Here is a 57,671-nt window from a genome sequence, read left to right as displayed (position 1 = left end):
GCCATATGCGATTTTCTCTTTGATACTAAGCATACTGTTCTCTTATTGTCTTAACGGTCTTTACTTAACTGACTAAACGCATGACCACTGGCTTTTACTGTGCGCTGCTGCGTGAGGTAGTCGACATAAACAATGCCAAATCGCTTTAAGTAACCTTCTGCCCATTCAAAATTATCCATCAGACTCCAGGCAAAGTAACCTTTAATATCAACGCCAGCGTTAATAGCCTGGTCAACCGCCAGTAAATGCGACTGATAATAGGCGATGCGCTCAACGTCATTAACGTTACCATCAATTATAGTATCTTTCATCGCTGCGCCATTTTCAGTAATGTAAACCGGTGGCAGCTTATAGTGCTGATTGAGTGATATGAGTAAATCTGTTAAACCTTGCGGGTAAATTTCCCAGCCCATATCGGTCAGAGGTGCATCTGCCGGTTTTACTTCACGATAAATGTCTACATCATCTGCCTGATATAGCGCTCTACTGTAATAATTGATACCGAGAAAATCGATAGCTTGTGAAATTATCGCTAAATCATCGGCGAAAATTTCCGGCTGATGAGCGGCTGGGAGTTGCGCTAATATCTCTGGATATTGGCCATCGATAATTGGTTTTATATACCACTGATTGAGGTAATCATCGGCAAATTTGGCTGCTGCTATATCTGATTCACTATCGGTAGCAGGGTAGGCAGGCGTGAAATTAAGCACTATACCATTAAGGGTTTTTGGGCTGTGCTTATTCAATACCTGCATCGCTAAACCGTGCGCCAGTAATAAATGGTGTGCGGCTTTTCTGCCGTATTTTTTCCCTTTAATACCTGGAGCATGTATGCCAAGTTCATATCCTAGGTAGGCACTACAAAATGGTTCATTAAGTGTCGCATATGAATAAACCCTGTCGCCAAATGCGTTAACGACTTGTTCAGTATAATGCTGAAATTGATAAGCGGTTTCACGGTTGAGCCAACCGCCGTTATCTTCCAAATATTGTGGCAAATCCCAATGATAAAGGGTGATAAAAACTTTAATGTTATATTGGTTAAGTAAGTCCAGTAGTTGAAGATAAAACTGAATACCAGACTGATTGACAGTGCCATCTTGATTGATCACCCGACCCCAAGACACCGAAAGTCGGTAAGCATCGACATTGAGCGCTTTGATCATTTCGATATCTTGTTGCCATAAATGAAAATGATCACAGGCTATCGCACCGTTTGAATTGTCGGCTATCGTGTCTGGTTTCTCGCAAAATGTATCCCAGATGCAAGGCAATCGTTGTTCAATCCCTCCTTCGATCTGGAATGCCGCCGTAGCGACACCATAAGTGAAGTCCTTAGATTTCATGCGAGATTCATGTGGTAAAGTCAGTTTCATTTTTGTCATTAATTTCTCGGGTTTGTTGGAAGCGCTTTCATGAAAGCGCTTCCAAATTTAGCTGTGTTTAAAAAAAATAGCAAGGGTTTTATCTGCGATTTAATTGATTTGCTATGGTCAAGGCTGTTAGTTATTGATTCATTTTGTCGGGGGCGTCATTAGTTTTTTGGCGAGCAGTTAATTCTTGTAAACATTTGTGAGACTTGTATCGCAGACATGATTTTTCTCTTGATTCGGTATATCATCAACGGCAACTAAGATAATAATGACTGGACTTGGAATTTCTGTGGTATTTAAATTTTCAGGGGAAAATCAGCTAGTAGCCACTTACAAACTTTCTATCATTGGCGTATTTGTCGCGATTATGTTGGTGGCTTTATTAATATCCAGTTATCGCTATCACAAAGAGCTAGTACTTTTTGAGCAACAGGAGTTAAGCCAGCTAGCAACAAAAGCGAAAAAGATCGATGATGAGTTGTTAACCGCGGTGCAATCTCTGGAAGCGATTAAACGCTTTGCCGATCATAGTCTAACGTTCCCGCAAGAACTCGCATCAGTACCGGTATTAAGACAGGACGATAACAAGTTTTATTTAAATAAGGCCCGTTCTGATGTTCATGGCCATCGTCAGCATTTTAGTACTCACATTAGCGGTATTGGCCATATTGATGAATTTACACGTGAGATTAAAGACGAACTGGCAATGGCTTATATGCTGAGCCCGGCATTTACCACAGCGAAAAATAGCGTCGCAGTAGCAAGCAGGTTTTCATATTTGTCGTTACAACGGTTTATTAGTGTATATCCGTGGATTGGCAGGAAAAACTGGCAGTATCGGGATAGTTTAATTAATGATGGCTATTTTGAGCAGGTCCGCGCTTCTTCTCCTCACATATTTACGCCAGTTTGGTCGCAGCCACATGTCAGCCAAAATAGTAACAGTTTATCTATTCGCCTGATGGTCGGGGTATTTCGTCTGCAGGCACTGACCGGAGCAATCATGTTTGATATCAACCTTGCTCGATTAAGACAACTGATGCTCAGAGAAAACAATGATGACTTTAATTATCTTTTGATTAATAAAGCTGATCAGTTATTAGTACAGTTAAATGCTAATCAGCAAAGCTCAACTAACGCTGACCGTTGGCAGTCTGTGCTACCAACTAAGTTAAGACAGTTAAGCTACGAAGCGCTTGATATTCGCGAGCCATCGTTTAAATATCGCCCGGAATTAACCCAAAGTGATAGCTGGTTAATACAACGACATAAATTATCGGCGAATGATTGGATGCTGGTAAAATATAAGCCTTATGAGCATTTTTCTGCGCCGATATTTCAGCGTTTTACCTGGGTCTTTATCGGACTTTTCTTTGGTCAGTTGGCGTTGCTCATTGTGGTTTATTTAGTGACTTATAAAACCTTTATTAAACCAACTCAAAGCTTTATCAGCCATATTTCACACAGTGCGAAAGGGGATCATGGCAAAATTGTCCCGCCGAAGGGATGGCAACACTGGTTTGATATTGTTGGTGATATATTTAGTCAAAACAGAAGTTTATTACAGCAATTAAAAGATCAGAATAATGTCCTAGATATGCGGGTACATGAAAAAACTCAGGCATTAATGGAAAAGAGTCAGCAGCATCAGCATGATTACGCCATTTTACGTTCTGTGATGGATGCGATCCCTGATTATCTGATTTTTAATGATACCAATGGTCGGGTTATCGGCTGTAATCTGGCGTTCGAACAATATCTCAAACAAGCTGAAAATGAAATTTTAGGACGTGATGTAGAAACGCTTATCGGTAGTGAACTTGGTCGGGCACTGGCAGGTTGTACGCAGGAACAGCAGGCGAAAAAAAGTCATTGCGGTGTTTTTCAAGTAGTGGAAACATTGGAAAATACTTATGAGCTATTTTGCTCCGAATTTTATGACCAACAAAACCATGTGCTAGGCTCTATTATTGTTATTCGTGATGTTACTAAGCAGCATGCAGCAAATGCTGCATTAGCGAGTGCTAAAGAACAAGCTGAATTAGCAAACCAAGCGAAAAGTCAGTTTTTAGCGAATATGAGCCATGAGATCAGAACACCGATTAATGCCATTCAGGGCATGCAATCATTGCTTAAACAAACCGTGCTAACTACCCAGCAAACACAACATTTAACTCATGCTCAGGATGCGGCAGAAGTATTGTTGCATTTGGTGGATGAATTACTTGATTTTGCCAAAATTGAATCTGGCAATATGACCATTTTTAAGAAAGATTGTTATTTAGATACGATTGTTAATCAAGCGGTCAGACTCAATATAGCTAATATCGATTCGAATAAAGTGACACTTGAGGTCAAGATAGCACCTGATGTGCCAAGCCTGGTTTACACTGATGAAATGCGTATGGTGCAGGTATTGAGTAACTTGCTTAATAATGCGACTAAATTTACTCATAGCGGCAAAATAGCGATAGTACTGGAAGTGATTGCTGATAGTGGCCAGGATGTGCTTGTGCGTTTTGCTGTTGAAGATACCGGTATCGGCATTGAGAAAAATAAACAGGCACATTTATTTAAGGCGTTTGCTCAGGCCGATGAGTCGATGACAAGAGAATACGGAGGCTCTGGTTTAGGACTATCGATTTGTCAGCGTATCGTCAATATATTAGGTGGAGAAATAAAATTAACCAGTGAATTTGGTCAAGGTGCCAAGTTTAGTTTTGTCTTGCCGTTAACGGCAAAAAAATCAGACATTCCGTTTTATCCTGTCTCTCAGGTTAATGTTTATACCTTGGCATACCAATTTACGCCTGATTTTTATTGTTTACTGCAGGCTTATGGTTATCAATATAAGCAATTAGACCGTTTGGCTGACATAGACAATATCGAGCAGCAAGCAATTAACATGCTGTTTTTAACGGTGGACGAGATCAATGAATCGGTTTGTCAGCTGCTGGAGCGCCAATTTTCCAGTTGTGCTAAACAATCGCAGCAAGCGATAGTGGTTGTTTATCAAGAGCAACACAATAGTGAGGAAAACACTAAATATCAATTGCTTGAGCGCTATCAAATTTCATATGTTATTTGCCTTGCTCCGCTTTACCGTTATGGTCTCTTTACCGTGCTGCAAGCGTTGGCTAACAACAATGTGCCAGAGGCTGAAACGGAAGCGTTAACTCCCGCCGTTGTTAACAATAATGGTGAATCGAAAGGAAATTTAAGCGGAACTTCTGTGCTACTGGTGGAAGATAACTTGGTGAACCAATTGGTTGCCAAAGAATTACTCAAAGCAATGAAGGCTGAGGTGACTATTGCCGAAAATGGCCAGCAAGCACTGGATAAACTGGATAATCAGCATTTTGATGTTGTGCTGATGGATATTCAAATGCCGGTGATGGATGGCTTAACTGCGTGTCGGCTTATTCGTCAACAAGCACAGTTTAAGCATTTACCTATTATTGCCATGACAGCCCATGCTCGTCAGGAAGATAAAGAGAGTAGCTTTGCCGCCGGAATGAATCTACATATTGCTAAACCAGTAAAAGCAGAAGTGCTGTTAACTAGTATCCAATCACTTATCAGCGCTTAGCATGAAGAACTATTGTGTGATACTAGACGCTTTTGCTTGTAGTTTTGCCATCATTTGATTTAGCGCTTGTTGTTCATCAGGTGTCAGCACAGATAACAGTTGAGTTTCCCTTTCTAATACCAAAGGTTCTAGCTGTTGATAAAGTTGTTGTCCTTTAACTGAAAGCTCAAGCAAAAAAGAGCGCTTATCGCTCGTATTTTCGATTCGTTTGAGTAATTGTTTACTGAGCATACGCTGTATCGCTCTGCTTGCCGACATTTTATCTAAATTTACTTCACTGCCTATTTGTTTTGCGGTTTGTGGCGCGCGATCTGCCAAGGTTGCCAGTACTCGCCACTCCTGACGACTGAGATTAAATTTACCGGTATAAATTTGCGCGATGCTTTCACTGATACTGGCTTGCAATTTGGTGAGCTGATAAGGAAAAAAATGTGAGAGTGTCAATGTTGGCTTGCTGGTCATAGTAATTGCTGTCAATGGACTATCGCCTGATTATAACGAGATGGACAGGGGAAGTAACTTAAATTTATTGAAAAGAGAAAGGTGCAAGCCTAGGGGAGAACTAGGCTTGCGGGTATACATTCGTCATTAATATCAATTCTTATTAGCGCACCAACACCCCTGTAACTGCACCGAGGTAATATTAATAAACGAATAGTCTCAGAGGTCTGCCGAGACCAAGCTAAGGTTAGCAAACTTAAGTGCAAAGAAAAGCTTATCTGTATAATTAATATTGCATTTGCACTAATATTTTAGCTGTTTTTGTAAAAAATATGTTACATAAATAGCTTCGGCTGCTAATGATTGCTTTTGCTTTGAAATTAATCCGCTTAAAAAGTTGTGTTTCGAACGAATTTTTATGATAGCGCTGTCAATAACGAATGTCTTACTCGCTATTATTATTTAGTTAATTAGTAATATGTATAAAGATAAGTCAGAGCAATGCGTGTTTAACAGCCCCTAGAGCTTTTTTACTATTTTGCTGAGCTGTGGCTCTATATCATGCAATAACTTGAAAAAGTGTAGCTGGTTTTTCGCTCGTTGTAAGTTGTGCAGTGGGTGGGCTGTGTGAAAATAATGATCCCCTTCAATAAAATCCGTGAGAAAGCGGATTCCTATCATAAAGGGTAATAGTTGCGCACCTGTGATGAGACTTTGTTGCTCTAGTGAATTCATCGTTCCGGCAAGGCTATCGACGTAACCTTGGGCTAAGGCGGTAAATATATCTAGACGTACCGTCATCTTCGCTAAATCAGTACCATCTTCTGGCAAGTTGCAGCAACAGGTTCTGACCATATCGCCAAAGTCATGCATAACAAATCCCGGCATACAGGTATCGAGATCGATAACAGCAATTGGTGCATTAGTCTCACTGCTAAAGAGCAAGTTATTAATTTTAGTATCATTATGTGTAACTTGTAGCGGCAATACTTGTTCAAGTTCTGCGATATGCTTAATAAAAGTCTGTTGAGAAAAACAGAAATCAACTAAAGACTGGCACTGGGATAATCGTCCTTTGGCATCCTCTGAAACGGCTGTCTGTAACTGAGCTAATCTAAAATCCAGATGATGAAACTGAGGTATTATTTCGGTTAGTTTATCGGCAGGAAAGTCGCTAAGAGCGGCAGTAAATTGGCCAAATGCTTGGGCCACTTGATACGCCTGTTTTGCGTTTGCTACCGTTTCAAGTGTATAACAATTGGGAATAAACTGAATTGCACGCCAAGTGTTTTCCCCTTCGGTTACTTGAACGCGGCCGTCGTTGGTATTAAGTTGCCAAATTGGTTCTAATGGGTAGAGTGCTTGCGCCTTTTTTTGCTGTAAGTGCTGATTGATCAGTTCAGCATTGGCAATGACATCCGCCGGTTGTTTAAAGACATGATGATTGATGCGCTGTAAAACAAAGTTAAAATCTTCGCTACGTACTAGATAGGTGCAGTTAATTAACCCATTTCCCAATGGGGCAATTTTACTATTGCTCAGTGAGTAATTATAAAATGCCAACACTTTGTTGATCTGCTGTGGATCAATGACTTTACTCATGGGGAAAACGTCCATCACTTATCTTGATTACCGAATTATTTAGATAAGGAAGGGAATCGTCCTTTATCTATCAGCGCCGTTAATGCCTGGTTAACCGACAATGAATCGGCCGCATATGTTACGCCAAACCATTGATCATGTGAAGTTAAAACATCAACCTCTGCAGATTGCTCAATTAATTTCATGACGGCATCAGGTAAATAACATTCCGTTGTATCAGTGGACGGTGCACTAAATGTTTCTGCCAGTAGTTTTGCTAAAACCGGAAAAATCTGCAGATTAAAACACCAGAAATTCATCGAAATAAGCGCGTTTTCATTTAAGCTTAGTGTTTGCTGCTTAGCATTCGTACCGATTAATTTTCGCTCAGCTTGATAGTGAATATTTTCAATTTCACTAATGGCGATTAATTTGTGTTCGGCTGAAAGCTGACATAAACCGCGGTTGACGCCACCGTGTTTGGATAAGGTTTGTTTAAGCAAGTAGGCAACTAAAGATGCATTATTAGGCAAGCCATGTTGTTGTACTAACTGAAATGCCTGCTCACCATAATAATCGTCTGCGTTAATTACGGCAAAGTTGCCCTTAATGGACTTTCTTGCGCACCATAACGCATGGGCAGTACCCAATGGTTTAGTACGAGTGCTTGCTAGGTGGCAGCCTGTCGGCAGGTCATGACTATCCTGATAAACAATGTCATAGCTGACAGAGTGTGGCAATGATGAGAGCACTTGTTGCTTCAGTATTTGATTGTGCTTTGGCTGGCTAATAAATACTAGGTGGGTAAAACCATGGTCAATGGCGTGGCAGATGTTGTATTCCATTAAGGTTTTTTCACAGCGGCCAAATAGGGCAAACTGTTTGGCACCACCAAAACGCGAGCCTTGACCTGCGGCAAGGATCACTAAAGTTTTAATGCTAGTCTGATTTGTCTTCACGATTAAATCTTTGCATGTCAGTATTTATTCTTAAGCTTTTTTCGGTAAAATGATATGAAAACAAGCACCTGATAGCTGTTTCGCATGCTCGGCGTAGATCGCGCCTTGATGCCAATGGATCACTTTCTGGCATATAGCTAGACCTAGACCAAAATGTCCTTGCTCACGAGAACGAGCGCTATCAAGCTTAACAAAAGGGTCAAACACAACCGCAAGCTTGTCATCAGCAATCCCAGTACCGTCGTCTTCGACCCAGAGTTCAATCGTTCTACCGGTTTGTGTTAGGCGGATCTGTACCTGGCTATTAGCGTATTGAATGGCATTACTGACCAAATTTTGCAACGCCTGATAGAACCAGTGACTGTCCAACAGATAATCTGGGCATTGGGCCAATGACTGAAAATTTAATTCCACCTGATGCTGTTGAGCTAACGGCTGAAAATCCTGACAGAATTTACTAATGAACGAGTTGAGATCGACTGATTTTAGCTTTAAATTAACCCCTTGTCGTTCCATGCCAGCATAGGATAAAAACGCGCTGGTCATTTCTTCCATTCGGGTCAGTTCAGCTTCCATACGAGTTAGGTAGTTATTTTTTTTCTCCAGATCGTTACTCTCTAATGCTGCTTCGACGCCAAAGCGTAAACAGGACATCGGTGTGCGGATATCGTGAGATAGGCTGCGTGCTAGCAGTTTATTATCTGCCATTAACTTTTCAATTTGCGCTGCCATATGATTAAAACTTTTTTCTAAGGGATGAATATAGGAAAACTTATTTAACGGTACCCTGACATTCACTTCTCCTTTACCTATTTTTGCTGCGGCAGTGGTTAACATATATAACCGTCTTGCTAGTGGAAATAGCCAAAGCATTAAAATGGCACAAACGCCAATATATAAAATGGTAGTGAGCAGCAAGTTACGCTGATGATCTTCTTCTGGTATTGGCGGCAATTCCAGCCGGATCAAATAATTTTGATGAGTACTGAGTTTTCTCAGTAAGTAGGCTTGTTCATTACTGGCGAGTAATAAGCCGCCTTGTACTGAAAGGTATTGACTTAATGAGTTTGGCAGCGCGATATTGGTGCTGTCTTCTAATGTTAATTTGACCTGATAATTTGCAGCGAGTTCAGCGGCTTGCTTAGCTAGCAGGTTTTCTGGTGCGGCATTAAGCTGTTGACCAAAGCCTTCAACCAGCTTTTTATAGGCGATAATTTCTGCGCTTTCTTCTATGTCTATATCACTGTCACTGACCACTAATTTATCTAATCCCCAGCCGATCAAAAACAATGATCCCAGCACCGCAATAATTATACTAATAAATAGTCGGGTCACCGTTATTCATTCCAGGCATCGGCAACGAATAAATAGCCTTTACCCCAGACAGTTTTGAATTTTTTCGGACTTTGGGGATCGTCGTTAAAAATTTTACGTAAGGTCGATAACATCACGTCAAAACGGCGATCTTGTCCGTCGTATTCTCGATTTTTCAGTGCTTTAAATACCGTATCTCGGTCGACGACTTCGCCAGGATGGCTGGCGAGAAACCATAAGAATGCGAATAAACTGGTGGACAGTTCGATTTCTTTGCCCTGATAAGTGACGCGATTAGCTTCACCATTAATGAGCAAGCTACCTAACTTGATTTCATTGGATTTTTGCTCAGTTGCCGGTTGATTTTTTAAAGCGCTATTAATGCGAGCCAATAAAGCTCTGGGTCTGACTGGTTTGATAACATAATCATTAGCGCCGGCTTCTAGGCCTATGACTTCATCAAATTCGTCGGCGCGAGCCGTTAGCATAATGATAGGTAAATTAGCATCTTGACGGATCAAGCGACACACTTCGATGCCGTTGAGACCAGGTAGCATCACGTCTAGCAATACCAGTGCTGGATCAAAGCTCGTCAATTTCTCTATCACTAAATCGCCGCGAGCAACGTGTTCAACTAGAAAGTTTTGCTCTTGTAAGTATTCAATTACCCAGTCCGCCAGTGTTAAGTCATCTTCAACCAATAAAATACGGTGTTGCTCATTCATGTTATTCCCTCACTTAGCCCTTGTTCTCGTACCAGTTAAAACAAACGCCAACGTCTTTTTCTCACAGTTGCTTTATGGACCCAACTAACATCAACACTGGTCTCAGCAATAATAATGTTTTGCTCAGTAGCCCTCAGCTGATAAGCGATTTTTTCATTCGATTCAAATTCAAATTGCAGGGTATTTCCCTGACTATTATTCCAGCACTGCATGACTTTATTACTGGCTTTTTCATAAATACAAAAATGACCGCGGTTAGCGGTATGCCAGGATAAAGAAACGGTGGCAAAGCAGGTGCGTCCTTGGCGCAGTGCAACACAATTTGCCGGTTTGGCCTGAAAATTTACCTTTGTCTTGTTTGTCCGATCTTGTAGTGCTTCCTGGCTAGCGATTACTGTCATCGTTGTTAGCCCGCAGATAACTGCAAAAAACCACGCAATTCCCTTGCCTAGCTTAGAATACATAGATGACCCCCGCTAGTAACTGGGTTGCACCCTGGGAGTCGACGATTGGGCTATCGGCGATGTTATTGCTGTAATAGCTTTGACTAAAACCGACGTTAAATGTCCATGATTCTGACAGTGGCCGTTGGGCATAAAACTCAAATTGTATTTTACCGCCAGTACCCGTTTGATAATGAGGACGAATGTCCAGTACTTCGCTGTTACCGATACCGATATAGTAGTTAGTTGTAGCGCTTGAATAGATACTTAAACCGGTATTCAAGTAAATATCCCAGTTTCTATAGGGGATCAGATGACTATAAAAAGCATCGATTACCCAGCCCTTTGCATCACTTAATGCTGCCAAATTCGCTACATCTACTGAGAAGTAGCTGTCATTGAAATAGCGGGAATAACGAATTGCAAGACCATCACCGAGATCCCTTACTTTCAGTCCTTCCATGATAGGAAGGTCTTTATCTGAATTTTCGATGATTTCTGCTGAATCGAAGCCGCCAATATAGCTTCTGGTAATAATGTCCAGCTCCCAATCATCATTATTGATCAGTTGATAGCCAATTTCTGCGCCTAGAATATGGGTATCTAGACGGCGATAATTGGTTTGGATGAAAAACCCTTTGTAGTAAAAATCGAACAATAAGGAAAGATTTATATAATCATCAAGATAAGATTGTTCTACCCCTTCAATAATGGTGTCATTATAGTGCAATGAAAAACCCATTTGCGCTTGCCAGCTGAAGGTTTCATTAAAAACGGTACTTTCGTTACTTGGTTTTTTGTCGTTGCCAGCAGCATAGCTACTTAAACAAAACACCAGTAATAAGCAGCAGCTTAATTTGTTAAGCATATGATGTCATTTCCCAAAATGCACCTAGACTCATAGTGCGAATGATATTATTTTTTTTAACTTGATGAGGTAATAAATACCGCCCAATTGCAACGAGATATTAACAAATGTTGTTACGCATGGGCAGTTTTATCTGCATGAGAAGTGTTTAAAAATTGTAAGCGAATATAGGAAAATTGTTGGCTTAAAATTGCATTTTTAAGCCAATAGACGGGAATATCGCCATGCCTTCTTCGCCTTCAATTTTATAATCGGTTAATGTTTCATTGCCATCAGGTGCGTAATAGTAGCCGGAGATATTGTCATTGTTTAGTGCGTTAAGTAAGGCAAAGCTCCATTCGGCGTCATTGCCCCAGTATTGAGTTTTATAGTTCGCCTGCAAATCTAAACGATAATAGGTTGGTAAGGTTTTACTGTTCAGCTCACCATAAACAGGTAAGAAGTGCTCCGGGTAATCAGGATTTTCTTTAAGTGCGGTTATCGGCGTGTATTTTTGTCCACTACGTACCGTTAATCGGACGCCAAAATCCCAACGCTCATTCATCTGGTAATTGGCTACCAAATTGGCAAGTAGTGGCGTATCGAGATAATACTCAGTGGTTTGCTTGGTAAATTCATCGGTGCGATCGCTTTTTGACCAGCTTATTGATGCCCAGCCGTACCAATCGTCTGCTAATTCTCGTTCTACAACCCACTCTATCCCTTTGGCGCTGCCAGACATATCATTGCTATAATGCAGATCAGCATTCGCATCGTCATCGTCTAAAGAACGAGGTAAATCACCGAGGTCCTTATAATAGATATCGACAGAACTGTGCCATAAATCATTGAGTTGGTAATTAAAACCGACAGAATAATGCTGTGCTTTAGGGGAGTTCAGTTCAGGGTTGCCAATTTTACGCAGCACCGTTGCTATATCAGGAAAGCGACTGTAAGACCCTTGTTTGACTGTCATTTGCAGGTCATCGTTGATTTGCCAGTTAAGGGCTAACCTATGATGAAGGAAGGATTGGTCAGTATAGTCATTTCGCTCGGCTCGCAATCCCAGAGTGAATTGCAAATTGCTATTAAATTGCCAGATATCATCGGCATATAAGGCAATGGTTTGATTGGTTAATTTATCGGTATCTTGAATGCGTTGCCCTTTTTTGCTTTCACAGTCCTGATCGTGATCGGTGCAGTAGTAGGGAATGGCATCAAAACTGTATTTGCTTTCTTGCTGTTGCATATCACTGCCAAGTACCAAGGTATGTGCGTCAAACCAATCGATTTGATATTGAAACCTAGCGTTATATTGTTCTGTATCTATGTCTATATATTGTCCTTGACCGTAGTTTTCCTTTGAGTTTAGGCTGGTATGGCCTAAGACCAGTTGCATGATTTTGCCGCCATCACCAAAGTACTGCCAGGAAAGTCCCTGATTATTAAAATTTGTTGATAGTTTTAGATCGCCAATCGAGTCAGGATCAACACGTCCTTGCTCTGAAGCCTCGGAAATATTTATTCCTCCGGTATCACTGGCACCGTTGACGGTAAATGTCAGCTTATGGTTATCACCAATCAGCCATTGATATTTACCTTGGTAATCGTCACTCACTGGTGCCTTAAAAACGGTATAACCATCTTCTTCTTCACCTTCAGGCAAAAATAAGTGAATTAAACTGCGACGATAAGAAAAATAGAAGGCCTGATCTTCGGTGATGCCACCTTCCACCATGATGCCGGTTTTTAATAAGCTGGCATCTAATGTCGTGGTAATATCTTGGTTTTTTGGGTCTCGCAGTTGAACATCAAAAACGCCGCCAGTGGCATTACCGTATCGACTACCAAACGCAGCAGGGTGCAGTTGAAAATCTCGCACGATGTTTTCGTTGAAAATACTGTCGCCAAACAGATGGAAAATATAACCAACCGGCATATCATCGATATAAAACGCATTATCGTCAGGTGACGAGCCGCGAATTGCAGGTGCGCCGCCATCATCTCCGCCCGCATAAACTACGCCTGGCATACTGAAGACCGAATTGAGGGGGTCATGATCTAAGCCAGCAATTGCTAATAGTTTTTCAGTTTCAATGCTGACCTCGGTATTAGCTTGGTTGCGCCGTGCTTGCACTTCGATAGTTTCGATAGTGTCATCGAGTTTTGCTGGTGAGCCATCTGCGGCATTAGCGATAGTGCTAAACTGGTTGGTTAACACTAATGCTAGTGTTGATAAAGTAAATGTTGTTTTCATTAGATTGCCAAGGTATTTGTATTTGGCGCTATTGTTAATGAAACGCTTGTGTGAATCTTGCGGTTAAGTGTTGGAAAAATGTTGGTGAGTTGTAAGTTAGTGTAAGGTAAGACTTAAGTCATGGAATTACAGATTATCTAGGTGTTTGACCAGACTAATAAGCTTATTGATCAGAGGTGTTTGCTGCTGATAAGCAAGCACAATTTCCCGGGTTAACTGCATGCCATTAATGGCTTTAAAAGCTAAGTCGTTTTGTTCGATAATTTCTTTATGAGCGGGGACTAACGCGCAGCCTAAGCCTGCGCGAACTAAGCCTAAGGCGTAATCTATTGTTTGAATTTTTGCGCGAATATCCAATTGGATCCCTGTTAAGGTAAAAGTATCGGTTAACACTTGCCAGGCATTGCAAGGAGTACGCTGAATAAAGGCCAGCTGATCAAAGTCATGGAGTTCAATCGCATCTTTTAATGACAGCGGATGATTATGTGGCATGGCGATAAGATAATCTTCTTGCCAGATCGGCTGATAATGTTCGCCGTCTTTGAGTTCTTCTTTAATGACAATACGCGCATCACAGTTTTCATATTGTGGCACTAAGGTCAATTCGATATTCGCGGCGATAGCGGTAAAATCTTTAAGCAACAGGCTCATGCGCTTTACCCCGAGACCTTTAGTTACACCAAGATTAAAGCTTTGTTTAGCTGTATTCGTTTGGAACGATGCTTTAATGGCATCTGCCTGTCCTAACAACTGTTTTGCCAGTGGATAAAGTTTAACCCCTTGCTCTGTTGGGGTGACACCACGGGCGTGACGGATAAATAAGATTTGATCTATTTCCGTTTCTAATTGTGCAACAGCGGCAGATATCGATGGTTGTGCAATAAAACACGCTTTAGCGGCAGCGCTAAAACTTTGCTGCTCGAACACGTTGATAAAATATTTTAAATGCTTTAAATCCATAGCGAGATTATTTCGTAATTGTCGATTAATAGCTATAGTTTTTTTCTATAGATAATAAAGGAAAACTATATTTTAACTTTACTTTATTATTGATTAACCTTTAGCCACTTAAATAACATCTAGTTTTATAGATATAACAAGATCAGGAAAATTTATGTCAAACGCATCATCAAAACCTAGCTTTAACTGGCAAGACCCACTGTTACTTGATTCACTATTATCTGAAGAAGAACGCATGATCCGCGACAGTGCTCACCAGTACTGTCAGGAAAAGTTAATGCCGCGGGTGTTAGAAGCGAACCGTAATGAAATCTTTGATCCTGAAATTATGCGAGAACTGGGTGAACTCGGTTTGCTCGGTTGTACCATTGAAGAGAAATATGGCTGCGCCAACGTTAATTATGTTACTTACGGCTTGATTGCCCGAGAAGTGGAGCGAGTCGATAGTGGTTACCGTAGCGCAATGAGTGTGCAGTCGTCATTAGTGATGCATCCAATTTATGCTTATGGCAGTGAAGAGCAGAAAATGAAATATCTGCCTAAGCTAGCAACTGGAGAGTTAATTGGTTGCTTCGGTTTAACTGAACCTAATTCAGGTTCAGATCCGGCGAGCCTTTCTACCCGTGCTGTTAAAGTCGATGGCGGTTATTGTTTAACCGGTAACAAAATGTGGATCACTAACTCTCCGATTGCTGATGTCTTTATTATCTGGGCAAAACTTGACGGTGTGATCAAAGGCTTTATTCTTGAAAAAGGCATGGACGGTCTTTCTGCACCGAAAATTGAAGGTAAGTTTTCATTACGTGCCTCTATTACCGGCGAAGTGGTGATGGATAATGTTTTTGTTCCTGAAGAAAACTTACTGCCAAATGTACAAGGACTTTCTGGTCCGTTTGGCTGTTTGAATAAGGCGCGTTATGGCATTTCCTGGGGAGCTTTAGGGGCGGCAGAATACTGCTGGCATGCCGCAAGACAATACACCTTAGATCGTGAACAGTTTGGTCGTCCGTTAGCAGCGACGCAGTTGGTACAAAAGAAGTTGGCGGATATGCAAACAGAAATTACCACTGCGTTATTTGCCAGCTTACAAGTGGGCCGATTAATGGACGCCGGGACTTTAGCACCAGAAGCTATTTCACTAGTAAAACGCAACTCATGTGGTAAGGCATTAGAGATTGCGCGTATCGCACGTGATATGCATGGTGGTAACGGTATAGCAGATGAGTTTCATGTCATACGTCATATGATCAACCTTGAAGCGGTTAACACTTATGAGGGCACTCATGATATTCACGCGTTAATTTTAGGTCGAGCACAAACCGGTATTCAGGCATTTTTCTAATGCTGTTTTATTGATAATAACAAAAGCAAAAACAATAAAAAGTAGTAGGTGAAATGCCATGTCTGATCGTAATCAGAGCTTAAAAGAAAATTTTATTCGTTGTATTAAGCAGCAACAACTGCCGCAATTAAGTGTGTCGTTGACACCAGAAGGGGTTGGGCTATCAGCGAATGATGTTGTTGACTTGTTTGAAACTCAGGTTATCAGTCGTCATTTAGATTTACACTCTCGGGTGATGCAAAAAAATGGTCAAAGCTTCTATACTATAGGAAGCTCTGGCCATGAAGGAAATGCCGCTAGTGCAAAAGCATTTAGACCAACCGATATGGCATTTTTACATTACCGAAGTGGTGCTTTTACCATTCAGCGTGGTAAGCAAGTGGATGGCCAAACCTCAATCTATGATATGTTGCTGTCATTTGCCGCCGCAAAAGATGATCCTATTTCTGGTGGTCGTCATAAGGTGCTTGGTAGTAAAGCATTAGCTATTCCACCTCAAACCAGTACGATTGCATCGCATTTGCCAAAAGCGATGGGGGCTGCATTTTCTGTTGGTTTGGCTAAGCGTCTTGGTCATCAGGGAGAGATGCCAAACGATAGTGTGATCGTTTGTAGTTTTGGTGATGCATCATCGAACCATTCAACTGCCCAAGGAGCAATTAACAGTGCGGCGTGGGCTGCGTATCAGTCGATACCTATGCCGATAGTGTTTGTTTGTGAAGACAATGGTATTGGTATTTCTACTTCAACCCCTAATGGCTGGGTAGAAGCTAACTATAAAGATCGGGCAGGGTTGATTTATTTAACCTGTGATGGTTTGAATGTCTTAGATACTTACCGAACCACGTTGCAGGCGGCAAAACTGGCGCGTGAAAAACAGAAACCGGTATTTTTACATCTCAGACTGATCCGTTTATTAGGCCATGCCGGTTCTGATGCTGAGTTTGTTTATCGTAAAGAGCAACAAATTGATGATAATGAACGTAATGATCCGTTATTACATAGTGCGGCTATTTTACTGGATAATGACATTTTAACCGCTGAGCAAATTGTTGATATTTATCAGCGAATTGCTCAGCGAGTCGTGACGGTGGCCGAACAGGTTATTAATAAGTCGAGACTAGAGAGTGCTGAGCAGGTGATGGCTAGTCTTAATCCGCCAGTAATCACTGATAATCGTTATCGGAATCAAGTGGATAGTGAACAACGGATGAAGCTGTTTGCCCATGAAAAGCATAATCTTAAAAAGAAACAGCACCTGGCTAAGCTTATCAACTGGACGTTAATCGATGTCATGGCAGAGCACAGCAATGTCGTGTTGCTTGGTGAAGATATTGCCCGCAAAGGTGGCGTCTATAATGTCACTACTAAGCTGGTCGATCGCTTTGGTAAAAATCGAGTGATGAATACACTGCTTGATGAACAGTCAATATTAGGCGGTGCCATTGGCTTAGCCCATAACGGTTTTGTGCCTATTCCTGAAATTCAGTTTTTAGCCTATGTTCATAATGCAGAAGATCAAATACGCGGTGAAGCGGCGACGTTATCGTTTTTCAGTAAAGGTCAGTATACCAATCCTATGGTGATCCGCATTGCAGGATTGGCTTACCAAAAAGGCTTTGGTGGCCATTTTCACAATGATAATTCGTTTGCGGTATTTCGTGATATTCCAGGGTTAATTTTAGCTTGTCCATCCAATGGTGGCGATGCGCAGCAGATGCTAAGAACCTCAGTGCGGCTGGCTCAAGAGCAGCAGCGGGTGGTGGTGTTTTTAGAACCCATCGCGCTTTATATGACTAAAGATTTGCATCAGGAAGGTGATGGTTTATGGACCTTTGATTATCTTGAACAAACACCCGAACAAGCGACTGAGGATCTTGCCACGCAAATGACAGTGAAAGTGGCTGGCGAAGGTCAGGATTTATGTATTTTGACTTATGGTAATGGCTATTATTTATCGCGTCAGGCGCAACAAGAATTAGCGCAACAGGGAGTGAATGCCCGAGTTGTTGATTTACGCTGGTTAGCACCATTAGACGAAGCCGGCATTATTGAGCAGGTAAAAGATTGTCAAAAAGTATTAATTGTTGATGAATGTCGACAAACTGGATCGATCAGCGAAGCGTTAATGGCGTTATTAACTGAACATTGTCACGAAAAAGCCGCACAGCAGATCAAACGTTTATGTGGTGCAGACAGTTTTATCCCATTAGGCAGTGCGGCGTATCATGTTTTACCTTCTAAAGATGACATTGTTGCTAACGCGTTATCACTATGCCAGTCACCAACTAGGAAAATAAAATGACCAATACCAAGAAACAAAGAGCAGTGGTGATTTGTCCTGGGCGAGGAACCTATAATAAGGAAGAATTAGGTTATTTATCGCGTTTTCATAGTGATAAATCGTCATTTATTGAGCACATCGATCAGTATCGAACCCTGCAAAATCAGGCGCCGATCAGCAAGCTTGATAGCATGGATAAATACAGTATGCGTACTCATACCGCCGGTGAAAACGCTTCTGCACTGATTTATGCCTGCGCTTATGGCGATTATCAGTCGATTGATAACGATAAGTATGACATTGTTGCCGTCACTGGGAATTCTATGGGCTGGTATATTGCATTAGCAGTTGCTGGTGCGTTAAAAGCTTATGGCGCAATTGAACTGATTAATACCATGGGGTCGATGATGACTGATGGGATTATCGGCGGGCAATTGATTTACCCTGTGGTTGATCAGTACTGGCAACGGGATAAACAACGAGAACAGCAGGTATTGGCTTTGGTGACAGAGGTTAATCAAAGAGCTGATTGTCAGGTTTATATTTCGATCTATCTTGGCGGTTATATTGTACTGGGCGGCGATAAAAACGGCTTGCAGGCGATGCAGGAAAATTTGCCAGTGATCGATGATAGATACCCGATGAATTTATTTAACCATGCGGCATTTCATACCCCACTGTTAAATGAGATATCTTCCAAGGCGCAGCAGATGCTGGCACCGTCTTTGTTTCATTGTCCTGATGTACCATTGATTGATGGTCTAGGAAATATCTGGCAGCCTTATGCAACGGATTGTCAGGCATTATATGATTATACTTTAGGCACGCAAGTGGTAGCGCCATATAACTTTAGTAAGGCAATTGAAGTGGCGGTTAAAGAATTTGCCCCAGACAAATTAATTATTTTAGGACCAGGAGCAACACTTGGTGGTTCTGTCGCGCAATGCTTGATTGAACATCAGTGGCAAGGATTAAATTGTAAAACCGACTTTATTGAACGACAAAAGCAAGATCCCTATATTTTGTCTATGGGGATTGCTGAGCAACGGGCGTTAGTGATTTAAACTAGCCATGCGTGCAGCAATAGCATAAATATTCAACCAAAAGCAATAAATATAAACTTCACTTCGCTAATTGTCAGTAAGGACTAAAATTTAACTAAATACTAAGTGAATAAAAAAGTAGGATTTACTTAGGAAACTAGCTAAAATATCAGTGAGTAAAGGTTAGCTTTTAGGATAATAATGACATCAGAACGTAAGAAGAATGAAGCCGAATTGGTTTTGGCATTTAAAGCCTTATTGCATGAACAATGTTACGGTTCACAAAGCCAGTTAGCGGACGCTTTAGCTGAGCAAGGCTTTAAAAATATGTCGCAGGCTAAAATTTCCCGTTTGCTGTCAAAATTGGGCGCGGTAAAAATGCGTAATGCCAGTAATCAGGTGGTGTATATTCTGCCGGATGAATTGGCGATCCCGAAATCCCGTCAGGCCATTCAATCTGTCGTGGTCAGTGTTAAGCATAATAATATGCAGATCATTGTTAAAACAGGCATTGGTGGCGCACCGTTAATTTCTCGTATGTTAGACAGTATGGGGGAGTCAGCAGGGATCTTAGGTACACTCGCTGGCGATGATACCATTTTTATTGCGCCAGTTGATGTTAATAAAATCGATCAAATTACCGATGATATTAAGCGCTTGCTTGATGTTTAATATCGACTGTTTTTACTTATTTTTGTCATTAAGAGGAAGTGGATGTCACTTCCTTTTTTTGTCGTTAAAAGCGAGAGTTGTTAGCTTTCTATCAGATCAAACACATAACGAGTGGTGCTGGCAAATGGCTGTGTTGGTGTTAACAAGGTATTGTCCAAAGTGACACCTTTTTCTTTATTGTTAGCACGCTGAGGTTCTAAGCACAGCGCCGCTCTGCGCTGATAGCAATAATTATTTTTTCCAATATGACTGCCATCTATGTAATTTGCTGTATATAGCACCATGCTTGGCTGATCGGTATAGATTGTCATCCGCCGGCCTGAATTAGGTTCTACTACCTGAGCTGCAAATGCTTGTACTGATATCGCGTTATCGTTGAGCAGCCAATAATTATCATAACCTTTGCCAATGGCAATTTGTTTATTGTCAGCATCAATATCCTGAGCCAATGCTTTTAACTGTCTAAAGTCATGTGGTGTATGGTCTACCTGTGCAATTTCCCCCGTTGGATAGGCTCGTTCATTCATCGGTAAAAAATAGTCGGCATTAATGGCGACTTGATGGGAATGCACATTGCCACTGTTATGACCGGCAAGATTAAAATAACTGTGCTGAGTGAGATTAACTAAGGTTGGCTGATCGGTTTTAGCCAAATATTCAACAATCAGTTCATTATTATCATTAAGGTGATAATTGACGGTAAAATTAACGGTGCCAGGAAAACCTTGCTCACCATCTGGACTGGTGTATGACAGTGTTAAACAGGCAGTATCTGCATTTTCGCTGGTTTTGGCACGCCATAATTGTTTATTCAACCCTTGCTTACCACCATGTAACTGGCTGTCTGGGGCATTGAGTGTTAGTTGATGTTGTTGGCCATTGATTGAAATTTTGCCTTGATGGATGCGCCCAGCATAGCGGCCGATGACTGCGCCAAGATAATAGTTGTCAGCTTCATAGTCTGCAACATTATCATAGCCTAAGACGATATCGGTAAGGCGCTGAGTTTTATCTGGCGTAAATATTGAAACGATGATGGCGCCATAATTGGTGATTTTTACCTGCATGCCATTCGCATTGGTTAAAGTATAAAGTGAGGCGAATTCGCCACTAGTTAGCTGACCGAAATCTTGTTGGATGATGCGATTAAATGCCAAATGACTACTCAAGTATCTTCCTCTGCGATAATTTCATGCTATAGCCCTTTCTATACTAAGTGATTTACCGGCGCAATAGCTAGTATTGTTATCTCAAGGAAAAATAATTTACTGGAATTATTAAAAGGAACAAATTAGCGTTTAAACGAATTGTTGGTTATCACAAAAATGGCAATACTTTATCTAAATACTATTTGCTGCTTTTGTTGATTATCTCTACCATAAGTTACTGTGTTATCAAAATTATAGGAACCAGTCAGCTTAATGAAAAATATGATTATCAGAGCAGCCACGGATGCGGACTTAAATCAGTTAAAGCAGTTTGAGCAAGGAGTGATTGAGGCAGAGCGACCGTTTGATCAGTGCTTAAAACCTGACCCTATTCAGTATTATGATTTAGAACAACTTATCAGTGCGGAACAATGCTACTTAGTGGTAGCAGAGCTACAAAATAATGATCGGAGCGGCAAGCTTATCGCCAGTGGATATGCGCGTATTGAGCAGGCAAAACCTTATGTTAGCTATAATTTTTATAGTTATTTAGGTTTTATGTATGTTGACCCTGAGTTTCGTGGTCATGGGGTTAATCAACAGCTCATTAAGCACCTGGCAGATTGGTCGAGTGAACAAGGAGTCACTATGATGCATTTAGATGTTTTTGCTGATAATTTACCCGCCATCCGTGCGTACCAAAAAGCTGGTTTTAGTGCCAGTTTGCTGGAAATGCGCTGTGATATTACCAAAATGTAGTAAATACAAGGCTAACTGCTTGTAAAGTAAGCGTTATCCTTGTGTTTTATGTTCAGTCACTGGCAATAAAATAGCCAGTTCACCTTAGTTGAACATACTTAACAAAAAGAGACTTAATTTTTTTGGTATTTTTTATCGTAATTTAAAAAGTTGTACTACAATTAAATAGCGAAGCAGATTCCACTTCTTTGTTTCATGAGCATGCGTCTTAATGTGCATAATAGCAGTTACCATTAAGGCGCATTTTACTCCCAATGATTGATTTCCCTTCTTTGAGCTGTTTAATTACTATATTCTGATATAGTATTGATTTGTTTATATTTCTCGTTTTAATAGGTGTGCTTAATGTCATCAAATCACTATAGCCGTTGGTTAATGATTAAAAATTTAGCTATCTTTCAAATAAAATTAGCATGTGATGCATTAAGGGATCTATTGTTAAGCCCGGTTTCTTTTATTTGCACATTCATCGATATTATCAAGCAACCGGAACAAGCAAATAGCTACTTTGAACAATTAATGAAAACGGGTCAGTACAGTGATCGCTGGTTAAATCTTTTTGGAGAACAGTCAGGTGGAAGTGTTCATAGAAAAGCTGGTGCTAGCCATCAAAGCGTAGCAGAGCAACAGCAAGCGTCAGCTGCTAATGTTGATCAGTTATTTGATAAAATTGAGAGCATCTTAAAAGAACAAGAAGTCAACGAAAAATTAACGGCTGCAGCAAAATATAAAATCAGTCAGTATGTTGCTTACTGGTCAAAAATACAAAACGCTAGTGCACCGCATAATACTAATGAAAGTGAAATTTCAGCTGAGGCGAACAGGCCACATCGTCATAAACCGTCATAAACTACAATTTTTAATCTTGCGATAGTATATTTATTGCTTTTCTCCTTGCCTGTGACTGGGTAAAATGAATTTTTATACCAATATAAGATAAGCGCTGTTTGTCGATAGCCGCTCAATATTTATGACCCCAGCTTTTCATTACTCTACTCGTTATTTGTTAAATAAAGCTTATTTTAGCGAATGCTATGAGCAATCCGTTACCCAAGATTATTCTTGGCGCGCTTATGCCAAAGCATTGTTTTTCTGCTTATTTGGCGGCGTGTTAGTGATATTTACCCCGCTCAATCCTTATGTTGCCTGGTTTATCTTTGTTTTGGGTCTGGTGGAAGCGCTAAGTGTTTACTATCAAAAGCCGTGGTGGTTAGTCAGGCAAATGTTAGGTAAAACCGCTAATAATGAAATCACTTTAACGATAGATGATAAGGGGATTCAAAGTCGTTCTTTCTATGGTCAACAACAACTGTTATGGCAAGATATTAATGGCTTAATACAGACTGAACTAGGCTGGATTATTACGCATCAAGCAGGAAAAAATTATATTTCTGCCAGCGTGTTATCGGCTGAAGCGATTGACTACTTGCAGCAACAAGCACAGCAGCTATCAAATTAACCGTTAAGCTATGTTTAATTCCTCCGAGCCAGTTCGCTTAAGTCGTCGCAAGTTTCTATTTTGCTTTTTTAGCTTGTGGTTAGTGGCAATTTACTTTTCTTCGTTAGCTGTTACAGAGCTAACAAACTATAGCTTGTTTAGTTTGCTTGGCGTACTTGGTGCCATTTTTGCTAATTCGACCGGTGCAGGAGGTGGTGTGGTTTTTATTCCTGCATTTAATCAATTGGCATTTACTGAGTCTCAGGCTATTGCCACTAGCTTTGCTATTCAGTGTTTTGGTATGACAGCTGGCGCTGTGACCTGGTGGCGACATTATCGTAGCGAAAAAACGGAATTACGGTTATGGCTGGGATTTAAACGTATTATTTGTGTTGCTGCTATTAGCGCTATCCTTGGTCTGTGGCTGGTTTATGGCAACAAAATTCAGGCTCCTTCGAGCTTACATCAAAACTTTAGCTGGTTTTCACTGGTGCTTGGCTTGTTTATTGTCATTAGTGTTTATTTTGTTAAGCCGTCAAGAGAGCGCAGTCAGATTAAAATGGTGGATTATTTTGCCTTGGTTGTTATCAGTTTAGTTGGTGGTGGTGTTACCGCTTGGCTGTCGGTTGGTGTAGGGGAATTACTGGCTATTTACCTGATTTTGCGCCGCTTCGACGTCACTATGGCTGTAGCAGCGGCAGTGATAGTATCGGCGTTTACCGTGTGGTCAGCGATTGCTCAACATACGTTAGTCGCATTTAATGTTTACTGGCAAGTGATGTTATTTGCTGGCCCTGGGGCGGTATTAGGCGGGATATTAGCAAAAACTCTGGTCAGTTATTTATCTGCCACTAAGTTGAAGCTGTTTTTTGCCTGCTGGCTATTGGTAATAGGCTTTGTTGGTATTAAGGTTTAACGGTGTTAGTGTTTAATTTTGGGTTAAATGAGAACTATTCTCAAAATTGTTGACAGCTTGCGCTTTGTTCATTAGGCTTGCAGCACATTTGGGCGCTATGCCTGACATTTCGTTTAATAATGAATAAAACTGGAATTGATATGTTAAAAAAAGCATTAGGACGTTGCCTATTATTGGTTAGTGTAATACTGCCAAACCTTATGGTTCAGGCGGAAGAAGTGAATGTTTATTCTTACCGTCAGCCGTTTTTGGTAAAACCTCTGTTTGATGTTTTCACCAAGCAAAGTGGCATCAAAGTTAATGTGGTGTTTGCAAAAAAAGGTATGGCAGAGCGCTTAATGCGAGAAGGTGAATACAGTCCTGCGGATGTACTGCTCACTACAGATATCAGCCGTTTAGTCGAGCTACATGATAAAAAGTTGTTACAGGCTGTGAGTTCTCAAGTATTAGAACAAGCAGTACCACAGCAGTTTCAGGCGACAGATGATACTTGGTTTGGTTTAACAACACGGGTGCGCAATATCTATTCGGCAAAACGTTTGGGTAATATTAGTATTAATTATGAAGATTTGGCGGATGCTAAGTATAAAGGACGGATTTGTACCCGCAGTGGAAAACATCCTTATAATGTCGCTTTGGTGGCGTCGATGATTGCTGAGCACGGTGAAGCAAAAACATTAGAGTGGTTAAATGGTGTAAAAGCTAACTTAGCACGTAAACCACAAGGTAGTGATCGGGGGCAGGTTCAGGCCATTCATCAAAATTTATGTGATTTGTCTTTAGGTAACAGTTACTACTTTGGCAAGATGCTTAAGGATGACAAACAAAAAGTGTGGGCAGATGCGGTCAATATTAATTTTCCTAACCAAGGAAATCGTGGTGCGCACGTAAATATTTCAGGGGTTGCTTTGGCAAAATATGCGCCTAATAAAGCCAATGCAATAGCGTTAATGGAGTTTTTAGTCTCTGAAAAAGCGCAGAAAATGTATGCCGAAACTAATATGGAATACCCTGTACGTGCAGGCGTAGCAGTATCAAAATTAGTGGCATCTTGGGGCAAGTTTAAAGCGGATACTTTATCGTTAGAACAAATTGCAAAACACCGCAAAGCGGCAATTAAATTAATTGATCAGGCAAAGTTTGACCTTTAACAGTATTGTATTTTGATCCGGGGCAATAAACATTACGCGTGGCAGTCTACCAGTTGGTTAGTAGCACTGGTGCTAATTGCACCTGTGCTGGTGATGCTGCTATCGGGGCTATTTGCCTCAGGTGAATTATTTGTCCATTTATGGCAAAGTGTTTTACCTACCTACATTAGTAACACCTTAATTTTGTCAGTGCTAGTGGTTGGTTTTAGCCTGTTATTTGGCATTCCAAGCGCGATTATAATTAGCCAAACACAAGTGATTGGCCGACAATACCTGAGGTGGTTATTATTACTACCATTGGCCATGCCAGCTTATCTAGTGGCATACCTTTACACCGATTTATTTGATTACGCCGGTCCGGTGCAGCGTTTTTTACGTGGTTGTTTTCACTGGCAAGCGCCGAGTGATTACTGGTTCTTTGATATGAGAACGTTGACCGGTGCCGCGGTAATGTTAGCATTAGTCTTGTTTCCATATGTCTATATGCTAGTACGCACTGCATTTGAAAGTCAGGATCAACAATTAATCCGCGCCAGTCAAAGTTTAGGGCTTACTCTCAGACAAAGTTTTATCAAAGTTTCATTGCCTTTGGCGCGTCCTGCCATTGCTGTTGCAGCCAGTTTAGTCTTAATGGAAACCTTGGCTGATTTTGCTACCGTGCAGTATTTTGCTGTGAATACCTTGACCACAGCAATTTATGATACCTGGTTAGAATACGGCGAGTTAGCCACTGCAAATGCGTTGGCCAGCGTGTTAATGTTGTTTGTCTTGTTTGCGGTAGTTGCTGAGCAAAGGGCAAGAGCAGGTCATCGTCATCAGTCTAATCGACCAAATAATTATATTAAGATACGTCAATTAACCTGGCCACAACAGTTGTGTTGTGCGGGATTTTGCTGGTTATTAGTCATTGCAGGGTTTGCCTTGCCACTGTGCCTGTTGATAAAAATGGCGATAGATTACGCCAGCTTTAATCAGCTACAGCAATTATTATGGTCAGGTATTAACAGTTTAAAAGTGTCACTTTTTACCGCAACATTTGCCACGCTAATTGCGTTGTTGTTAGCTTTGTTTAAACGCTTGCATTATTCGTCGGCGCGCAGCGTGCCTTTGCAGCTTTCCGGTGTTGGCTATGCTATTCCGGGTACTGTACTGGCGATGGCAATGCTGGCAACTTTTGGTCCGATAGATCATTGGATCAACGATCTTGCTAAGTTATTGGATCTTGCTCGGCCTGGACTGCTACTGTCAGGCTCTATTTTTGCTATTATTTTTGCCCTTGTCGTACGATTTGCCGCGATAGCCAATGGCACAATTGCCAGTGGTATTGAACAAATTCCGGCGTCTTTAGATGTCGCACCAGCAAGCTTAGGTGTTGGATTAAAACGCAGTTTATTAACCGTTCATTTGCCGTTATTAAAATCATCGATATTTGTCGCCTGGTTATTAGTGTTCGTTGAAGCAATGAAAGAGCTGCCGGCGGTGTTGCTATTAAGACCGTTTAATTTTGATACCTTAAGCACACAAATTTACCAGCTAATATCAGATGAACAATTAGAACAAGGTGCATTAGGTGCCTTACTCATTGTATTATTTGGCTTATTACCGATAATTTATTTGAATAAAAAAGAGAACAACGTTTGAAGACCTTGCTCACTGTCAGCAACCTTTCGGTTCAACTACAACAAAAAGCTATTTTAGATGCTATTGATTTAACATTAGCGCAAGGGGATATTTTAGGTCTGGTAGGGCCAAGTGGCTGTGGCAAAACTACCTTGCTTAATACCATCGCAGGTTTTGTTGAGCATAGTTGTGGTCAAATCCAATTGGCGGAGCAAGTAATCGCTTCTGAGCAATATGCGATGCCGGCTGAGCAACGACGTATTGGTATGATTTTTCAAGATTATGCCTTGTTTCCCCACCTTACTGTTGCACAGAACATCGCTTTTGGTATCAGTCATTTACCGAAAAAAGAGCAGCAACAACGTATTGAACAATTGCTGACCTTATTACAATTATCTGAATATCCGAAGCGTTATCCTTATCAATTATCTGGTGGGCAGCAACAACGTGTGGCTATTGCCAGAGCGTTGGCACCACAACCTAAGCTACTCTTGCTTGATGAACCGTTTTCCAACATAGATGCCCGGCTACGTAATGAGTTAATGTTAGAGCTACGCAGTTTATTAAAACAATTAAAGATGACAGCAATATTTGTTACCCACAATAAAGATGAAGTCTTTACCTTTGCTGACAAAATTGCGGTAATGGATCAGGGGAAATTGTTACAGGCTGGTACGCCAAGTGACGTTTTTCAACAGCCTGATAGCTGGCAAGTGGCAGATTTTCTTCAGATTGGTAGCTGGCTACCATTAGATTATCATCAACAGCAATGGCGCAGTGCGCTCGGTCCGATAGATGACAACAGCATAGTTAGCCTTAATAGCGATAATGGTCATAGTGATGCCCAGCATTATTTACTGGTAAAACCTAAAGCTATCGTTGTTATTCCTGATGCTCAGGCCAATGCGAAAATAAGCTATGTCAGTATAACAGGGCAAGGTTATCATTATTTGTTGAGCAGCATTAACAAAGATCCATTACTAGTCTTTGAGCATTTGAGTTTTTATAGCGAACAACAATATCAGCAAGGGCAGGAATTAGCACTTGCGATTATCCCACATCAATATCAAATATTTACCCGTTAGCCTGTTGAAAATGGCAAAAATTTCAAGAAAAAAATAAAAAATTGTTATTATATGGGTGAGTGATCCACAAAACCCCACAAAAACATCAACTTCCTTATAAGCCCTAATTTTATTAGTGATCGTGGCGATCAAAATAGCAATTCTTTGCTTGACATAACTTTACTTTACTCACTAAACTGTAGCAATGTGGAGAAAAGTGGGAAAATGTGGATCTAAGTAGATTCCAAAAATAAAAACAAGGTTATGTTTAGAGGCACTAGCGCAATTACGCTCGACAGCAAGAATAGGATCACGATACCAACTCGGTATCGCGAAGAGCTATTTGCTGATTGCCAGGGAAAAATGGTTTGTACTGTTGATATCCAACACCCTTGTTTATTGCTTTATCCGCTTCCTGAATGGGAAGAAATTGAATTAAAACTCTGTAGTTTATCTAGTATGAACTCACAGGAAAGACTGTTACAGCAAGTACTACTTGGTAATGCTTCCGACTGTGATATTGATAAGAGTGGTCGCTTATTGATTAATGGTCCGTTGCGCAATCATGCCGGGTTAGAAAAAAATATTATGTTAGTGGGTCAGCTTAAGAAGTTCGAAATATGGAGTGAACAGGCTTGGCAAGATCAAATGCAGCAAGGTATAGCGAAGATACAGTCAGGTGAAATTGAGTTAACAGAACGATTACTTGATCTGTCTTTATAACCAATAGAAATATAACAATACGGCGTTTATAAAAATGCATACAGATAAGTCTCATATTTCTGTGTTGCTTGACGAAGCAATTACAGGACTCGCGATAACAGCAGACGGTATTTATATCGATTGTACTTTTGGTCGCGGCGGCCACTCAGGACTTATTTTATCTAAGCTCTCAAATCGAGGGCGACTTATAGCCATTGACCGAGATCCTACAGCGATTGAAGCAGCGAAGAAATTTGCTGATGATCCTCGTTTTGGCATCGAACATCATGGCTTTGCCGATCTTCAACAGATCGCAGAAAAACACCAGTTATTAGGTCAAGTAGATGGCATTCTGCTTGATTTAGGTGTTTCCTCGCCACAGCTTGATGAAGCTGAGCGGGGCTTTAGTTTTATGAAAGATGGACCGCTCGATATGCGTATGGATACTACGCGTGGGCAAACGGCAGCCGAGTGGTTAGCAAGTGCTGATGTTGAAGATATTAGCTGGGTGTTGAAAACCTTTGGTGAAGAAAAGCATGCCTGGCGTATCGCCAACGCGATAGTCGATACCCGGGAGGAATCACCATTAACGCGTACCAGTGAGTTAGCTGCGCTGATCAAAAAAACTGCGCCACAGCGGGAAATTAAGAAACATCCGGCTACCCGCAGTTTTCAGGCGATCCGTATTTATATTAACAGTGAATTAGAACAGATCGAAAAAGCACTAAATGCGTCACTAAATGTCTTAAAACCAGGGGGACGATTAGTAGTGATCAGTTTCCATTCGCTGGAAGATCGCCTGGTGAAGCAGTTTATGAAAAAGCAGTCGCAAGGCAAGCAAGTACCACGGGGCATGCCGATCAGCGAAGCAGAACTGAATAAAGGGAAGAAACTTTCTTTAATCGGACGTAAACAAAAACCGTCTCAGCAGGAAGTGACAGAAAATGTCCGTTCTCGCAGCTCCGTGATGAGAGTTGCGGAGCGATTAGCGGAATAGTTATGGCAAGTGCAAAGGTCGTATTGGCTTTTGAGGTCTGGCATGACATTAAGCAACACTTATTATCCTATGTGTTGTTGTTTTTAGTGGTAATTTCGGCTTTTGCCGTGATTTATTTTACCCACTTAAATCGTCAGAGCACCAGTGAACTGGAGCAATTGTTGACGGAACGGGATGAATTAGACATTGAGTGGCGAAACTTGTTACTCGAACAAAATAGCCTGGCAGAACATAGTGCGATTGAAAGCAAGGCTGAAAAATTATTAAACATGGTGAAACCAACGGCGCAATCTGAAGTGATTGTCAGGAATTAAACGAAGGCAAGTGTGAATAAAAAGGCAGCAAAATATCAACCAACAACAGTAGCATGGCGGTTTTACCTCGTGCTAGCTGTAATTGCGCTTGTTTATGCAGGTCTAGCTGCCCGTACCGCATATATTCAGGTGATTGAACCGGATATGCTGAAAAAACAAGGAGACATGCGCTCACTTAGAACAGCGTCAAGCAAGGTTCATCGTGGTTCTATTGTTGATCGTAATGGCCATGAATTAGCGGTTAGCGTACCGGTAGAAACCGTTTGGGCAGATCCGAAAATTATCATGGAAAACAATGCGCTGGCTATGGTGGATCACTGGCAGGCTTTGGCAGATGTTTTAGACAAAGATGTTAATAAAATTAAAGAACGTGTCACTCGTAATCCAGCCAAACGCTTTGTTTATGTTGAGCGTCAGGTGTCACCAGCGATGGCAAGTTATATCAAACAACTTAAAATTCCGGGTATTCACTTAAGAAAAGAATCGAAACGTTTTTATCCAGCAGGTGAGATCAGTGCCCATGTCGTTGGTTTTACTAATGTTGATGATAAAGGTATCGAAGGGGTTGAACGGGTTTATAACCAGTTATTAACAGGAAAAAATGGTAAAAAGCGTTTTAGAAAAGATGCGAAGGGACATCGGGTAGAAGTGCTTGAAGATGTCGAATCAAAACCGCCACAAGATTTAACCTTAAGTATCGATCAACGAATTCAGGCGTTAGCCTATCAGGAATTAAAAGGTGCGGTAAAAGCGTTTAAAGCATCTTCAGGGTCTGTTGTAGTCACTAATGTTCATAGTGGTGAAATTTTAGCATTAGTGAACAGCCCATCGTTTAATCCTAATAACCGTAGTAATACAGCAATACATAGGTTTCGAAATCGCGCGATCACTGATTTTTATGAGCCGGGTTCAACCCTTAAACCATTAACGGCATTAACGGCGATGGAATTTGGCAGTGTCGAAGCTGACAGTATTATTGATACCTCTCCAGGCTGGATGCGTCTAGGCGGCAGCCGAGTAAGTGATCCAATTAATCGTGGCAAACTCAGTATTACCGATATCTTAGTGCATTCCTCTAATATGGGCACTACTAAGCTAGCGTTATCGGTACCGAAAGAATATTTGTTGGATAAATTTTTTGATGCTGGCTTTGGTGAAAATACCGGCACTGGTTTAATTGGTGAAAGTTCAGGCATTATGCATGAGCGTCGTCGCTGGTCGAAATTTGAATTGGCCACTTTATCCTGGGGTCATGGTGTGGCTGCTACGCCATTGCAATTGGCGCGTTTTTATTCCGCCATCGCTAACGGCGGCATTAAACAACCGTTAACCATATTAAAACAGCAAGACGATAATGAACGTCAAAATGAAGTGTTACCTCTAGCATCTGAGCGAATTTTTTCAAAAGCTAATACCGCGAAATTGTTACCTATGCTGGAAGCGGTAGTTAACGAACATACTCCGCTAGCCAAAGTGGCCGGTTATCGAGTCGGAGGTAAAACTGGAACCGCGATTAAAGCCGTCGCTGGTGGTTATGGTAATGATTATGTCGGATTATTTGCTGGCATTGCACCACTAACTCAGCCGGAACTTGCGGTTGTGGTAGTGATTAATGAGCCAGGTGGTGATTTATATCATGGCGGCGAAGTGGCTGCGCCAGTGTTTTCCCGGGTAATGAAAGGGGCGTTACGCTTGCTCAATATCGCGCCGGATCAGTCGTCAACGACAGTTGCTGATGCTAATCAAACTAAGGAGTTAACTAATGTTTAGCTCTAACGGTAAGACGATCAGTAAGTGGTTGGCACCATTTGGTATTGATCTTGAACTTTCACTAAGTGAGCAAGTACGGCATTTAGTCAATGACAGCCGGGAATTATCCGCAGGGGATATTTTTTGTGGCGTTAATGGTACAGCAAACAAAGGCCGTGATTTTATTGCTCAGGCATTAGCGGCAGATTGTCATTTGATCTTAGTAGAATGTCAGCACAGTGCGCAACATGGCACTATTACTACTAAGCCGTCTACGTCAGGAATTGAAGTTGCCATTATTGAGTTCTATCAGCTTAATCAGCAGTTATTTACATTGGCAAGTGCATTCTATTTTCATCCGCACCAGCAATTGATGATGATTGGTATTACTGGCACTAACGGCAAAACTACCACCAGTCAGTTAATTGCCAAGTTATTAAGCGCAAATAATCAACCTTGCTCAGTGATAGGTACTAATGGTGCCGGACAAATCGATCAACTTACCGCGATAAAAAATACGACGCCAGGCGCAACAGAGTTGATGCGTTGGCTACAACAATTTACAGAGCAGCAGCAAAGTGCAGTGGCAATGGAAGTTTCTTCTCACGCATTGGTGCAGGCCAGGGTGCAAGCCAGTTTGTTTGATGTCGCTGTGTTTACCAACCTTAGCCGGGATCACTTAGATTATCACCAAAGCATGGAAAATTATGCTGAAGCAAAATTTCAAATTTTCAGTGATAACGGCGAACAAATCGCTGTGGTCAATGGTGATGATCAAACGGCACAAGTATGGTTAACCCATTGGCATAATAAGAAAAACTTAATTGTTTATGGTCGTAGCGAAACGGTTAAACAGTATCAGCAGTTTGTTTATGCGGGGGCTATCAGCCATCAACATAGCGGTGTGACCTTTACCCTGTCTAGCCATTTAGGTGAAGTCACTATTCATAGTCAGTTAATCGGTGATTTTAATGTCGATAATTTACTGGCTGCAATTGCGGTGCTGATTCATGCCAAGGTCTCGCTAAGTGATATTGCAATATCAGTGAAGTCATTAACCGCGATACCTGGGCGAATGGAAGCCTTTAGCCGGCACAATGCACCGTTAGCGGTAGTTGATTATGCCCATACCCCTGATGGTTTGGAGAATGCGTTAAAGGCTTGTCGCCAGCATTGCCAGGGACAACTTTGGGTGGTATTTGGTTGTGGCGGCGACCGAGACCGTGGAAAACGGCCACTTATGGGGAAAATTGCTGAGATTCATAGTGATCAGATCATTATTACCAATGATAACCCAAGAACTGAGTCTCCTGAGCAGATTGTTAAAGATGTTTTGGCTGGCTGCCAGCAACCGGAGAAAATTAATGTGATGTTAGAGCGTCAGCAAGCGGTATTAGCGGCGTTAACACAAGCTAAACCCGATGATGTCGTACTGTTGGCCGGTAAAGGCCATGAAGATTATGTCATTATCGGCGATCAACAATTGACTTATAACGAGCGTGAACTGGTTCGTTCTACTTATGCTCATGGAGCGCTGTCATGATCCCTTTATTATTATCTGAAATTGCTCAAGCGATTGATGGCACTTTAGTTGGTGAAGACGCTAAGGTTAAACAGATAGTGACAGATAGTCGCTCTTTATTAGCTAATGATCTGTTTTTAGCGTTAAAAGGCGTTAATTTCGATGGTCATCGTTTTTTAAATCAGGTCGTTGATAAACAGTGTGCGGCTGTGATTGTTGACCATGATTGCCAGTTACCTGTTCCTCAGATAGTGGTAGCAGATACTCATAAAGCATTGGGTAAAATTGCGGCTTATGTCAAAGAGAAAGTGGCGCCAAAAACCGTTGCCATTACCGGTAGTAGTGGCAAAACCACAGTGAAAGAAATGGTGGCGGCAATTTTAGCGCGTCTCGGTAATGTCTTGGCTACCCAAGGTAATTTTAATAATGATATTGGAGTGCCGTTAACTTTGCTACGGTTAGAGCCACAACATGATTTTGCTGTGGTTGAACTCGGCGCGAATCATATGGGCGAGATTGCGTACACTTCCAGTCTGGTAAAACCTGATGTTGCGGTAATTAACAATATCGCTGCGGCCCATTTAGAGGGGTTTGGTGATTTGTGCGGTGTTGCCCGTGCAAAAGGCGAAATTTATGAAGGCTTAAAAGCCGATGGTGTCGCGCTTTATAATCAGGACTGTAAACTAGCAAATAAATGGCAATGGCGTTTGACCGACAAAAATGTTCGCCGTTTTTCCTGTTTTAATGCCACAGATTGCTACAGCGAAAATGCTATTTTAGATGAAAATGGCTGTGCTAGTTTTACCTTGAAAACTTATGCCGGTGAATGTTTTATTGAGCTCAGTGTGCCGGGGCGTCATAATGTTTGTAACGCGGTTGCAGCAGCGGCGATAGCGCTAGAATTTGGCGCATCATTAGATGATATCCGCTTAGGGCTTGCAGAAATGATCCCGGTAAAAGGGCGCTTAAATCTCCATCAACTGAATGAAAACTTTAAGCTGATTGATGACACCTATAATGCCAATGTTGAATCAATCAAAGCGGCGACCGATTTACTGGCGAGCTACCCTGGACGTAAGATTTTGATCTTAGGAGATATGGGGGAGTTAGGCTCAGACGCTCGTAGTTATCATCAGGAAGTGGGTGAATATGCCAGTCAAAGAGAAATCGATGACTTATTAACTATAGGGGTGTTAAGCCAAAGTACCGCGGATGCCTTTTCTTCGGCCAATGGTCGCGGGGAGCATTTCAGTGAGCGTGATAAGCTCCTGGCTCATTTACAAACCTTGTTAGCTGATGAGCAGCAACAGATTTCAATACTCGTTAAAGGTTCGCGTAGTGCTCATATGGAATACGTGGTCAACGATATTATTCGTTGGCAAGAAAACCGCCTAAAAGAGGGTGCCGTATAATGCTACTTTGGCTAGGGGAATACCTGACACAATATTTTAGTGCCTTTAATGTTTTTTCTTATTTGACATTTCGCGCCATCGTTTCGACCTTAACGGCATTAGGGCTTTCATTGTATTTTGGGCCCAAATTGATCCGGGCATTACAACGGATGCAAATCGGTCAAACCGTACGTGATGATGGCCCGGAAAGTCATTTATCTAAATCCGGTACTCCTACCATGGGGGGGATTTTGATTTTAGCGTCGATTGTTTCCAGTGTATTGTTATGGGGGGACCTGACTAACAGTTATGTTTGGGTGGTACTGTTTGTTATCGTCAGCTTTGGTATTATTGGCTTTGTCGATGATTACCGCAAAGTGATCCGAAAAGATCCGAACGGTTTGATTGCTCGTTGGAAGTACTTCTGGCAAACCATTATCGGTTTCGCTACGGCATTTTTCTTATATTATCTTGCACAAACACCTGAGCAGACTTCGCTCATTATTCCTTTTGTTAAGGACATACTGCCACAGCTTGGTTTGTTTTATATTTTAATGACCTATTTTGTCATCGTTGGTACCAGTAACGCGGTTAATTTAACTGATGGTTTAGATGGTTTAGCCATTGTGCCAACTATTATGGTGGCTGGGGCATTTGCGGTTTTTGCTTATGTTACCGGTAACGTCAATTTTTCTGCTTATTTAAATATTCCCCATATTGCGATGACCAGTGAGTTAGTGGTGGTTTGTACTGCCATTGTTGGTGCTGGCATCGGCTTTTTATGGTTTAACACATACCCGGCGTTAGTGTTTATGGGAGATGTTGGTTCATTGGCGCTAGGGGCGGCATTAGGTGTCATTGCCGTTCTAGTGAGACAAGAATTGGTGTTATTTATCATGGGCGGCGTGTTCGTTATGGAAACCGTGTCAGTTATTTTGCAGGTTGGTTCGTACAAGTTACGCGGCCAACGTATTTTTCGAATGGCGCCGATTCACCATCATTATGAATTAAAAGGTTGGCCTGAGCCGAGAGTGATTGTTAGGTTTTGGATTATTTCTTTAGTGTTAGTACTGATAGGTTTAGCAACCTTGAAATTACGGTAAGAGAATAGAGATGGAGTTAACGCGGGTGCTCGCTGAATTAAAAAACAAACGTATCTTAGTGTTAGGCGCTGGCCTGACCGGGATGTCGTGTGTGAAATTTTTAACTCAACATCATCTTAATTGTCAGGTTAACGATAGCCGTCGCAATGTAACCAATGCTGAACTGTTTGCTCAAAATTATCCGCAATGCCAACTGGTGTTAGGTCAGTGGGATAAGGAAATGATCCGCTTAGCGCAAGTGATTATTACTAGTCCGGGAATCGATCTGGCGGCACAAGGCCTTACTGAAATCATTAGTGATAGCACAAAAGTTATCGGTGATGTTGAACTGTTTTGTCAGTTAACAGATAAGCCGATACTGGCAGTGACAGGTTCTAATGGTAAATCGACGGTAGTGTCACTGTTAGCTCATGTTGGCCAAAAACTTGGGCTCAATATTGGTTTAGGCGGCAACATTGGCTTACCGGTACTGGAGCAGTTGGCAAATGATGTTGATTGCTATGTTCTGGAATTATCCAGCTTTCAATTAGAAACTATTGAGAGTATGCAGGCCGTTGCGGCGGCAGTACTTAATGTCAGTGATGATCATCTGGATCGTCATAAAACCTTACAGAGTTACAACGAAATTAAGCAAAAAGTGTATCGCTTGGCAAAAACAGCGGTGATTAATCGTGACCAACCGATTAGTCATAGCGAAGTTGCAGACGAGCAGACGGTTACTTCGTTTGGTAGTGATCCAGCAGAAAGCGGGCATTTTGGCATTATCACTGAAAATAGCAAAAGCTATCTTGCTTTTGGCGAGCAACGCCTCATTGACGTCACTGAATTGCCATTAGCAGGTCAGCATAATGCCCTTAATTATCTAGCGGTGTTGGCACTGGGTCATAGTGCTGGCTGGCCAATAACTGAAATGGTCAATGCTTTTGTCAGTTTTACCGGTTTACCTCATCGTTGTCAGCGAGTGCCAAGTAAGGATGATATCTGTTGGATCAATGATTCAAAAGCGACGAATGTTGGCGCTACGTTAGCAGCAATTAACGGCTTAGCACCGATGTTAGGGGCTAATAATAAGTTGATTTTACTCGCTGGTGGTGACGGCAAAGGTGCAGATTTTTCGCCGTTACAAGATGCGATAGTAAATGGTGTCGCTCAGTTATTCACTTTAGGTAAAGATGGTGAAAAAATTGCCGCGTTATCTGCTAAAGCCCAGCAGGTAGCAGATCTACCAATGGCAGTTAAATTAGCGCGGCAATGTGCGGTTGCTGGCGATATCGTCTTACTGTCTCCAGCCTGCGCCAGTATTGATATGTTTAAGAATTTTGCCGAACGTGGTCAAGTGTTTATTGATGCCGTTACCGCACTGCAGGAGGCGAGCTAATGTCGATAGTAGCACCTACTCAATTTAGTTTTAAAATACCTGCCTGGTTTACTATCGAGCCACAATCAGTAGCTACTTTTGATCGCAGTTATATTATCTTAGCGGTCGCCATGTATATGATTGGACTTGTTATGGTGGCTAGTTCTTCGATGCCGGTTGCCGAACGCTTGTTTGATAATCCATTTCACTTTGTTATCCGTCATATGATTTATATTTGCCTTAGCCTGCTCATTGCCGGGGCAACATTACAAATACCTATGGCAAAGTGGCATCAGCATAGTGGTAATTTATTGCTGCTAGGAATGGGGTTGTTAGTGGTGGTGTTACTGGTGGGTCGCACCGTTAATGGTTCTACTCGTTGGATTGTAGTTGGCCCTATTACAGTGCAGGCGGCAGAGCCGGCGAAGCTATTTTTCTTTTGCTATTTAGCTGCCTATCTGGTGAGAAGACGTGATGAAGTATTAGAAAACGTTAAAGGTTTTATTAAACCGCTGGTGGTATTTGGTGCTTTGGCGAGTTTACTACTGTTTCAACCTGATTTAGGTACAGTGATAGTGATGTTTGTCACCACGTTTGGTTTGTTATTTTTAGCCGGTGCTAAGTTGTGGCAGTTTATTAGTATTGCCGCAGTGGGGTTATCTGCTATTGCCGCACTCGCGTATTTTTCACCTTATCGCTGGGCACGGGTAACCAGTTTTCTCGATCCGTGGAAAGACCCGTTTGGCAGTGGTTATCAACTGACTCAGTCATTAATGGCCTATGGTCGTGGCGAGATAACAGGGCAAGGCTTAGGTAACAGTATTCAAAAACTTGAGTATTTGCCTGAAGCCCATACTGACTTTGTTATGGCAGTACTGGCGGAAGAGTTTGGTTTTATCGGCATCACTATCGTCTTGTTATTAAGTATGACTTTAGTGTTTAAGGCGTTAATGCTCGGCAGAAAAGCGGTACAAAAAGAAAAGTATTTTGAAGGCTTTTTCGCCTTTGCGATCGGTATTTGGTTTAGTTTTCAGGCGGCGGTTAATATTGGCGCCAGTGCCGGTATTGTACCGACGAAAGGATTAACAATGCCGCTTATTAGTTATGGCGGTAGTTCGATGATCATTATGACGATTGCGTTAGTCGTGTTAATTCGTATCGATCACGAAATGCGTTTACAAACGATTCAGGCGACAGCCAGTCATAAGAAAAAAGGAGGGCGAAAATGACAGTTGAAAAACGTCCGACTTTATTAGTGATGGCCGGCGGCACCGGAGGCCATATCTTTCCAGGTATAGCTGTGGCTGAGTATTTACAAGCTCAAGGCTGGCATATTCACTGGTTGGGCACGGCTAAGCGGATGGAAGCCCAGTTAGTACCACAGCATGGTTTTGATATTTCCTTTATCAATATTGCCGGTTTACGTAATAAAAATTGGCAGGCCTGGCTGAAATTGCCGTTTAAATTAATACAGTCGGTGTGGCAATCAATGTCGGTAATTCGACAGGTGAAACCTGATGTTGTCCTCGGTATGGGAGGCTACGCCAGCGCACCCGGTGGCTTTGCTGCCTGGTTATTAGCAAAACCTTTGGTGTTGCATGAGCAAAATGCCGTTGCGGGATTAAGTAATCGATTCCTTGCAAGGTTAGCGGTCAAGGTCTTAAGTGCGTTCCCAGGGGCGTTTAAAGCACGGGTTAAGCATCAAGTGGTGGGCAATCCGCTACGTAGTAATATCGTTGCGTTAGAGCAAACCGTATCACCACAGCCTTCTACCAGTAAAAAAGTGTTAGTGGTTGGCGGTAGCTTGGGGGCGAAAGTATTGAATGATACCGTGCCACAGGCAATGAAGCAGATTAAACTGCAAAATATTAACGTTTGGCATCAAACAGGTAAAGGTAATCAGCAGGCGGTTTTAACTAGCTATCAGGATTACGGTTTACCTGAAGATAAGGTCAAAGTGACGGAATTTATTGATGATATGTCAGAGGCCTACCAATGGGCAGATGTGGTGATTTGTCGTGCGGGTGCTTTAACGGTTTCTGAATTGGCGATGGCGGCAAAACCTGCGATTTTTGTGCCATTACCTCATGCGGTTGATGATCATCAAACGAAGAACGCCATGTATTTGGTACAACGTAATGCGGCAAAAATGATTGCCCAAAAAGAATTTAATGGCACTAGCCTAGCGCAAATGCTGAATAGCCTGTTTGTTTCAGACAAGGTCGTTCAGTCAATGTCTAAAGCTGCTCATGATGCAGCTCATGCGGACGCAACAGCTCGCGTAGCGCAAACCTGTATGGAGCTAGTGAAATAATGAGTAATAATGTGAGTAAAGAATTAAAAACGCCAATTAAGATCCCTGAAATGCGCCGGGTGAAAATTATTCATTTTGTTGGTATCGGTGGTGCCGGTATGGGAGGGATCGCTGAAGTATTGCTCAATGAAGGCTATCAAATTAGCGGTTCCGATATTGGTGAGAATGCTGTTGTCAATCGCCTGCGCTCGTTAGGGGCAATGATTACTATCGGCCATCATCAGGATAATATTAAAGGTGCCAGTGTTATTGTAGTTTCCAGTGCAATCAATGCTGAAAACCCGGAACTTCAACAAGCGGCTAAGTTAAGAATCCCTGTGGTAAGACGTGCGGAAATGTTAGCGGAATTAATGCGCTTTCGCCATGGCGTCGCCATTGCCGGTACTCATGGTAAAACCACCACTACCAGCTTGATTGCCAGTATTTTTGCCGAAGCGGATTTAGATCCGACCTTTGTTATCGGGGGGTTATTAAATAGCGCTGGCACTAATGCTAGGTTGGGCACTAGTCGTTATCTGATTGCTGAAGCAGATGAAAGTGATGCCTCGTTTTTACACCTGCAACCTATGGTCGCTGTGGTCACTAATATTGACGAAGACCATATGGAAACCTATCAAGGGGATTTTGAAAAACTTAAAGAAACTTACTTAGAGTTTTTACATAATTTACCATTTTATGGTTTAGCTGTGGTCTGTATTGATAACCCAGTAGTACGGGAAATTCTACCTCGCATTGCCCGTCAGGTGATCACCTATGGCTTTTCGCAAGATGCGGATGTGGTGGCAACTAACTATCAGCAAAGTGCCGGTGTTAGTTACTTTACCGTCGAACGAGTAGGATTACCGGACTTAGATTTAAGTGTCAACTTACCTGGACAACACAATGTATTAAATGCGCTTGCGGGCATTGCGGTTGCAACTGATGAAGGCGTTGATGACACTGCTATAGCAAATGCGCTTGCCGGATTTGCTGGGATTGGACGTCGCTTTGAACAGTTGGCTGACGTAACCACTGAACAGGGCAAAATGGTGTTGGTCGATGATTACGGTCATCATCCAAGAGAAGTTTCCGCAACGATTAAAGCGATGCGCAATGGCTGGCCGAATAAGCGGCTAGTAATGGTGTTTCAACCGCACCGTTATTCTCGCACCCGTGATTTATATGAAGATTTTGTTGAAGTACTGTCACAAGTGGACTGCTTATTGTTATTGGATGTTTATGCCGCTGGTGAAGCAGCAATAGCGAGTGCTGACAGTAAGAGTCTGGCTCGTAGTATTCGTCAGCGAGGTCAGGTTGAGCCAATTTATGTTGGTGATATCGAACAGTTACCACAACTATTAAAAAATCAGTTGCGTGATGGTGACATGGTGATCACTCAAGGGGCTGGAAATATCGGTATGATTGCTCGTCAGCTAGCCTCTGATGAAATGTTTAAAGAGGGGCAAAATGACTGATTTGCTCAACAAGATAAAGCAAGAGCATATTGCCGTGTTATACGGCGGTGATTCGGCAGAGCGTGAAGTGTCACTGCGCTCTGGCGCCGCGATAGCCAACGCCCTAGAAAAAGCGGGCTTTACTGTTTCGTTAATCGATACGCAAGACTATTGCTTATCCAATTTAGTTGATTTGAAGGTCGATAGAGCTTTTATCGCCTTGCATGGCCGGGGTGGTGAAGATGGTTGTGTCCAAGGAGCGCTTGAATATATGGGTATTCCTTACACAGGTTCAGGTGTTTTAGGTTCTGCGCTATCGATGGATAAAAACCGTAGTAAACAGATAATGCAAGCTTGCGGTTTACCAACTGCGCCGTTTGTTGTCGTTGATAAACAACATTTTGAGTCTGCTCAGTCGACAGCAATTTTGCATGATCTTGGTGGCAAGGTCATGGTCAAACCTGCGCATGAAGGTTCTAGTATCGGCATGGCGATAGCGGAATCAGCAGAGCAATTAACACTAGCACTTGAACAGGCGTTTAACTTTGATGCCGAAGTATTGGTAGAAGCCTGGATTAATGGTCCGGAATACACCGTCACTATATTAGGTGAACGGGCGTTGCCGGTGATCCATATGGAAACACCTAATACCTTCTACGATTATCAGGCAAAATATCAATCGTCGACCACGCAATATCATTGTCCGTGTCATTTATCTGAACAAGATGAAAAAGCATTACAAACGCTGGCATTAAAAGCGTTTAAAGCGACAGGAGCAGAAGGTTGGGGTCGTGTTGATGTGATGCGTAATGAACACAATGACTGGCAGATATTGGAAGTAAATACTGTACCTGGCATGACAGAAACTTCACTAGTTCCTAAATCGGCTCAAGTTGCCGGGCTGAGTTTTGTTGAGTTAGTGACTAAAATTGTCGAGCTGAGCGCAAACCGTGAGGAGCTGGGATAGATATGGCAACTAAGACTGAACAATTGCAGCTTACCGAGCAAAGAACAGCAAAACTACATTGGAGTTTTTGGCTTGGTGTGGCGTTTTTTGTTTCAGTTATTATCGCTATTATCACCTTAAGCTGGTACGTCACTAGTAAAATGTCGGCACAAGAATCTATGCCAGTGACTTCTATAGTGATCAGCGGTGAAATGCCCTATACCGATAAAGCAGATATTGAGCGAGCGATAGAGCGTATTGATTTAGGCAACTTCTTTAATGTCGACGTTAATCAGGTTCAGGCAAAAGTTTCAAGCCTTCCTTGGGTTTACTCGGTTTCGGTACGCAAGCACTGGCCAAATGAGTTGAAAATTTATGTCGTCGATCAACAACCAATAGCTTACTGGAACGGTGACTTTTTATTAAACCATCAAGGCGTAGCATTTCAGGCAGATATCAGTCGTATTCATCATAACTTACCGGCATTTTTTGGTCCGGAAGGCAGTGAGAGTGTTGCACTGGAAAATTATATTAACATCAGTCGCTTGCTGGAATACGGTGAGCTGGCGATTGATGAACTGTTACTGTCAGAGCGTTATTCATGGCAGCTGACATTAAATGATGGGGTAGTACTGAATTTAGGACGTGAAAATCGGGTTCAACGATTGCAGCGTTTTATGGATGTGTACCCAGAAATAAAAGCAAATAAAAAAGCGGATCAACAGGTGAATTATGTTGATTTACGTTATGAAACGGGGCTAGCCGTTGGCTGGAAACCTCAGATAGAAAAAGAAAGAGTTTAACATTAATGGCAAAAGTTAATGAAAGAAACCTGGTCGTAGGTTTAGACATTGGAACTTCCAAGATCTCGGTCGCGGTTGGTGAGATCACCCCTGACAATCAATTAAGTATTGTTGGTGTTGGCAATCAACCGGCGCGCGGTATGGATAAAGGTGGAGTTAATGACCTAAATCTGGTGATCCAGTCGATACAACGGGCTATTAATGAAGCCGAGTTAATGGCGGATTGCCATATCAGCTCAGTGTACTTAGGTATCTCTGGTAAACATATCAGCTGTCAAAATGAGAACGGCATGGTGCCGATCAATGACAAAGAAGTGATTCAGGAAGATGTCGATAATGTTATTCATACCGCGCGTTCTGTTCCTATTTCGGCTGAGCGTCGAATGTTGCATGTTTTGCCGCAAGAATACTCTATCGATTGTCAGGACGGTATTAAAAGTCCTATCGGTATGTCAGGGGTGCGGATGGAAGCAAAAGTCCATATTGTCACTTGTGCTAACGATATGGCAAAAAACATTGTTAAGTGTGTTGAACGTTGTGAATTAAAAGCGGATCAACTGATTTTCTCCGCGTTAGCTTCAAGCTATGCCGTGGTGACTGATGATGAAAAAGAACTGGGTATCTGTGTGGTTGATATAGGTGCCGGTACCATGGATATCGCTGTGTTTACCGGTGGGGCATTGCGCCATACCGCTGTGATCCCAGTGGCAGGTAATCAGGTCACCAGTGATATCGCGAAAATATTTCGAACACCATTAAGTCATGCGGAAGAAATTAAAGTGCAGTACGCCTGTGCACTGCGTCAAATGGTGAGTATGGAAGAGAATATTGAAGTACCGAGTGTTGGCGGTCGACCAGCGCGTTCGATGTCACGTCATACGCTCGCGGAGGTAGTAGAGCCAAGGTATCAAGAGTTATTTGAATTGATTCAAGAAGAGTTACGCGAATCTGGCTTGGAAGATCAGATTGCAGCCGGCTATGTGCTTACTGGTGGTACGGCAAAAATGGAAGGTGTCGTGGAATTTGCGGAAGAAGTCTTTCAAATGCCAGTTCGAGTTGCAGTGCCGCAAAACGTTGCTGGCTTAAAAGAATATGTTAACGACCCAACTTACGCCACTGTGGTTGGTCTGCTGCATTATGGCATGCAAGCCAGTGAGCAAAGCAGTAGTGAAAGTAAAAATACCGAAGGCGTTGCTGGTATAGGCTCAAGAATTTTAGCCTGGTTTAAGGGTGAATTTTAGTAATTTATAGACGAGTGAACTCTTGTTTGTAGTAAGTAAGAAAGTAGTTTTGGTGGAACAAAACAGTAATAATTGGAGAGAGAAAAATGTTTGAATTGATGGAAGATCACAACGAAGAAGCGGTCATTAAAGTCATAGGTGTTGGCGGCGGTGGCGGTAATGCTGTTGAGCATATGGTAAGTCAGACTATAGAAGGTGTTGAGTTTATTACTGCCAATACCGACTCACAGGCACTACGCAACTCATCTGCTAACGTTACTTTACAGTTAGGTAGTGATGTTACTAAAGGTTTAGGTGCTGGTGCTAACCCGGAAATTGGCCGTCGCAGTGCTGAAGAAGATCGCGATACCATTAAAGAAACCTTACAAGGTGCTGATATGGTATTTATCGCTGCTGGTATGGGCGGTGGTACAGGTACTGGTGCTGCACCGGTAGTTGCGGAAGTTGCGAAAGAAATGGGTATTTTAACCGTTGCTGTAGTGACTAAGCCTTTCCCGTTCGAAGGGAAAAAACGGATGAACTATGCCGAGCAAGGGATAGACTTTTTAGCGAAAAATGTTGATTCACTGATTACTATTCCGAATGAAAAATTATTAAAAGTACTTGGCCCAGGAACTTCGTTACTGGATGCGTTTAAAGCGGCGAATAATGTCTTGTTAGGAGCTGTTCAGGGGATTGCGGAACTTATTACTCGTCCTGGACTCATAAACGTTGACTTTGCCGATGTTCGTACCGTGATGTCAGAAATGGGTACCGCGATGATGGGCTCAGGTATCGCATCAGGTGAAGATAGAGCGGAAGAAGCTGCAGAAGCTGCAATTTCTAGCCCGTTATTAGAAGATGTCGATTTAGCTGGCGCTCGCGGTATTTTAGTGAACATTACTGCTGGTATGGATATCAGTATTGATGAGTTTGAAACCGTTGGTAACGCTGTTAAGGCGTTTGCTTCAGAAAATGCCACTGTTGTTGTTGGTGCGGTTATCGATCCTGAAATGACAGAAGAGTTACGCGTCACTGTTGTAGCTACCGGTATTGGTGCTGAGCGCAAGCCAGACATTACGCTAGTGAATCCGGCGCCAGCAGTTGAGCCAATTGCGGTTGGTCAGGAATTTATTGCCAGTGCACAACCTGAAGCAAGTACACAATCTGTGGTGATGCCTGAAGCTAATGCGCAAGCGCAAAGAGTGCCAGCGGAAGACTTAGATAACTATCTCGACATTCCGGCATTTTTAAGAAAACAGGCAGATTAATCGCAATAATTAATTAGCGGCTAATAGGTAAAAGCATAGGTTTTGATTTTGTTAGGCTTTTTTGCTATATTATGCGCCCGCCAAATCCTGGTGGTGCTTTTATAGTAGAATATAGGCTTAAGAAGGCTATTTATGATTAAACAACGTACAATTAAAGAGCAAGTATCAGCTGTAGGTGTTGGTTTACACAAAGGCGAAAAGGTGCAGATCACTCTCCGTCCTGCGCCGGAAAATACAGGTATTGTATTTCGTCGTGTAGATTTAGATCCTGTTGTTGATATTAAAGCGACGCCAGCGGCTGTTGGTGAAACCACTTTATGTACCTGTTTAGTGAATGAACAAGGTGTGCAGATTTCCACCGTCGAGCACTTGTTGTCTGCGTTAGCAGGTTTAGGTATTGATAATCTAGTGATAGATGTCGATTCACCTGAAATTCCAATTATGGATGGTAGTGCACTACCGTTTGTCTATTTGATTCAATCGGTAGGTATCGAAACCTTAAATGCGGCGAAACGCTTTATTCGTATTAAAAAAGCTATTCGTGTTGAAGAAGGTGATAAGTGGGCAGAATTAACGCCACACCAAGGTTTTAAAGTTAATTTTGCCATTGAATTTGATCATCCTGTGATCGCCAATACCTGTCAGTCGATGACCATGGATTTGTCTAGCTGTTCTTTTATTAAAGAGATCAGCCGTGCTCGTACTTTTGGTTTTATGCGTGATATTGAGTTTTTACGCTCACATAATTTAGCGTTAGGCGGTAGTTTAGAAAACGCGATTGTCCTCGATGAGTACCGTATGTTAAATAAAGACGACTTACGTTATGACGATGAGTTTGTTAAACATAAGATCCTTGATGCCATTGGTGATTTATATATGTGTGGCCATAGCATTTTAGGTCAACTTAATGCGTTTAAATCAGGCCATGGTTTAAATAATTTATTATTGCGCGAAGTATTTAAACAAACTGACGCTTGGGAATGGGTCAGTTATGAAGACGAAACCATTTCTCCGATTGAGTTTCAGGAAATTAGCGCCTCAAATTTTTAATCGTTGTCTGTAATAAAATTTAATAAAAACCAGCAATATATGCTGGTTTTTTTATGTACACGACTGCATGGACACAGGAGGTAGAGCGAAGCTGGAAACCAGAGCCAAGGATGTGCGGGTTCATGGATGAACAGGAGCGTCAATGTATCGGGTTAGGTCGTCCTGAGAAAATATTGCTATCGCTTAGCCAGATTCGCTAATCGTTGTAATTTGCGTTTTAAACTTTCCGGGGCATGCTCTGCCACTTCATTCAATTGTTTCGCCGTCTTTTGTGAAATAAACTGAGTTTTTTCTGCTTGTTGCTCCTTTTTAGGCTGCTGCTGGTTCCTGTAAGGGGCAATTTTAATCTCAATCTGAGTAAATTCGTTATTAGTGGCTTGAGCCAGCTGTTGGGCTATTTTGACCCGTTCAAACTGGAGTCTTTGTCCCCAGATCGCAGAAATAACCTCGATTACCAGACTATTCTGTTTAAAATTTGCAATATGCCACACTTCTGCTGGCAGGTCAGGGCAGGTTTGTCGTACAATATCTGCTAATAAAGTTAAAGAGTTGGTTTTTGCCGCAATTTGTGCCAAAGTGCCGGTTGAAGATTTTAGCAAGCGAGATGCATCAATAGGATTTTTTGTTTTTCTTGCCATAATTCAACCAGTTAACTAATTAAAACCCGGGAAGCGAGTTTTACTGTAAAGAGTCTTATGAGTTTAACATTACTGTATCGTGGAAAAAACGTTAGATTTTCAATGAAGTTGAATAAATTTCATTGGCTCTCTGCATTAGCTGTTTTTGCCATTATTTCTGGTTTTGTTGTTCATTTGTTGATTTCATCAGATGCTAAACCTGATACGGGGTATCCTGTGGTTAATACTGGCAGTGAGCTTGGCGTTAGCTCAGCGCATGATATTAACCAGCAACAAGTGACGGCGTTAACGATGAAGTTAGCGGAATTACAAAGTCAAGTTTTACGGCTCAATGCCTTAGGTGATCGTTTAGCGAACGAAGCGAATATACCTGAAAAAGAATTTAATTTTCAGCAATTACCGCCAAGTGGTGGTCCGTTAAGACTCGAACAGGTAACGGCTAAGTCACTAACTGAACTATTAGCGGATATAAAAACAATAGAAGCTGAATTAGGGATTGAAGAAAAGCAGTTAAAATTGCTTGAATCTGTCACTTTAGGTCACCATATAGAAAATACCAGTTATTTATCAGGACGACCTATCACTAAAGGTTGGTTATCTTCATATTTTGGTATTCGTAAAGATCCGTTTACCGGTCGCCCGGCGCGACATAAAGGTGTAGACTTTGCGGGTAAAGAAGATGCTGAAATTATCTCGACCGCAGCAGGCGTAGTTAGCTGGGCCGGAGAAAGATATGGTTATGGTAACTTAGTTGAAATAAATCATGGTAAGGGGTTTAAAACCCGCTATGGTCACAATAAAAAATTATTGGTAAAAGTAGGGGATGTTGTTAGTAAAGGGCAAGTCATTGCACGTATGGGAAGTACCGGGCGTTCTACCGGGCCACATGTACATTATGAAATTTTACGTAACAATACTCAAATAGATCCAATAAAATATGTTTATCGAAAAGCTAAATAATTAGCATAAGAAAAGCGTTATTTGTGATCGGCTCCGGCCGATCACTTTTATTTTAAAGCAGCAGATTTCTGCTACTCATTTTTAAATATGGTTTAAACAAGATGTTTGTAAAGTTAATGACAAAATTGTTTGGTAGTCGTAACGATAGATTACTGAAGCAAATGAGCAAAGAAGTAACAAAAATAAATGCACTCGAACCCATTATTGAAGCGTTAAGCGATGAAGAATTAAAAGCGAAAACTGCTGAGTTCAAAGAGCGTCTAGCTAATGGTGATACATTAGAAAGTTTGTTACCAGAAGCCTTTGCTGTTGTCAGAGAAGCGAGTCGACGTGTTTTTGGTATGCGTCACTTCGATGTACAAATGATCGGTGGCATGGTGCTTAATGACGGCAAAATTGCTGAAATGCGTACCGGTGAAGGTAAAACATTAACAGCAACCTTACCTTCATACCTCAATGCCTTAACTGGCAAAGGTGTCCATGTTATTACCGTCAATGATTATTTAGCGAGTCGTGATGCTGATTGGTCTCGTCCATTGTTTGAGTTTTTAGGCTTAACCGTTGGCTGTAATGTTCCTGGTATGAGTCATCAAGACAAGCAAGCTGCTTATCAAGCTGATGTTACTTACGGTACGAACAACGAATTTGGTTTTGATTATTTGCGTGACAACATGGCGTTTTCACCCGAAGAGCGAGTGCAGCGGCCTTTACACTTTGCCGTAGTGGATGAGGTTGACTCAATTTTAATTGACGAAGCAAGAACACCATTAATTATTTCGGGTGCAGCAGAAGATAGCTCAGAACTTTATAAAATGATCAACGAGGTTGTGCCAACTTTAGATCTGCAAAACGAAGAAGATAAAGACGAAGAAACTGGGCAGAAAGAAGATTTTGTTGAAGGCGATTTCACTATTGATGAAAAAGCAAAACAAATTTATCTCACTGAGCGTGGTCAAATTCACATTGAAGAGATCATGCAAGAAAAAGGTTTGATCCAGGAAGGTGACTCGTTATTTTCTGCTGGTAATATCACCTTGTTACATCATGTAATGGCGGCACTGCGCGCTCATAAGTTATTCCAAAAAGACGTTGACTATATCGTTAAAGATGATGAAGTTGTGATTGTTGATGAGCATACAGGCCGGACAATGGAAGGTCGTCGCTGGTCTGAGGGCTTACATCAAGCGGTAGAAGCAAAAGAAGGGGTTAACATCCAAAATGAAAACCAGACGTTAGCTTCTATCACTTTCCAGAACTATTTCCGTATTTATGAAAAACTCTCAGGTATGACAGGAACTGCAGATACTGAAGCGTTTGAGTTTAATCATATTTATGGTTTGGAAACGGTCGTTATTCCAACGAATCAACCTATGATCCGTAACGATATGGCGGACTTGATTTATTTGACCGCGGAAGAAAAATTCGAAGCCATTCTCGAAGACATCAAAGATTGTGTTGAGCGAGGCCAGCCAGTATTGGTGGGAACTATTAGTATTGAAACCTCAGAATTTTTATCCGCTTATCTAAAAAAAGCAAAAATCAAACATAAAGTATTGAATGCTAAATTTCACCAGCAAGAAGCGGAAATTGTTGCTGATGCCGGTAAAGTTGGTGCGGTCACTATTGCCACTAACATGGCGGGTCGTGGTACCGATATTGTACTAGGTGGTAACTTTGATGCCATAGTGGCTAAGCTGAAAAATCCAACTGAAGAAGCGATTGAAAAAGCGAAAGCAGAATGGCAAATCGAACACGATAAAGTACTTGAACTTGGCGGTTTGCATATCGTTGCTACTGAGCGCCATGAATCTCGTCGTATCGATAATCAGTTACGTGGTCGTTCTGGTCGTCAGGGTGATCCGGGTTCAACGCGTTTTTATCTATCGATGGAAGATGGCTTAATGCGTATCTTTGCTTCTGAGCGCATTACCAATATGATGCGTAAGTTGGGAATGGAACGTGGTGAAGCGATAGAGCACCCTTGGGTAACTAAGAGTATTGAAAACGCACAACGTAAAGTTGAAGGTCGTAACTTTGACATTCGTAAGCAATTGCTTGAGTACGATGATGTGGCAAATGATCAACGTAAAGTTATTTATGAGCAACGTAACGAGTTGATGGATGAATCCGATATTAAGGATGTTATTATCGCAATTCGTGCCGATGTAGTTAACGGTATTATTGATCAACATATTCCACCACAATCTTTAGAAGAAATGTGGGATATCGAAGGACTGGAAGAGCGGATAAAAGGCGATTTATCGATTGAAATGCCAATTGCTCAGTGGTTAAAAGAAGATAGTAAATTACACGAAGAAACCTTACGTGAAAAAATACTTGAGCAGGTAGAACAAGAATATCAGGCGAAAGAAGAAATGGTTGGTGCTGATGTGCTACGTCAGTTTGAAAAAGCAGTAATGTTGCAAAGCTTAGATTCTCACTGGAAAGAGCATTTAGCTGCGATGGATCATTTACGTCAGGGTATTCATTTACGTGGTTATGCTCAGAAAAATCCAAAGCAGGAATATAAGCGAGAATCATTTGAATTATTCTCAGAGTTATTGGATAACTTAAAATATGATGTAATAGGTATTTTGAGTAAGGTGCAAATCCGAGCCGAGTCAGATGTTGAGGCGGTAGAAGAGCAGCACAGAAAAGCGGATGAAGTACCAAAAGAATTTACTCATGAATCCTCAGATAATCCAGCTGCACAGCCTAGCGGACCTAGGGTTGGTCGTAATGAACCTTGCCCTTGTGGTTCAGGTAAAAAATACAAACAATGCCATGGTAAATTAACCTAGCATTTGCAGAACATAGTTAATTAGCAATGCCAATCATTTGATTGGCATTGCTGTTTTAGGGGGGATAAATAATGAAACAAGTACATGTTGCGGTCGGTGTCATAGTCTCAGATGGTGAGTTTTTTCTTACCAGAAGGCATCCAGATGTTCATCAGGGAGGAAAATGGGAGTTTCCTGGAGGGAAGGTAGAAGTAGGCGAAACCGTCGCTCAGGCACTTTACCGTGAGCTTAAGGAAGAGGTTGCCATTGAGGTGTTAACGTGTCGGCCTTTAATTGAAATTGCTCATGATTATGGTGATAAAAGTGTTTTATTAGCTGTTTATCTGGTGGATAACTTTCAAGGAGAACCAAGCGCTCAGGAAGGGCAACAACAAGGTTGGTTTGCGTTAAGTGAGCTAGCAACGATTAACTTCCCGGAAGCGAATAAAGCGATAGTTGAAAAATTAATGACTATTTACCAAAACTAGCAACTCAATCGCTTAGTGGTATTACTCAGGTTCAACAAAAAATTTATTGTGCTGTAGAAACTGCTCTTCCAGTGCATCAAGCATTTCTTCATCTAATGCCACGTCTTTTTGCATTGGCTGGGATATTTTATGGTTTTCCTCTGCCCAATCGCCTAAGTCTATGAGTTGGCATCGTTTACTGCAAAAGGGGCGGAATTCGTTTTCCGGCAGCCAAATTACGTCGTTATTACAGGTTGGACAAGATACTTTTAAGGGCATAACAGGCGATAAATCGTTATTAGTAGTAGATGCTATTATAAAAAATGCAGGTGTATTAGGCTAGAGATAAAATTAATAATTAAATTACTATTAGCAACGGGCAAGCTTAAATTGTATAGGCTGATCGCAATATTTTCGTCCTGTGATATCACAAGGCATCATAAAACGGATGGAATAACGAAATTTATTGCCGCTGACTGTCGGATAATAATGGGCTTTGCTATCTAGTTTCATCCGCAGGAGAAATAAGCCTTCACCGCTGTCCTGATAAAAACCTTTTTCAGTATAAATAGTTTCAAAACCTGAGCGTTGTCGTAAAAATTTCAATACCAAAGATAATGCATCAAAAATGTCACTTAATTGTGACAGCCAGTTACTTATTTCACTTTTAATTGTATCTATCGGTTGATTTAACCAGAATTTAAGCTGGGGCACATCAAAACTGGCGTTGCCCCCTTGCATCGCATAACGCTGCTTAAGACTTGATAAAAACTTATCGTCTTTTAATTGATTCCATTGCTGGGTGGGAGACTTGAGTGAGCATAGCAAGGAAATAGTCTGTTTAATGTTCTCTTCCAGTGCAGCACCATCAACATTGGGCGCGCGCGACCATAACACTAAGTTTTGCTCAAGTTTTTCCAGATCTTTAATCAAGTCGCCTTTGATATCATTCCGCTCTAAGGTATCGAGAATTGCAAATAAAGCGGAAAAAAAGACTTGTTGGCTTAGTTCAATATTAGACGAGAAACAATCATTGGTTTGAGCAAAGAGCTGCTCTAGTTTCAAATAGTTTCTAATACGCTCGTTGAGCGGATGTTCATATAATACTGAAGACATATTACAACTAATTGGCCAATGAATCTTACTATCTTACCTAGTGCGATACTAAATGGCTAATTTTTTTACAATTGTCTAATTAGGTTTTCATACTCGTTGGTTGTCATGAGCGAAATTAAGTACGCCATTTTTTATAGTACAGTAATTATTTTCGTGCCAGCGTCTGATACTGCTGATGCAACTTGGCGACTTTCTGCTTTACCTGTGCTAGGTCAGATGACTCATTATCAATAACATCGTCCGCCAGAGCTAATCGTTCACTACGGGCCATTTGGCTATCGATAATTGCCTGAACTTGTTGTTCGTCAACATCATCTCGCCCGGTGGTACGTTTAATTTGTGTTGTCGGTGAAACATCAATCACTAAATCTCTATTGGTGATGGCATTGAGTTTGTTTTCAAACAAAAGTGGCGCTGACAAAATACAATAGCTTCCAGGGCATTCTTTAAGTGCATTGGTAATAGCTGTTCTGATCAATGGGTGCATCAGCTGATTAAGCCAAGCCTTTTCATTTTGATTTTTAAAGATGATTGCTCTTAATAAGCCGCGATTTAGTTGGCCGTTGTTTTGTAAAATTTGCTGACCAAAGTGATGAGTGATAGCGGTTAATGCGGGACTACCTGGCTTGACAACGTCTCTGGCTATCACATCGGCATCAATAATATTCACACCAAGCTTGGCAAACAAGTTTGATATTGTGGTTTTGCCACTGCCAATACCACCTGTTAAGCCAACGATAAAATCTGCCATGGAATTAACCTAAAGAATTAATCCAAGATACCATTGCCAGATCCCTTGACCCCACAACAGGCAAATCCAGCCAGCTACAGCGAGGTAGGGACCAAATGGGATTGCTTGTTCTCGTTGATGGTTATTAAACAGCATTAATGAAATACCGACAATTGCGCCAACTGCAGAGGCCATTAAGATCAGTAAGGGTAATAATTGCCAGCCAAACCAGGCACCAAAAACCGCCAGTAGTTTAAAGTCACCATGGCCCATGCCTTGTTTACCAGTTAACAGCTTAAATAACCACATCACGCTAAACAAACTCATATAGCCAGCTACAGCACCAATTACCGCGGTTTCCAGTGGCACTATCTGGCCATTTATATTTATTAACAGGCCAAGCCATAGTAACGGATAAGTGAATTGATCAGGTAGTAGCATATGATCAAAATCGATCATGGTCAGGCAGATCAGCCCCCAGGTTAGTAATAAAACGAAAAACGTCATTTGGTTAACGCCATATTGGTGTGCAACCACTAGGCTTAATGCTGCGGTAGTAGCTTCAATAAGTGGGTAGCGGGCTGAGATTTTATTTTTACACTGACTACATTTGCCTTTTAACCATAGCCAGCTTAGAACCGGAATATTTTCATAAAACTTAATTGCATGGCCGCAGTGAGGGCAAGTTGAATTTGGCTTCGATAGGGTGATTAGCTGTTGCTGTTTAGCGGGTACATTTGCTAGTTCATCAGCAAGAAATTCACGGCATTCGTTATACCAGCCTTGTTCGAGTATTTTCGGGAAACGGTAAATTACGACATTTAAAAAACTGCCAATGGCTAATGAAAATATCACTACAGTTAGATAGAAACTGAAGGGGTATAGTTCGAATAGGGTTAAAATATTAGTGAACACAAAAGGCCTATTTTGTTTAGTACAACAGATACACTGTGTTTAATTGCCCACAGTGTATGCAAAAGCAGAGAAAATGAAAATACTTAGTTTCAGCGGTTTTACTTACAATCTAAACAACCATACCTATTTGGAAAATAGGTAAATACATCGCAACAATTAAACCACCAATGACAACCCCTAACACAGCCATTATCATAGGTTCTAAAAGGGCGGTTAAGTTATCGACGGCATCATCAACTTGTTGCTCGTACACGGTAGCGACTTTTGCTAACATATCATCTACGGCGCCCGACTCTTCACCAATCGCCACCATTTGAATGACCATATCAGGGAAAATATTACAGTTACGCATAGCGAGATTCATTTGCATCCCTGAGGTGACTTCCGCGCGAATTTCCAAAATTGCATCACGAAACACTGCATTACCAGAAGCACCAGCAGCGGACTCTAAGGCGTCGGGCAAAGGCACACCTGCTGCAAAGGTGGTTGACAAGGTACGGGCATAACGGGCAACTGCAGCTTTTTTTAATAACTCTCCAATGACAGGCAGCTTAAGAATTTGTTTATCGACATTATCTCTAAATTGTTGGCTTTTTCTATGAACTCGTTTAAACAAATAACCAGCTGCAAATATAATACCTAATGCAATATGCCAATAAGACTGCATAATATCTGAAATCGCCAGTACGAATAAGGTAAAGGCGGGCAGTTCGGCGCCAAAGCTATCAAAAATTTCTTTAAATACCGGTACAACAAAGATTAGTAATATTGATGTCACTACAGCAGCAACTACTAATACCGCAATCGGGTAAGTCATGGCTTTTTTAATTTTTGCCTTTAATGCTTCTGCTTTTTCTTTGTAAGTGGCGATCCTGTCATAAATAGTTTCTAAGGCGCCGGATTGTTCACCTGAATGGACTAAGTCACAATATAAACCGTCAAAAAACCTTGGGTGCTCGCGTAGGCACTCAGACAGCGGGATACCTGACTGTAATTTATTGCCGACATCGGCCAGTAATTTTTGCATATTGCCATTATTATGGCCTTTACCGATCATTTCGATAGTTTGTACCAAAGGCACACCGGCATTTAGCATAGTGGCTATTTGTCTGGTAATTTCGGCAATGTCAGCAGCTGTAATAGCCTTATCACCACCTAATCCGAATAGTGGTTTGGGTTTTTTTTTGACTTTTCCTGGCGTGACGCCTTGTTTGCGTAATTGGGCTTTTAACTCCATTAAACTGGCTGCGGATAATTCACCGCTGACTTTTTTGCCTTTACGGTTAACCCCTTGCCAGAGAAATACTTCGAGCTCTTTAGGAGCGATAGCTTTTGTTTTAGTTGCTGACACTGCCATAAAACACCTTATTAGTTATTAAGCGCTAGTAACCCGGTTTATTTCTTCCAGGCTAGTCATGCCTTGCATGGCTTTTTTTAAGCCAGATTGTCTTAAATTATCATAGCCTTCTTTTTGACATTGTGTTGCAATATCGAGAGAATTACCGCCTTCCATGATAATACTGGCGATTTGTTCACTGATTTTGATTACTTCGTAAATACCGACCCGGCCTTTATAGCCACCAGTACATTGGTCACAACCAACAGGTTTAAATAGCGTAAATTGACCAATTTTGTCTTCGGGAAAGCCCTGATTACGTAATTCAGCTTCCGGGATTTGCTCTTCTTCCCTGCACTGAGTGCACAGGCGTCTCGCCAGACGTTGAGCAATAATAATACTGACTGAGCTGGCAACGTTATAGGATGGTACGCCCATATTTAACAATCGAGTTAAGGTTTCTGCTGCAGAGTTAGTATGTAAGGTTGATAACACTAAATGCCCTGTTTGTGCCGCTTTAATGGCGATTTCTGCGGTTTCTAAATCACGAATCTCCCCGACCATGACGATATCGGGATCTTGACGTAAAAACGAACGCAACGCACTAGGGAAGGTTAATCCTGCCTTAGTATTAATTTGAACCTGATTAATACCTTCCAAGTTAATTTCCACTGGATCTTCGGCGGTCGAGATATTGCGCTCAGCGGTATTGAGAATATTCAAGCCAGTATAAAGAGAAACAGTTTTACCTGAGCCGGTAGGCCCAGTAACTAATATCATGCCTTGCGGCTGGGCTAAGGCATCCATATAGATTTTCTTTTGCTCAGCTTCATAACCTAGCATGTCGATACCGAGCATAGCACTGGAAGAGTCTAAAATCCGCATTACGATTTTTTCTCCCCACATGGTGGGTAGGGTCGAGACGCGAAAATCTATCGATTTTCTTTTGGATAATGCAAGTTTTATTCGACCATCTTGTGGCACTCTGCGCTCGGCAATATCGAGTTTCGACATCACTTTTAGCCGAGCGGCCATGCGCGCGGCAAGCGCGATTGGTGGTTTGGCGATTTCAGTTAAAATGCCATCGATACGAAAGCGGATACGGTATGATTTTTCATAAGGCTCAAAATGTAAATCGGATGCGCCTTTTTTTATTGCATCCAGTAAAATTTTATTAATATAAACGACAATAGGGGCATCTTCTTTATCACCGGTAGCGACATCATCATCGTCCTTGCGATCTTCATGAACATCAATACCGGAAAGCTCTTCGGTATCCATATCAGAAATATCTAGGGCATCACTTTCTTCTTCTATTACTTTTTCAATGCATTCATTTAGGCCTTTTTCATTGGTCAGTACTAGTTCGGTGGTAAAGCCAGTATTAAATTGAATCTCTTCCAATGCGTCTAAGTTGGTAGGATCCGACATCGCAACAAACAGCACTTTACCACGTAAGAACAGCGGCAGGGCATTATGTTTGCGGATCAGTTTTTCGTTACGTACCCCGTCAGGCACTAATGAGGTGTCAAATTGTTTTAAATCAATTAATGGGTAACCAAAACTGCGGGAGAGAATATTGGCAATATGGTGCGGATCTAAATGTTTATCTTCAACTAAATAGCGGACGAAAGGTTTTTTTTGCTGGATAAAGTCAGCACTGATTTGTTCAACCATTTTAGTAGATACAATATTGTGCTTTGATAAGGCAGACAAAACACTAGATTGTTGGTGAAGTCCTTTCATAACACCTTGATAAAATTTGTTAAATAGAATTAATTAAAAGTGTAACCTATTTTCAACATTAAAAACAAAAAATACGCATAAAAAAAGCTCCTAAGGAGCTTTTTTTGTGCGTATTAAGTTTTAACTAACACAGACCTGCAGCTACGCATGTACCTGAAGATCCCCAATCTAATGAGTCCTTGTTTGTGCTTGGTGTTCCAGTTAATATATAAGTATATGGCCCACCAGTAAATGTAGTACTGTTAGATGTTACTGTAATAATTATTTTGCCAGTAAGTGAATCATCTGAAGCATCATCCGGTGTTCCGTTATCATCAATTTCTGCATCAATCGCAACACTATCAACCAGATCAGAGTTTGCCCAACCTGTATTAGTCTCGTCTAAAGTTGCACAGCTTGTTCCTGTCTGGAAACATACATCAACGGCTGTTTTAGCTGGTGTTGCAGCAAGTACAACTTCACTAAACTTGGCACGTTCTGTGTACGTTTTATATGCCGGCAAGGCGACTGCTGCCAATATACCGATGATCGCGACTACGATCATTAATTCAATTAGGGTGAAACCTTGGTTATTAGATTTCGCTGTTGCTAAGTTTTGTAATGTCTTTTTCATAATCAGTAATTCCATACTAGTTATTACGGGGGCTGACTTCATACTGCGACAAAAAACTAGAAATGTAAAATATTGTGTGGATTTTTTTTTATTTTTTTTAATAATTTGCTTTTTTTCAACAAAAGTTGGTTAAAAATTAACAGTTTATTAACGGATGTTGACAGTTTTATTATCGTTTTTACAAGGTATCAACAGTGAAATGGTAGATGAAGATAAATAGTAGAGTTTAAAAGGAGAGCTTTTAATTTTCTCCTTTTAAATTAATAAAT

51 protein-coding genes (1 of these 51 only partly in view) are annotated in these 57,671 nt (G+C 41.5%); 31 read left to right on the top strand and 20 right to left on the bottom strand.

Going from position 1 to position 57,671, the window contains the following annotated elements:
- Together QQK06_RS05845 and QQK06_RS05840 are read right to left on the bottom strand one after the other, a co-directional pair.
- Nucleotides 1–33: the 5' end (the start) of a glycoside-pentoside-hexuronide (GPH):cation symporter gene (locus QQK06_RS05845; RefSeq protein ID WP_284243719.1), read on the bottom strand. It extends 1,296 nt beyond the left edge of the window; only the first 33 of its 1,329 coding nucleotides appear in the window; it begins with the start codon at nucleotides 31–33; its stop codon lies beyond the left edge, outside the window.
- 17 nt (nucleotides 34–50) lie between these two features.
- Nucleotides 51–1,379 carry a GH1 family beta-glucosidase gene (locus tag QQK06_RS05840; protein WP_284246584.1) on the bottom strand — a complete coding sequence of 443 codons (1,329 nt, stop codon included), beginning with the start codon at nucleotides 1,377–1,379 and terminating at the stop codon, nucleotides 51–53.
- 265 nt (nucleotides 1,380–1,644) lie between these two features.
- Between QQK06_RS05840 and QQK06_RS05835 the strand changes: the two genes are divergently transcribed.
- Entirely contained in the window at nucleotides 1,645–4,965 is a 3,321-nt protein-coding gene (locus QQK06_RS05835) for an ATP-binding protein (RefSeq protein ID WP_284243718.1), read from the top strand.
- Between the two features lie 9 nt (nucleotides 4,966–4,974).
- Here the strand turns inward: QQK06_RS05835 and QQK06_RS05830 are convergent, their stop codons facing one another.
- From QQK06_RS05830 to QQK06_RS05790, 9 genes are all read right to left on the bottom strand, one after another.
- On the bottom strand, nucleotides 4,975–5,442 hold the full coding sequence (locus tag QQK06_RS05830; protein WP_284243717.1) for a MarR family winged helix-turn-helix transcriptional regulator: 468 nt from the start codon (nucleotides 5,440–5,442) through the stop codon (nucleotides 4,975–4,977).
- Between the two features lie 483 nt (nucleotides 5,443–5,925).
- Nucleotides 5,926–7,008, bottom strand: a complete 1,083-nt coding sequence (locus QQK06_RS05825) for a phosphotransferase enzyme family protein (protein ID WP_284243716.1) — start codon at nucleotides 7,006–7,008, stop codon at nucleotides 5,926–5,928.
- A gap of 35 nt (nucleotides 7,009–7,043) precedes the next feature.
- Nucleotides 7,044–7,946 (bottom strand): sugar phosphate nucleotidyltransferase, encoded by a 903-nt coding sequence (locus QQK06_RS05820; protein WP_284243715.1) that lies wholly within the window; start codon nucleotides 7,944–7,946, stop codon nucleotides 7,044–7,046.
- Nucleotides 7,947–7,976: 30 nt separating this feature from the next.
- Nucleotides 7,977–9,281 (bottom strand): sensor histidine kinase, encoded by a 1,305-nt coding sequence (locus tag QQK06_RS05815; protein ID WP_284243714.1) that lies wholly within the window; start codon nucleotides 9,279–9,281, stop codon nucleotides 7,977–7,979.
- A 2-nt stretch (nucleotides 9,282–9,283) separates the two neighbouring features.
- A complete protein-coding gene (locus tag QQK06_RS05810; protein WP_284243713.1) occupies nucleotides 9,284–9,985 on the bottom strand; it encodes a response regulator transcription factor in 702 nt (233 codons plus the stop codon).
- A 35-nt stretch (nucleotides 9,986–10,020) separates the two neighbouring features.
- The gene (locus QQK06_RS05805; protein WP_284243712.1) at nucleotides 10,021–10,386 is read right to left on the bottom strand and encodes a DUF3019 domain-containing protein; all 366 of its coding nucleotides are present in this window, start codon (nucleotides 10,384–10,386) and stop codon (nucleotides 10,021–10,023) included.
- 52 nt (nucleotides 10,387–10,438) lie between these two features.
- Complete coding sequence (locus QQK06_RS05800; protein WP_284243711.1) at nucleotides 10,439–11,296, bottom strand: MipA/OmpV family protein; 858 nt, start codon at nucleotides 11,294–11,296, stop codon at nucleotides 10,439–10,441.
- 184 nt (nucleotides 11,297–11,480) lie between these two features.
- Nucleotides 11,481–13,532, bottom strand: a complete 2,052-nt coding sequence (locus QQK06_RS05795) for a TonB-dependent receptor (RefSeq protein WP_284243710.1) — start codon at nucleotides 13,530–13,532, stop codon at nucleotides 11,481–11,483.
- Nucleotides 13,533–13,658: 126 nt separating this feature from the next.
- Entirely contained in the window at nucleotides 13,659–14,492 is an 834-nt protein-coding gene (locus QQK06_RS05790; RefSeq protein WP_284243709.1) for a LysR family transcriptional regulator, read from the bottom strand.
- A gap of 154 nt (nucleotides 14,493–14,646) precedes the next feature.
- On the opposite strand from QQK06_RS05790, the gene QQK06_RS05785 reads away from it, so the two are divergent.
- The 4 genes from QQK06_RS05785 to argR all read left to right on the top strand — a co-directional run bounded on the left by QQK06_RS05785 (nucleotide 14,647) and on the right by argR (nucleotide 19,833).
- Complete coding sequence (locus QQK06_RS05785; RefSeq protein WP_284243708.1) at nucleotides 14,647–15,834, top strand: acyl-CoA dehydrogenase; 1,188 nt, start codon at nucleotides 14,647–14,649, stop codon at nucleotides 15,832–15,834.
- 58 nt (nucleotides 15,835–15,892) lie between these two features.
- Complete coding sequence (locus tag QQK06_RS05780; protein WP_284243707.1) at nucleotides 15,893–18,139, top strand: dehydrogenase E1 component subunit alpha/beta; 2,247 nt, start codon at nucleotides 15,893–15,895, stop codon at nucleotides 18,137–18,139.
- Nucleotides 18,136–19,182 (top strand): ACP S-malonyltransferase, encoded by a 1,047-nt coding sequence (locus QQK06_RS05775; protein ID WP_284243706.1) that lies wholly within the window; start codon nucleotides 18,136–18,138, stop codon nucleotides 19,180–19,182. Before QQK06_RS05780 ends, QQK06_RS05775 begins: the two co-directional genes overlap by 4 nt.
- A 180-nt stretch (nucleotides 19,183–19,362) precedes the next feature.
- Entirely contained in the window at nucleotides 19,363–19,833 is a 471-nt protein-coding gene (gene argR, locus QQK06_RS05770) for a transcriptional regulator ArgR (protein ID WP_284243705.1), read from the top strand.
- A gap of 80 nt (nucleotides 19,834–19,913) precedes the next feature.
- On the opposite strand, the gene QQK06_RS05765 is transcribed toward argR, so the two are convergent.
- Nucleotides 19,914–21,002 carry an aldose epimerase family protein gene (locus QQK06_RS05765; protein WP_284243704.1) on the bottom strand — a complete coding sequence of 363 codons (1,089 nt, stop codon included), beginning with the start codon at nucleotides 21,000–21,002 and terminating at the stop codon, nucleotides 19,914–19,916.
- 252 nt (nucleotides 21,003–21,254) lie between these two features.
- Here QQK06_RS05765 and QQK06_RS05760 point away from each other — a divergent pair, with 252 nt between their 5' ends.
- The 23 genes from QQK06_RS05760 (at nucleotide 21,255) to lpxC (ending at nucleotide 46,101) form a co-directional block, all read left to right on the top strand.
- Nucleotides 21,255–21,740 carry a GNAT family N-acetyltransferase gene (locus QQK06_RS05760; RefSeq protein WP_284243703.1) on the top strand — a complete coding sequence of 162 codons (486 nt, stop codon included), beginning with the start codon at nucleotides 21,255–21,257 and terminating at the stop codon, nucleotides 21,738–21,740.
- A gap of 345 nt (nucleotides 21,741–22,085) precedes the next feature.
- Nucleotides 22,086–22,589, top strand: a complete 504-nt coding sequence (locus QQK06_RS05755) for a hypothetical protein (protein WP_284243702.1) — start codon at nucleotides 22,086–22,088, stop codon at nucleotides 22,587–22,589.
- 121 nt (nucleotides 22,590–22,710) lie between these two features.
- On the top strand, nucleotides 22,711–23,199 hold the full coding sequence (locus QQK06_RS05750; protein WP_284243701.1) for a YcxB family protein: 489 nt from the start codon (nucleotides 22,711–22,713) through the stop codon (nucleotides 23,197–23,199).
- Between the two features lie 10 nt (nucleotides 23,200–23,209).
- Nucleotides 23,210–24,094: a sulfite exporter TauE/SafE family protein gene (locus QQK06_RS05745; RefSeq protein WP_284243700.1), complete on the top strand. Its 885-nt coding sequence runs from the start codon at nucleotides 23,210–23,212 to the stop codon at nucleotides 24,092–24,094.
- A 140-nt stretch (nucleotides 24,095–24,234) separates the two neighbouring features.
- The gene (locus tag QQK06_RS05740; protein WP_431313639.1) at nucleotides 24,235–25,245 is read left to right on the top strand and encodes a Fe(3+) ABC transporter substrate-binding protein; all 1,011 of its coding nucleotides are present in this window, start codon (nucleotides 24,235–24,237) and stop codon (nucleotides 25,243–25,245) included.
- Between the two features lie 12 nt (nucleotides 25,246–25,257).
- On the top strand, nucleotides 25,258–26,886 hold the full coding sequence (locus tag QQK06_RS05735; protein WP_284243699.1) for an ABC transporter permease: 1,629 nt from the start codon (nucleotides 25,258–25,260) through the stop codon (nucleotides 26,884–26,886).
- Entirely contained in the window at nucleotides 26,883–27,950 is a 1,068-nt protein-coding gene (locus QQK06_RS05730; protein WP_284243698.1) for an ABC transporter ATP-binding protein, read from the top strand. Before QQK06_RS05735 ends, QQK06_RS05730 begins: the two co-directional genes overlap by 4 nt.
- 243 nt (nucleotides 27,951–28,193) lie before the next feature.
- Nucleotides 28,194–28,652, top strand: a complete 459-nt coding sequence (mraZ, locus tag QQK06_RS05725; RefSeq protein WP_284243697.1) for a division/cell wall cluster transcriptional repressor MraZ — start codon at nucleotides 28,194–28,196, stop codon at nucleotides 28,650–28,652.
- Between the two features lie 34 nt (nucleotides 28,653–28,686).
- A complete protein-coding gene (rsmH, locus tag QQK06_RS05720; protein ID WP_284243696.1) occupies nucleotides 28,687–29,628 on the top strand; it encodes a 16S rRNA (cytosine(1402)-N(4))-methyltransferase RsmH in 942 nt (313 codons plus the stop codon).
- A 2-nt stretch (nucleotides 29,629–29,630) separates the two neighbouring features.
- Nucleotides 29,631–29,942, top strand: coding sequence for a cell division protein FtsL (ftsL, locus tag QQK06_RS05715; RefSeq protein ID WP_284243695.1), 312 nt, complete (start codon nucleotides 29,631–29,633; stop codon nucleotides 29,940–29,942).
- Between the two features lie 12 nt (nucleotides 29,943–29,954).
- On the top strand, nucleotides 29,955–31,712 hold the full coding sequence (locus tag QQK06_RS05710; RefSeq protein WP_284243694.1) for a peptidoglycan D,D-transpeptidase FtsI family protein: 1,758 nt from the start codon (nucleotides 29,955–29,957) through the stop codon (nucleotides 31,710–31,712).
- Nucleotides 31,705–33,234, top strand: coding sequence for a UDP-N-acetylmuramoyl-L-alanyl-D-glutamate--2,6-diaminopimelate ligase (locus QQK06_RS05705; RefSeq protein ID WP_284243693.1), 1,530 nt, complete (start codon nucleotides 31,705–31,707; stop codon nucleotides 33,232–33,234). The genes QQK06_RS05710 and QQK06_RS05705 overlap by 8 nt, the downstream gene beginning before the upstream one ends.
- Complete coding sequence (locus QQK06_RS05700) at nucleotides 33,231–34,625, top strand: UDP-N-acetylmuramoyl-tripeptide--D-alanyl-D-alanine ligase (protein WP_284243692.1); 1,395 nt, start codon at nucleotides 33,231–33,233, stop codon at nucleotides 34,623–34,625. The genes QQK06_RS05705 and QQK06_RS05700 overlap by 4 nt, the downstream gene beginning before the upstream one ends.
- Nucleotides 34,625–35,707 (top strand): phospho-N-acetylmuramoyl-pentapeptide-transferase, encoded by a 1,083-nt coding sequence (gene mraY / locus QQK06_RS05695; RefSeq protein WP_284243691.1) that lies wholly within the window; start codon nucleotides 34,625–34,627, stop codon nucleotides 35,705–35,707. Before QQK06_RS05700 ends, mraY begins: the two co-directional genes overlap by 1 nt.
- A 10-nt stretch (nucleotides 35,708–35,717) precedes the next feature.
- The gene (gene murD, locus QQK06_RS05690) at nucleotides 35,718–37,085 is read left to right on the top strand and encodes a UDP-N-acetylmuramoyl-L-alanine--D-glutamate ligase (protein WP_284243690.1); all 1,368 of its coding nucleotides are present in this window, start codon (nucleotides 35,718–35,720) and stop codon (nucleotides 37,083–37,085) included.
- Nucleotides 37,085–38,293: a cell division protein FtsW gene (gene ftsW / locus QQK06_RS05685; RefSeq protein WP_284243689.1), complete on the top strand. Its 1,209-nt coding sequence runs from the start codon at nucleotides 37,085–37,087 to the stop codon at nucleotides 38,291–38,293. The genes murD and ftsW overlap by 1 nt, the downstream gene beginning before the upstream one ends.
- Nucleotides 38,290–39,378 (top strand): undecaprenyldiphospho-muramoylpentapeptide beta-N-acetylglucosaminyltransferase, encoded by a 1,089-nt coding sequence (gene murG / locus QQK06_RS05680; RefSeq protein WP_284243688.1) that lies wholly within the window; start codon nucleotides 38,290–38,292, stop codon nucleotides 39,376–39,378. Before ftsW ends, murG begins: the two co-directional genes overlap by 4 nt.
- On the top strand, nucleotides 39,378–40,832 hold the full coding sequence (gene murC / locus QQK06_RS05675) for a UDP-N-acetylmuramate--L-alanine ligase (protein ID WP_284243687.1): 1,455 nt from the start codon (nucleotides 39,378–39,380) through the stop codon (nucleotides 40,830–40,832). The genes murG and murC overlap by 1 nt, the downstream gene beginning before the upstream one ends.
- Nucleotides 40,825–41,778, top strand: a complete 954-nt coding sequence (locus QQK06_RS05670) for a D-alanine--D-alanine ligase (RefSeq protein ID WP_284243686.1) — start codon at nucleotides 40,825–40,827, stop codon at nucleotides 41,776–41,778. The genes murC and QQK06_RS05670 overlap by 8 nt, the downstream gene beginning before the upstream one ends.
- 2 nt (nucleotides 41,779–41,780) lie before the next feature.
- Entirely contained in the window at nucleotides 41,781–42,560 is a 780-nt protein-coding gene (locus tag QQK06_RS05665; RefSeq protein WP_284243685.1) for a cell division protein FtsQ/DivIB, read from the top strand.
- A gap of 5 nt (nucleotides 42,561–42,565) precedes the next feature.
- The gene (ftsA, locus tag QQK06_RS05660) at nucleotides 42,566–43,801 is read left to right on the top strand and encodes a cell division protein FtsA (RefSeq protein WP_284243684.1); all 1,236 of its coding nucleotides are present in this window, start codon (nucleotides 42,566–42,568) and stop codon (nucleotides 43,799–43,801) included.
- Nucleotides 43,802–43,887: 86 nt separating this feature from the next.
- Nucleotides 43,888–45,051, top strand: coding sequence for a cell division protein FtsZ (gene ftsZ / locus QQK06_RS05655; protein ID WP_284243683.1), 1,164 nt, complete (start codon nucleotides 43,888–43,890; stop codon nucleotides 45,049–45,051).
- Between the two features lie 132 nt (nucleotides 45,052–45,183).
- Nucleotides 45,184–46,101 (top strand): UDP-3-O-acyl-N-acetylglucosamine deacetylase, encoded by a 918-nt coding sequence (lpxC, locus tag QQK06_RS05650; RefSeq protein ID WP_284243682.1) that lies wholly within the window; start codon nucleotides 45,184–45,186, stop codon nucleotides 46,099–46,101.
- Nucleotides 46,102–46,277: 176 nt separating this feature from the next.
- On the opposite strand, the gene QQK06_RS05645 is transcribed toward lpxC, so the two are convergent.
- Complete coding sequence (locus tag QQK06_RS05645; RefSeq protein WP_284243681.1) at nucleotides 46,278–46,739, bottom strand: DUF721 domain-containing protein; 462 nt, start codon at nucleotides 46,737–46,739, stop codon at nucleotides 46,278–46,280.
- A gap of 102 nt (nucleotides 46,740–46,841) precedes the next feature.
- Here QQK06_RS05645 and QQK06_RS05640 point away from each other — a divergent pair, with 102 nt between their 5' ends.
- The 3 genes from QQK06_RS05640 (at nucleotide 46,842) to mutT (ending at nucleotide 50,967) form a co-directional block, all read left to right on the top strand.
- Complete coding sequence (locus tag QQK06_RS05640; protein ID WP_284243680.1) at nucleotides 46,842–47,699, top strand: M23 family metallopeptidase; 858 nt, start codon at nucleotides 46,842–46,844, stop codon at nucleotides 47,697–47,699.
- A 101-nt stretch (nucleotides 47,700–47,800) separates the two neighbouring features.
- A complete protein-coding gene (gene secA, locus QQK06_RS05635) occupies nucleotides 47,801–50,500 on the top strand; it encodes a preprotein translocase subunit SecA (RefSeq protein ID WP_284243679.1) in 2,700 nt (899 codons plus the stop codon).
- Between the two features lie 71 nt (nucleotides 50,501–50,571).
- Entirely contained in the window at nucleotides 50,572–50,967 is a 396-nt protein-coding gene (gene mutT / locus QQK06_RS05630; protein WP_284243678.1) for an 8-oxo-dGTP diphosphatase MutT, read from the top strand.
- Between the two features lie 21 nt (nucleotides 50,968–50,988).
- Here the strand turns inward: mutT and yacG are convergent, their stop codons facing one another.
- The 7 genes from yacG to QQK06_RS05595 form a co-directional block, all read right to left on the bottom strand.
- Nucleotides 50,989–51,225, bottom strand: a complete 237-nt coding sequence (gene yacG / locus QQK06_RS05625) for a DNA gyrase inhibitor YacG (protein WP_284243677.1) — start codon at nucleotides 51,223–51,225, stop codon at nucleotides 50,989–50,991.
- A 90-nt stretch (nucleotides 51,226–51,315) separates the two neighbouring features.
- Nucleotides 51,316–52,062, bottom strand: a complete 747-nt coding sequence (zapD, locus tag QQK06_RS05620) for a cell division protein ZapD (RefSeq protein WP_284243676.1) — start codon at nucleotides 52,060–52,062, stop codon at nucleotides 51,316–51,318.
- A 145-nt stretch (nucleotides 52,063–52,207) separates the two neighbouring features.
- Complete coding sequence (coaE, locus tag QQK06_RS05615) at nucleotides 52,208–52,813, bottom strand: dephospho-CoA kinase (protein ID WP_284243675.1); 606 nt, start codon at nucleotides 52,811–52,813, stop codon at nucleotides 52,208–52,210.
- Between the two features lie 9 nt (nucleotides 52,814–52,822).
- Nucleotides 52,823–53,647 (bottom strand): prepilin peptidase, encoded by an 825-nt coding sequence (locus QQK06_RS05610; protein WP_284243674.1) that lies wholly within the window; start codon nucleotides 53,645–53,647, stop codon nucleotides 52,823–52,825.
- Between the two features lie 169 nt (nucleotides 53,648–53,816).
- Nucleotides 53,817–55,064: a type II secretion system F family protein gene (locus QQK06_RS05605; protein ID WP_284243673.1), complete on the bottom strand. Its 1,248-nt coding sequence runs from the start codon at nucleotides 55,062–55,064 to the stop codon at nucleotides 53,817–53,819.
- A gap of 18 nt (nucleotides 55,065–55,082) precedes the next feature.
- Nucleotides 55,083–56,789 carry a type IV-A pilus assembly ATPase PilB gene (gene pilB / locus QQK06_RS05600; protein ID WP_284243672.1) on the bottom strand — a complete coding sequence of 569 codons (1,707 nt, stop codon included), beginning with the start codon at nucleotides 56,787–56,789 and terminating at the stop codon, nucleotides 55,083–55,085.
- A 124-nt stretch (nucleotides 56,790–56,913) separates the two neighbouring features.
- The gene (locus QQK06_RS05595) at nucleotides 56,914–57,402 is read right to left on the bottom strand and encodes a pilin (RefSeq protein ID WP_284243671.1); all 489 of its coding nucleotides are present in this window, start codon (nucleotides 57,400–57,402) and stop codon (nucleotides 56,914–56,916) included.
- Nucleotides 57,403–57,671: the final 269 nt, after the last annotated feature.

It is taken from the genome of Thalassotalea insulae, from assembly GCF_030161395.1.
GTDB classification, from domain to species: Bacteria; Pseudomonadota; Gammaproteobacteria; order Enterobacterales; family Alteromonadaceae; genus Thalassotalea_E; species Thalassotalea_E insulae.
This window is presented reverse-complemented; position numbering and strand designations above follow the sequence as displayed.

Coding starts and splice junctions, on each gene's coding strand:
- QQK06_RS05840 (WP_284246584.1), bottom strand. CDS start 1,379: ATGAAACTGACTTTACCACATGAATCTCGCATGAAATCTAAGGACTTC.
- QQK06_RS05835 (WP_284243718.1), top strand. CDS start 1,645: ATGACTGGACTTGGAATTTCTGTGGTATTTAAATTTTCAGGGGAAAAT.
- QQK06_RS05825 (WP_284243716.1), bottom strand. CDS start 7,008: ATGAGTAAAGTCATTGATCCACAGCAGATCAACAAAGTGTTGGCATTT.
- QQK06_RS05810 (WP_284243713.1), bottom strand. CDS start 9,985: ATGAATGAGCAACACCGTATTTTATTGGTTGAAGATGACTTAACACTG.
- QQK06_RS05805 (WP_284243712.1), bottom strand. CDS start 10,386: ATGACAGTAATCGCTAGCCAGGAAGCACTACAAGATCGGACAAACAAG.
- QQK06_RS05800 (WP_284243711.1), bottom strand. CDS start 11,296: ATGCTTAACAAATTAAGCTGCTGCTTATTACTGGTGTTTTGTTTAAGT.
- QQK06_RS05795 (WP_284243710.1), bottom strand. CDS start 13,532: ATGAAAACAACATTTACTTTATCAACACTAGCATTAGTGTTAACCAAC.
- QQK06_RS05790 (WP_284243709.1), bottom strand. CDS start 14,492: ATGGATTTAAAGCATTTAAAATATTTTATCAACGTGTTCGAGCAGCAA.
- QQK06_RS05785 (WP_284243708.1), top strand. CDS start 14,647: ATGTCAAACGCATCATCAAAACCTAGCTTTAACTGGCAAGACCCACTG.
- QQK06_RS05780 (WP_284243707.1), top strand. CDS start 15,893: ATGTCTGATCGTAATCAGAGCTTAAAAGAAAATTTTATTCGTTGTATT.
- QQK06_RS05775 (WP_284243706.1), top strand. CDS start 18,136: ATGACCAATACCAAGAAACAAAGAGCAGTGGTGATTTGTCCTGGGCGA.
- argR (WP_284243705.1), top strand. CDS start 19,363: ATGACATCAGAACGTAAGAAGAATGAAGCCGAATTGGTTTTGGCATTT.
- QQK06_RS05760 (WP_284243703.1), top strand. CDS start 21,255: ATGAAAAATATGATTATCAGAGCAGCCACGGATGCGGACTTAAATCAG.
- QQK06_RS05755 (WP_284243702.1), top strand. CDS start 22,086: ATGTCATCAAATCACTATAGCCGTTGGTTAATGATTAAAAATTTAGCT.
- QQK06_RS05750 (WP_284243701.1), top strand. CDS start 22,711: ATGACCCCAGCTTTTCATTACTCTACTCGTTATTTGTTAAATAAAGCT.
- QQK06_RS05745 (WP_284243700.1), top strand. CDS start 23,210: ATGTTTAATTCCTCCGAGCCAGTTCGCTTAAGTCGTCGCAAGTTTCTA.
- QQK06_RS05740 (WP_431313639.1), top strand. CDS start 24,235: ATGTTAAAAAAAGCATTAGGACGTTGCCTATTATTGGTTAGTGTAATA.
- mraZ (WP_284243697.1), top strand. CDS start 28,194: ATGTTTAGAGGCACTAGCGCAATTACGCTCGACAGCAAGAATAGGATC.
- rsmH (WP_284243696.1), top strand. CDS start 28,687: ATGCATACAGATAAGTCTCATATTTCTGTGTTGCTTGACGAAGCAATT.
- ftsL (WP_284243695.1), top strand. CDS start 29,631: ATGGCAAGTGCAAAGGTCGTATTGGCTTTTGAGGTCTGGCATGACATT.
- QQK06_RS05705 (WP_284243693.1), top strand. CDS start 31,705: ATGTTTAGCTCTAACGGTAAGACGATCAGTAAGTGGTTGGCACCATTT.
- QQK06_RS05700 (WP_284243692.1), top strand. CDS start 33,231: ATGATCCCTTTATTATTATCTGAAATTGCTCAAGCGATTGATGGCACT.
- mraY (WP_284243691.1), top strand. CDS start 34,625: ATGCTACTTTGGCTAGGGGAATACCTGACACAATATTTTAGTGCCTTT.
- murD (WP_284243690.1), top strand. CDS start 35,718: ATGGAGTTAACGCGGGTGCTCGCTGAATTAAAAAACAAACGTATCTTA.
- ftsW (WP_284243689.1), top strand. CDS start 37,085: ATGTCGATAGTAGCACCTACTCAATTTAGTTTTAAAATACCTGCCTGG.
- murG (WP_284243688.1), top strand. CDS start 38,290: ATGACAGTTGAAAAACGTCCGACTTTATTAGTGATGGCCGGCGGCACC.
- murC (WP_284243687.1), top strand. CDS start 39,378: ATGAGTAATAATGTGAGTAAAGAATTAAAAACGCCAATTAAGATCCCT.
- QQK06_RS05670 (WP_284243686.1), top strand. CDS start 40,825: ATGACTGATTTGCTCAACAAGATAAAGCAAGAGCATATTGCCGTGTTA.
- QQK06_RS05665 (WP_284243685.1), top strand. CDS start 41,781: ATGGCAACTAAGACTGAACAATTGCAGCTTACCGAGCAAAGAACAGCA.
- ftsA (WP_284243684.1), top strand. CDS start 42,566: ATGGCAAAAGTTAATGAAAGAAACCTGGTCGTAGGTTTAGACATTGGA.
- ftsZ (WP_284243683.1), top strand. CDS start 43,888: ATGTTTGAATTGATGGAAGATCACAACGAAGAAGCGGTCATTAAAGTC.
- lpxC (WP_284243682.1), top strand. CDS start 45,184: ATGATTAAACAACGTACAATTAAAGAGCAAGTATCAGCTGTAGGTGTT.
- QQK06_RS05645 (WP_284243681.1), bottom strand. CDS start 46,739: ATGGCAAGAAAAACAAAAAATCCTATTGATGCATCTCGCTTGCTAAAA.
- QQK06_RS05640 (WP_284243680.1), top strand. CDS start 46,842: ATGAAGTTGAATAAATTTCATTGGCTCTCTGCATTAGCTGTTTTTGCC.
- secA (WP_284243679.1), top strand. CDS start 47,801: ATGTTTGTAAAGTTAATGACAAAATTGTTTGGTAGTCGTAACGATAGA.
- mutT (WP_284243678.1), top strand. CDS start 50,572: ATGAAACAAGTACATGTTGCGGTCGGTGTCATAGTCTCAGATGGTGAG.
- yacG (WP_284243677.1), bottom strand. CDS start 51,225: ATGCCCTTAAAAGTATCTTGTCCAACCTGTAATAACGACGTAATTTGG.
- zapD (WP_284243676.1), bottom strand. CDS start 52,062: ATGTCTTCAGTATTATATGAACATCCGCTCAACGAGCGTATTAGAAAC.
- coaE (WP_284243675.1), bottom strand. CDS start 52,813: ATGGCAGATTTTATCGTTGGCTTAACAGGTGGTATTGGCAGTGGCAAA.
- QQK06_RS05605 (WP_284243673.1), bottom strand. CDS start 55,064: ATGGCAGTGTCAGCAACTAAAACAAAAGCTATCGCTCCTAAAGAGCTC.
- pilB (WP_284243672.1), bottom strand. CDS start 56,789: ATGAAAGGACTTCACCAACAATCTAGTGTTTTGTCTGCCTTATCAAAG.
- QQK06_RS05595 (WP_284243671.1), bottom strand. CDS start 57,402: ATGAAAAAGACATTACAAAACTTAGCAACAGCGAAATCTAATAACCAA.